General features: G+C 28.1%; 53 protein-coding genes and 1 tRNA gene (1 of these 54 running past the window's edge). 7 read left to right on the top strand and 47 right to left on the bottom strand.

What is annotated here, in order from left to right:
• From HMPREF2782_RS00610 to HMPREF2782_RS00535, 16 genes are all read right to left on the bottom strand, one after another.
• A protein-coding gene (locus HMPREF2782_RS00610) for an SF1B family DNA helicase RecD2 (protein ID WP_070640067.1) crosses the window boundary here: on the bottom strand, positions 1–1,135 show its 5' portion. The gene continues 1,019 nt to the left of window position 1, outside the view; only the first 1,135 of its 2,154 coding nucleotides appear in the window; it begins with the start codon at positions 1,133–1,135; its stop codon lies off the left edge, out of view.
• A gap of 2 nt (positions 1,136–1,137) precedes the next feature.
• Positions 1,138–2,415, bottom strand: a complete 1,278-nt coding sequence (gene murA, locus HMPREF2782_RS00605; RefSeq protein WP_070640064.1) for a UDP-N-acetylglucosamine 1-carboxyvinyltransferase — start codon at positions 2,413–2,415, stop codon at positions 1,138–1,140.
• A 9-nt stretch (positions 2,416–2,424) separates the two neighbouring features.
• The gene (gene upp / locus HMPREF2782_RS00600) at positions 2,425–3,054 is read right to left on the bottom strand and encodes a uracil phosphoribosyltransferase (RefSeq protein ID WP_019117496.1); all 630 of its coding nucleotides are present in this window, start codon (positions 3,052–3,054) and stop codon (positions 2,425–2,427) included.
• Between the two features lie 10 nt (positions 3,055–3,064).
• Positions 3,065–4,102, bottom strand: coding sequence for an L-threonylcarbamoyladenylate synthase (locus HMPREF2782_RS00595; protein ID WP_070640060.1), 1,038 nt, complete (start codon positions 4,100–4,102; stop codon positions 3,065–3,067).
• On the bottom strand, positions 4,074–5,078 hold the full coding sequence (locus HMPREF2782_RS00590; RefSeq protein WP_070640057.1) for a cation diffusion facilitator family transporter: 1,005 nt from the start codon (positions 5,076–5,078) through the stop codon (positions 4,074–4,076). The genes HMPREF2782_RS00595 and HMPREF2782_RS00590 overlap by 29 nt, the downstream gene beginning before the upstream one ends.
• Entirely contained in the window at positions 5,079–6,152 is a 1,074-nt protein-coding gene (prfA, locus tag HMPREF2782_RS00585) for a peptide chain release factor 1 (RefSeq protein WP_004839028.1), read from the bottom strand.
• Positions 6,153–6,161: 9 nt separating this feature from the next.
• On the bottom strand, positions 6,162–6,953 hold the full coding sequence (prmC, locus tag HMPREF2782_RS00580; protein ID WP_070640052.1) for a peptide chain release factor N(5)-glutamine methyltransferase: 792 nt from the start codon (positions 6,951–6,953) through the stop codon (positions 6,162–6,164).
• Between the two features lie 35 nt (positions 6,954–6,988).
• Positions 6,989–7,195: a 50S ribosomal protein L31 gene (gene rpmE, locus HMPREF2782_RS00575; protein ID WP_004839030.1), complete on the bottom strand. Its 207-nt coding sequence runs from the start codon at positions 7,193–7,195 to the stop codon at positions 6,989–6,991.
• Between the two features lie 64 nt (positions 7,196–7,259).
• A complete protein-coding gene (locus HMPREF2782_RS00570) occupies positions 7,260–7,850 on the bottom strand; it encodes a TVP38/TMEM64 family protein (protein WP_070640051.1) in 591 nt (196 codons plus the stop codon).
• A 58-nt stretch (positions 7,851–7,908) separates the two neighbouring features.
• On the bottom strand, positions 7,909–9,264 hold the full coding sequence (gene rho / locus HMPREF2782_RS00565) for a transcription termination factor Rho (protein ID WP_070640049.1): 1,356 nt from the start codon (positions 9,262–9,264) through the stop codon (positions 7,909–7,911).
• A gap of 53 nt (positions 9,265–9,317) precedes the next feature.
• Positions 9,318–10,187, bottom strand: a complete 870-nt coding sequence (gene fba, locus HMPREF2782_RS00560) for a class II fructose-1,6-bisphosphate aldolase (RefSeq protein ID WP_070640047.1) — start codon at positions 10,185–10,187, stop codon at positions 9,318–9,320.
• A 9-nt stretch (positions 10,188–10,196) separates the two neighbouring features.
• Positions 10,197–10,496: a thioredoxin family protein gene (locus HMPREF2782_RS00555; RefSeq protein ID WP_004839036.1), complete on the bottom strand. Its 300-nt coding sequence runs from the start codon at positions 10,494–10,496 to the stop codon at positions 10,197–10,199.
• Entirely contained in the window at positions 10,487–12,205 is a 1,719-nt protein-coding gene (locus HMPREF2782_RS00550) for a proline--tRNA ligase (protein WP_070640044.1), read from the bottom strand. Before HMPREF2782_RS00550 ends, HMPREF2782_RS00555 begins: the two co-directional genes overlap by 10 nt.
• Before the next feature lie 63 nt (positions 12,206–12,268).
• A complete protein-coding gene (locus HMPREF2782_RS00545) occupies positions 12,269–12,760 on the bottom strand; it encodes a PTS sugar transporter subunit IIA (RefSeq protein ID WP_070606003.1) in 492 nt (163 codons plus the stop codon).
• Complete coding sequence (locus tag HMPREF2782_RS00540) at positions 12,761–14,851, bottom strand: Tex-like N-terminal domain-containing protein (protein WP_070640040.1); 2,091 nt, start codon at positions 14,849–14,851, stop codon at positions 12,761–12,763.
• A 164-nt stretch (positions 14,852–15,015) separates the two neighbouring features.
• Positions 15,016–16,188, bottom strand: coding sequence for a hypothetical protein (locus tag HMPREF2782_RS00535; protein ID WP_070640037.1), 1,173 nt, complete (start codon positions 16,186–16,188; stop codon positions 15,016–15,018).
• A 95-nt stretch (positions 16,189–16,283) separates the two neighbouring features.
• Between HMPREF2782_RS00535 and HMPREF2782_RS00530 the strand changes: the two genes are divergently transcribed.
• A tRNA-Thr gene (locus HMPREF2782_RS00530) sits at positions 16,284–16,359 on the top strand.
• A 74-nt stretch (positions 16,360–16,433) separates the two neighbouring features.
• Here the strand turns inward: HMPREF2782_RS00530 and mtaB are convergent.
• The 8 genes from mtaB to lepB form a co-directional block, all read right to left on the bottom strand.
• Positions 16,434–17,732 carry a tRNA (N(6)-L-threonylcarbamoyladenosine(37)-C(2))-methylthiotransferase MtaB gene (mtaB, locus tag HMPREF2782_RS00525; RefSeq protein ID WP_070640033.1) on the bottom strand — a complete coding sequence of 433 codons (1,299 nt, stop codon included), beginning with the start codon at positions 17,730–17,732 and terminating at the stop codon, positions 16,434–16,436.
• Positions 17,732–18,844, bottom strand: a complete 1,113-nt coding sequence (dnaJ, locus tag HMPREF2782_RS00520; RefSeq protein WP_070640029.1) for a molecular chaperone DnaJ — start codon at positions 18,842–18,844, stop codon at positions 17,732–17,734. Before dnaJ ends, mtaB begins: the two co-directional genes overlap by 1 nt.
• Before the next feature lie 189 nt (positions 18,845–19,033).
• Positions 19,034–20,854 (bottom strand): molecular chaperone DnaK, encoded by a 1,821-nt coding sequence (gene dnaK, locus HMPREF2782_RS00515; RefSeq protein WP_019117483.1) that lies wholly within the window; start codon positions 20,852–20,854, stop codon positions 19,034–19,036.
• Positions 20,855–20,865: 11 nt separating this feature from the next.
• Positions 20,866–21,399 carry a nucleotide exchange factor GrpE gene (gene grpE, locus HMPREF2782_RS00510; RefSeq protein WP_070640025.1) on the bottom strand — a complete coding sequence of 178 codons (534 nt, stop codon included), beginning with the start codon at positions 21,397–21,399 and terminating at the stop codon, positions 20,866–20,868.
• Positions 21,400–21,416: 17 nt separating this feature from the next.
• Positions 21,417–22,415, bottom strand: coding sequence for a heat-inducible transcriptional repressor HrcA (gene hrcA / locus HMPREF2782_RS00505; RefSeq protein ID WP_070640023.1), 999 nt, complete (start codon positions 22,413–22,415; stop codon positions 21,417–21,419).
• Between the two features lie 74 nt (positions 22,416–22,489).
• Positions 22,490–23,614, bottom strand: a complete 1,125-nt coding sequence (gene hemW, locus HMPREF2782_RS00500; RefSeq protein ID WP_070640020.1) for a radical SAM family heme chaperone HemW — start codon at positions 23,612–23,614, stop codon at positions 22,490–22,492.
• 50 nt (positions 23,615–23,664) lie between these two features.
• Entirely contained in the window at positions 23,665–25,470 is a 1,806-nt protein-coding gene (lepA, locus tag HMPREF2782_RS00495) for a translation elongation factor 4 (RefSeq protein WP_070640018.1), read from the bottom strand.
• A complete protein-coding gene (gene lepB, locus HMPREF2782_RS00490) occupies positions 25,470–26,018 on the bottom strand; it encodes a signal peptidase I (RefSeq protein ID WP_070640015.1) in 549 nt (182 codons plus the stop codon). The genes lepA and lepB overlap by 1 nt, the downstream gene beginning before the upstream one ends.
• A gap of 140 nt (positions 26,019–26,158) precedes the next feature.
• Here lepB and rpsT point away from each other — a divergent pair, with 140 nt between their 5' ends.
• Complete coding sequence (rpsT, locus tag HMPREF2782_RS00485; protein ID WP_004839050.1) at positions 26,159–26,425, top strand: 30S ribosomal protein S20; 267 nt, start codon at positions 26,159–26,161, stop codon at positions 26,423–26,425.
• 66 nt (positions 26,426–26,491) lie between these two features.
• Here the strand turns inward: rpsT and holA are convergent, their stop codons facing one another.
• Complete coding sequence (gene holA / locus HMPREF2782_RS00480) at positions 26,492–27,505, bottom strand: DNA polymerase III subunit delta (RefSeq protein WP_070640012.1); 1,014 nt, start codon at positions 27,503–27,505, stop codon at positions 26,492–26,494.
• Positions 27,502–29,682 (bottom strand): DNA internalization-related competence protein ComEC/Rec2, encoded by a 2,181-nt coding sequence (locus HMPREF2782_RS00475; RefSeq protein WP_070640009.1) that lies wholly within the window; start codon positions 29,680–29,682, stop codon positions 27,502–27,504. Before HMPREF2782_RS00475 ends, holA begins: the two co-directional genes overlap by 4 nt.
• Before the next feature lie 54 nt (positions 29,683–29,736).
• On the opposite strand from HMPREF2782_RS00475, the gene HMPREF2782_RS00470 reads away from it, so the two are divergent.
• Complete coding sequence (locus HMPREF2782_RS00470) at positions 29,737–30,483, top strand: hypothetical protein (RefSeq protein WP_070640006.1); 747 nt, start codon at positions 29,737–29,739, stop codon at positions 30,481–30,483.
• 38 nt (positions 30,484–30,521) lie between these two features.
• On the opposite strand, the gene leuS is transcribed toward HMPREF2782_RS00470, so the two are convergent.
• From leuS to hflX, 16 genes are all read right to left on the bottom strand, one after another.
• Positions 30,522–32,930 (bottom strand): leucine--tRNA ligase, encoded by a 2,409-nt coding sequence (leuS, locus tag HMPREF2782_RS00465; RefSeq protein ID WP_070640003.1) that lies wholly within the window; start codon positions 32,928–32,930, stop codon positions 30,522–30,524.
• A gap of 9 nt (positions 32,931–32,939) precedes the next feature.
• Positions 32,940–34,328, bottom strand: a complete 1,389-nt coding sequence (asnS, locus tag HMPREF2782_RS00460) for an asparagine--tRNA ligase (RefSeq protein ID WP_070640000.1) — start codon at positions 34,326–34,328, stop codon at positions 32,940–32,942.
• Positions 34,309–35,640, bottom strand: a complete 1,332-nt coding sequence (locus tag HMPREF2782_RS00455; protein ID WP_070639997.1) for a replication-associated recombination protein A — start codon at positions 35,638–35,640, stop codon at positions 34,309–34,311. Before HMPREF2782_RS00455 ends, asnS begins: the two co-directional genes overlap by 20 nt.
• A gap of 84 nt (positions 35,641–35,724) precedes the next feature.
• The gene (nrdR, locus tag HMPREF2782_RS00450; RefSeq protein WP_004839057.1) at positions 35,725–36,180 is read right to left on the bottom strand and encodes a transcriptional regulator NrdR; all 456 of its coding nucleotides are present in this window, start codon (positions 36,178–36,180) and stop codon (positions 35,725–35,727) included.
• Position 36,181: 1 nt separating this feature from the next.
• Positions 36,182–37,267, bottom strand: a complete 1,086-nt coding sequence (ftsZ, locus tag HMPREF2782_RS00445; protein ID WP_019117471.1) for a cell division protein FtsZ — start codon at positions 37,265–37,267, stop codon at positions 36,182–36,184.
• 32 nt (positions 37,268–37,299) lie between these two features.
• Positions 37,300–38,091, bottom strand: a complete 792-nt coding sequence (locus HMPREF2782_RS00440) for a cell division protein FtsQ/DivIB (RefSeq protein WP_070606020.1) — start codon at positions 38,089–38,091, stop codon at positions 37,300–37,302.
• A gap of 1 nt (position 38,092) precedes the next feature.
• On the bottom strand, positions 38,093–39,178 hold the full coding sequence (murG, locus tag HMPREF2782_RS00435) for an undecaprenyldiphospho-muramoylpentapeptide beta-N-acetylglucosaminyltransferase (protein WP_070639994.1): 1,086 nt from the start codon (positions 39,176–39,178) through the stop codon (positions 38,093–38,095).
• Positions 39,179–40,489 (bottom strand): UDP-N-acetylmuramoyl-L-alanine--D-glutamate ligase, encoded by a 1,311-nt coding sequence (gene murD / locus HMPREF2782_RS00430; RefSeq protein WP_070639990.1) that lies wholly within the window; start codon positions 40,487–40,489, stop codon positions 39,179–39,181.
• Entirely contained in the window at positions 40,486–41,436 is a 951-nt protein-coding gene (gene mraY, locus HMPREF2782_RS00425) for a phospho-N-acetylmuramoyl-pentapeptide-transferase (RefSeq protein WP_070639986.1), read from the bottom strand. Before mraY ends, murD begins: the two co-directional genes overlap by 4 nt.
• A gap of 5 nt (positions 41,437–41,441) precedes the next feature.
• Positions 41,442–41,855 carry a septum formation initiator gene (locus HMPREF2782_RS00420; RefSeq protein ID WP_261668497.1) on the bottom strand — a complete coding sequence of 138 codons (414 nt, stop codon included), beginning with the start codon at positions 41,853–41,855 and terminating at the stop codon, positions 41,442–41,444.
• A complete protein-coding gene (gene rsmH / locus HMPREF2782_RS00415) occupies positions 41,842–42,762 on the bottom strand; it encodes a 16S rRNA (cytosine(1402)-N(4))-methyltransferase RsmH (RefSeq protein ID WP_070639980.1) in 921 nt (306 codons plus the stop codon). Before rsmH ends, HMPREF2782_RS00420 begins: the two co-directional genes overlap by 14 nt.
• A gap of 1 nt (position 42,763) precedes the next feature.
• The gene (gene mraZ / locus HMPREF2782_RS00410; protein ID WP_019117465.1) at positions 42,764–43,177 is read right to left on the bottom strand and encodes a division/cell wall cluster transcriptional repressor MraZ; all 414 of its coding nucleotides are present in this window, start codon (positions 43,175–43,177) and stop codon (positions 42,764–42,766) included.
• A 186-nt stretch (positions 43,178–43,363) separates the two neighbouring features.
• Positions 43,364–44,125 (bottom strand): prolipoprotein diacylglyceryl transferase, encoded by a 762-nt coding sequence (gene lgt / locus HMPREF2782_RS00405; protein WP_070639977.1) that lies wholly within the window; start codon positions 44,123–44,125, stop codon positions 43,364–43,366.
• 1 nt (position 44,126) lies between these two features.
• Positions 44,127–44,864 (bottom strand): YebC/PmpR family DNA-binding transcriptional regulator, encoded by a 738-nt coding sequence (locus HMPREF2782_RS00400; protein ID WP_004839067.1) that lies wholly within the window; start codon positions 44,862–44,864, stop codon positions 44,127–44,129.
• A gap of 14 nt (positions 44,865–44,878) precedes the next feature.
• The gene (locus HMPREF2782_RS00395; protein ID WP_070640228.1) at positions 44,879–45,526 is read right to left on the bottom strand and encodes a YigZ family protein; all 648 of its coding nucleotides are present in this window, start codon (positions 45,524–45,526) and stop codon (positions 44,879–44,881) included.
• Positions 45,501–46,736, bottom strand: coding sequence for a GTPase HflX (hflX, locus tag HMPREF2782_RS00390; protein WP_070639974.1), 1,236 nt, complete (start codon positions 46,734–46,736; stop codon positions 45,501–45,503). The genes HMPREF2782_RS00395 and hflX overlap by 26 nt, the downstream gene beginning before the upstream one ends.
• Before the next feature lie 183 nt (positions 46,737–46,919).
• On the opposite strand from hflX, the gene HMPREF2782_RS00385 reads away from it, so the two are divergent.
• Positions 46,920–49,799, top strand: coding sequence for a penicillin-binding protein 1A (locus HMPREF2782_RS00385; protein WP_070639973.1), 2,880 nt, complete (start codon positions 46,920–46,922; stop codon positions 49,797–49,799).
• A 43-nt stretch (positions 49,800–49,842) separates the two neighbouring features.
• On the opposite strand, the gene HMPREF2782_RS00380 is transcribed toward HMPREF2782_RS00385, so the two are convergent.
• From HMPREF2782_RS00380 to HMPREF2782_RS00370, 3 genes are all read right to left on the bottom strand, one after another.
• Positions 49,843–50,349: an AAA family ATPase gene (locus HMPREF2782_RS00380; RefSeq protein ID WP_019117461.1), complete on the bottom strand. Its 507-nt coding sequence runs from the start codon at positions 50,347–50,349 to the stop codon at positions 49,843–49,845.
• Positions 50,350–50,400: 51 nt separating this feature from the next.
• Positions 50,401–51,264, bottom strand: coding sequence for a thymidylate synthase (gene thyA / locus HMPREF2782_RS00375; RefSeq protein WP_004839072.1), 864 nt, complete (start codon positions 51,262–51,264; stop codon positions 50,401–50,403).
• 103 nt (positions 51,265–51,367) lie between these two features.
• Positions 51,368–51,610, bottom strand: a complete 243-nt coding sequence (locus tag HMPREF2782_RS00370) for a GlsB/YeaQ/YmgE family stress response membrane protein (RefSeq protein WP_019117459.1) — start codon at positions 51,608–51,610, stop codon at positions 51,368–51,370.
• Between the two features lie 172 nt (positions 51,611–51,782).
• On the opposite strand from HMPREF2782_RS00370, the gene HMPREF2782_RS00365 reads away from it, so the two are divergent.
• The 3 genes from HMPREF2782_RS00365 (at position 51,783) to HMPREF2782_RS00355 (ending at position 55,256) form a co-directional block, all read left to right on the top strand.
• Positions 51,783–52,496, top strand: coding sequence for a response regulator transcription factor (locus tag HMPREF2782_RS00365; protein WP_004839074.1), 714 nt, complete (start codon positions 51,783–51,785; stop codon positions 52,494–52,496).
• Positions 52,477–53,793 (top strand): sensor histidine kinase, encoded by a 1,317-nt coding sequence (locus tag HMPREF2782_RS00360; protein ID WP_070639969.1) that lies wholly within the window; start codon positions 52,477–52,479, stop codon positions 53,791–53,793. The genes HMPREF2782_RS00365 and HMPREF2782_RS00360 overlap by 20 nt, the downstream gene beginning before the upstream one ends.
• Positions 53,794–53,858: 65 nt before the next feature.
• Positions 53,859–55,256: a S41 family peptidase gene (locus HMPREF2782_RS00355; protein ID WP_070639966.1), complete on the top strand. Its 1,398-nt coding sequence runs from the start codon at positions 53,859–53,861 to the stop codon at positions 55,254–55,256.
• A 124-nt stretch (positions 55,257–55,380) separates the two neighbouring features.
• On the opposite strand, the gene HMPREF2782_RS00350 is transcribed toward HMPREF2782_RS00355, so the two are convergent.
• Both HMPREF2782_RS00350 and HMPREF2782_RS00345 read right to left on the bottom strand, forming a co-directional pair.
• Positions 55,381–56,454, bottom strand: a complete 1,074-nt coding sequence (locus HMPREF2782_RS00350; RefSeq protein ID WP_070639963.1) for a hypothetical protein — start codon at positions 56,452–56,454, stop codon at positions 55,381–55,383.
• Between the two features lie 189 nt (positions 56,455–56,643).
• A complete protein-coding gene (locus HMPREF2782_RS00345) occupies positions 56,644–57,570 on the bottom strand; it encodes a hypothetical protein (RefSeq protein ID WP_070639960.1) in 927 nt (308 codons plus the stop codon).
• Between the last annotated feature and the right edge of the window lie 101 nt (positions 57,571–57,671).

Genomic DNA, 57,671 nt, shown 5'->3' with positions numbered 1-57,671 from the left:
TTGTAAAAGCTACATTTTCTGTAGACTCTTGCATCCTTTTTGCAGCTCGTCCTGTAGGTGCTGCAAGATTAAATTTTAAATTATTTTCATTTAAAATATTACAAATAGCCTTTATTATTGTAGTTTTTCCAGTACCAGGACCTCCAGTAATTACTAAAAGCATATTATTAAAAGCTTCTTTTATAGCAATTTCTTGTTCTTTTGAAAAAGCATCAAAATCTTCATTTATTTTCACATCAAAAATATATTTTTCATTTTGAAGCCTAGAAAGATTTATTGCACATGATTTTTCTGCCTTATAAATATCTTTATCATATACAAATTCATCTTCTCCAATTTTTATAATTTGAATTTTTGATTTTAAAAGATCCTCATTTATCTGTTCATTTATTTTATTTTTATCTACCTTAATCAAATCAAAAGTTTTATTCAACAAATCTTCTTTTTTTAAAGCACAAGACCCACTCATTTCTGCATCATTTTTTAGAATATAAGAGATAGCTGCTGAAATTCTAAATTTAGAATCATTTTTCATTTGCATATTCATAGCAATATTATCAGCCATCACAAAACCAATTCCTGAAATGTCTTCAGATAATTTATAAGGATTTGTTTTCACAATAGAAATCGTATTATCTCCATAAGCTTTGTAAATTTTATTTGATAAGTTAAAAGAAATATTTAAACCTTGAAGATATAACAAAGCCTCCCTACTATCTCTAGCCTCAATCGTAGATTCTTTTATTTTTTCAAGTTTTTTCTTGCCAATTCCTTGTATAGATAAAAGTTTTTCAGATTCATTAAAAACAACATCAATAGATTTGTCCCCAAATTTTTCATAAATTAATTCAGCAGTTTTTTTGCCAATTGACTCAATATTTCCACTAGAAAGATAAGAAATAATTGCTTTCTTGCCTGAAGGCTTTTTTATCTTAGCACTTTCAACATTTATTTGCTCTCCATATTTGTCATGATAAATTAATTCGCCTTCAACAACAACTTGATCATTTTCATTAAAAAAAGGCATAATTCCAGTACAAGTTATAGGCGAGTCAGAAGTTTGTAAGGATAAAACCGTGTATCCATTTTCTTCATTTCTATAAATTATACTTTTAATTATGCCTTCAAATTTCATTATTAATTTACCTGTTTTCTTTCAATAAGAGCACCAAGTTTTGTAAACTTTTCAATCAAATCACTATATCCTCTATCAATATGATAAATATCAGATATTTTTGTCTCTCCATCAGCTACAAGTCCAGCAAGGATAAGAGCAGCTCCTGCTCTTAGATCTGTAGCTTTTACTTCTGCTCCATGAAGTTTATCAACTCCAACAATTACTGCCCTATTTCCTTCAGTAATTATTGCAGCTCCCATTTTTTTAAGCTCATCAACGTGCATAAATCTGTTTTCAAAAACAGTTTCTACAACTGAAGATTCGCCATTGCATACTGTCATTAATGCCATAAATTGAGATTGAACATCTGTAGGAAATCCAGGATATGGTAAAGTTTTAATACTTGTAGCTTTTAATTTTTTACAAGCTTTTACTCTAATCATATCATCATCTTCAATTTCTTCTACCTCTGCACCAATTTCGATTAATTTTGCTATAACTGGTCTTATGTGAGATCCCAAAACATTTTTAATTAAAATATCTCCGCCAGTAATTGCAGCAGCTAACATATAAGTTGCGGCTTCTATTCTATCTGGAACAATTGTATGTCTTGTTCCTTTTAATTTTTCTACACCCTTAATAATTATATTTGATGTACCTGCTCCAATTATATTTGCTCCCATTTTTGATAAAAACGATGCAAGATCTACAATTTCTGGTTCTTTTGCTGCATTTTCAATTACAGTTTCTCCTTCTGCCATGGTAGCTGCCATCATAATATTTTCTGTTGCACCTACTGAAGGAAAATCCAGATAAATTACATTTCCTGTTAAACCATTTTTTGTTTTTGATGATATTTCTTCGTGATTCATTGTAGTTTGAGCACCTAAAGCTTCAAAACCTTTCAAATGCAAATCAATTGGTCTTTTTCCAATATTACATCCACCAGGAGCTTTTGTTACTGCGTGTCCAAATTTTGCAAGCAATGGACCCATAACTATAAAAGATGCTCTCATTTTATCCATCAATTCAAATGGTGTTTCAAATTTATCAACTTTTGAAGAATCAATTCTAAGGCTTGTATCTGAAATATATTCAACCTTAGCATTTAAACTTCTAAGAATTTCCACCATAACTTCTATATCTTTTAATTTTGGCACTTCATCTAAAATAACTTCTTCGCTTGCCAATAAACTTGCAGCAAGAATTGGAAGAGCTGAATTTTTTGCTCCAGAAATATAAACTTCTCCCTTTAATGGTCCATTTTTTCTTACTACTAACATTTCTTCTTTACTCATACTATCCCCTTATTTAGTACCAAACAACCTATCTCCAGCATCTCCAAGTCCTGGCACTATATAACAATCATCATTTAATTTTTCATCCAATTGAGCAATATAAATATCTACATCTGGGTGTTCTTCTTGAACTCTTTTAATTCCTTCAGGTGCTGCAATTATATTTAATAATTTTAAAGAAGTACAGCCTTTTTCTTTTAATCTTTGGATGGCATCACAAGCTGAACCACCAGTTGCAAGCATAGGATCAATTACTAACATATCTCTTTTGTTAGAATCTTTAGGAATTTTTAAATAATATTCAATAGGTTTCATTGTTTTTTCATCCCTATACATTCCTATATGACCAACTCTTGCTGCTGGGAAAACTTCAATTAATCCATCAACCATACCGAGACCTGCTCTAAGGATTGGAATAATTCCAAGTTTTTTTCCAGAAAGTCTATAACCTGTTGTTTTACAAATTGGTGTTTCTATATCATATTCTTCTAAAGTAAAATCCTTACTTGCTTCATAAGCTAAAAGAATTGTTATCTCTTTTATAATTGATCTAAATTCATTAGAACCTGTATTCTTATCTCTTAAAATTGAAATTTTATGTTTGATCACTGGGTGATCCAAAATTGTTACTTTGCCCATTATTTCTCCTTTACAAATTAAAAATATTTCCAGATGCGGATTTTTTCATCCTATTCATTATACTCTTTCCAAGCCCAATGTCTTTAACTCCCTCAGCAAGAATTATATCTACATTTTTTCTATCCAAATCTCTTAAAGCTTCAAAAAGAACATGGCTCATTTCTATTAAATTATCTTTATTTCCTAAAGAAAGTGTAGTAAATTCTGAAAATTTTTCAGTATCCTTATCAAAAACTAAAATCCCTACTTTTTTCCCTTCATTTTTATATTTTAATGCTAAATCTTTTATTTTTTCTACACTTTTATCTCCAACAAAAACTTTCATCTCCGCTTTTGGCGCATAATGTTTGTATTTTTGACCAGGAGATCTTGGAACTTTTGAATCGTCAACCAATGAATCATCCAAACATACATTTGGAATAAATTTTTTTATGTATTCATAAGTGTAATAGCCTGGTCTTAATATACAAGGATTTTCCAAACTCATATCAATTACAGTTGATTCAATTCCAATATCTGAACTTCCTCCATCAATTATCAGTGGAATTCTTCCGTTCATGTCATAATAAACATCTTTTGCATTTGTTGGGGAAGGTCTGCCAGAAATATTTGCTGAAGGCGCCGCTATTGGTGTATTACAATATTTTATAAACTCTCTTGCAAGTTTATCTTTTGGTCTTCTAACAGCAACTGTATCTCCTCCACCTGTAATTATATCAGGAATTATTGAGCTTTTTTTAAGGATTACAGTAAGAGGACCTGGCCACAAATTTTTAATTAAAAATTTTGTCCTATCGTCAACTTTTTCTACTAATTCGTCAAGCTTATAATCTTCATCTATATGAAGAATCAATGGATTATCTTCTGGTCTATTTTTTGCCTTAAAAATTTTTTTAGCTGCTTTTGGATTTAATCCATCAGCTCCCAAACCATATACTGTTTCTGTGGGAAAAGCAACTAATTCTCCTTTTTTGATTATTTCAGCTGCACGGTTTAGGATATTTTCATCTATATTTTCTCTATCTATTTTCAATATCTCTGTTTGCATTTTTTACTGACTTTCTTAATTTCTCAATTATTTTTTTGTTTTCTTCATTTTCTATTAAGCAATAAGTTGGATCCATGTGTATGGTTATAGAAATATTTAACTCATTTAAAAGTCTAAGTTCAATATTTGTAACTGCTTGATGCATTATTCCTACACTTATATTTGATGGAACTTCTACATCGCAACTTCCTACAAGCTTTCCTCTACCATATTCATGAATTTTTAAATCGTGATAGCCATGGACAAAGTCGCCAGAAAGAATTATTTCTTCAATTTTTTTATGAAGGTCTTCACTGATTCCTTTTCCCAATAACTTATCTATCGTATCTATAAACAAATCTAAACCTGGTTTAAAGACAATAATGGATAAAATTATACCCAAAAGTGCATCGAGGTTAAAACTTATATATTTTTGTATAATTACAGCAAAAATAATAGAAATTGTTGACAATATGTCATTTCTTGCATCTATCATTACTGCATAATTTAATTTAGAATCTAGTTTTTTGTCTAAGTTTTTATTTAAAAAATAAATGTAAAATTTAAATCCTAAAGAAATAACAAGGATTATTATGCTAAGCTTAGAAAGTTTTGGTAAATTTCCTTTATAAAAACTATCTATAGAACTTGTAAATAGCAAAAATCCTACAAACATAATAAGAATTGAAACTAAAAAACTTGCTATGTATTCACTCCTACCATGGCCGTAAGGATGGTTGCTATCGGCTGGTTTGCTACTTGCTTTTGCTCCTACCAAAGTGATTAAACTCGTAAGGGCATCGCTCATATTATTGAAAGCATCTCCCATTACTGCTGAAGAAGATGCAATTATCCCTATGCTTATTTTTATTAAAAACAAAAATATATTAATTAATACTCCAACTAAACCCGATAAAGAAATTAATTTTAATCTTACTCTTTGTTTATCAGTGGATTTATAATCTTTTACAAATTTTTTTGCAAGAATTTCAAACAATTAGTCTTCTCCCATTGTCTTTAATTTTCTAGTTTGGTCTTCTGTTATCAAAGATTCTATCATCTCTTCAATATTTCCATCTAAAAAATCATCTAATTGATAAATAGTTTTGTTTATCCTGTGATCTGTTATTCTTCCTTGTGGGTAATTGTAAGTTCTGATCCTTTCTGACCTATCTCCAGTTCCTACTTGAGATTTTCTGTTATCCGAAATTTCTTTTTGTCTTTTTTGCTCTTCTATTTCATATAATCTTGCCCTTAAAACTCTCATTGCCTTGTCTTTATTTTTAATTTGAGATTTTTCATCTTGGCAAGTTACTACAAGTCCTGTTGGAATGTGGGTTAGCCTTACAGCAGAATCTGTTGTGTTTACACTTTGTCCACCGTTTCCACTTGACCTATAAACATCTGTTCTTATATCATTTGGATCGATTTTTATATCAACCTCATCAGCTTCTGGCAAAACAGCAACTGTCGCTGTTGAAGTGTGGATTCTTCCACCTGATTCTGTTTCTGGAACTCTTTGTACTCTGTGAACTCCAGATTCATATTTTAATTTTGAATAAGCACCTTCTCCTCTTACTATAAAAGTTGCTTCTTTCATTCCGCCGATTCCTTGACTTGATACGTCAATATCTTCTGTTTTATATTTTTGTTTATCGGCATACATGTGATACATTCTGTAAAGATTTCCAGCAAAAAGTCCAGCTTCTTCTCCACCAGCTCCTGCTCTAATTTCTACAATTACATCCTTGTGATCGTTAGGGTCAGTTGGTATAAGTAAAACTTTTAAATCTTCATTATATTTTTCAAGATTTTTTTTATTTTCATCAATTTCAGATTTCAAAAGATCAATCATTTCCTTATCATCAGCTTCTTTTAAAAGCTCAGTATTTTCATTAATCATATCTTCTGCAGATCTTATTTGATTGTATTTTTCAACAATTGGTTTTAATTGATTATATTCTCTTGAAACTTTTTTAAACCTTTCAGTATCAGATAAAACTTCAGGATCAGCAAGTTTTTTTTCTAATTCTTTGAAATTTTCTCTCATATGTTCTAGATTTTCTAACATATATCCTCCTTAGATACAAGCTTTAATTATCCTATCAAAATCATTAAAATCCTTGTAGGCTTTTATTTGTTTATATCCATATTCTTCTAATAAATTACTTATAGAATCTTTTTGATCATAACCTATCTCTAAATATATTTTACCATTTTTATTTAGAAAGTTTTTTGCATTTTTTATTATTTTCTTATAAAAATATAAACCATCTTCTCCACCAAAAAGAGCATTTTGAGGTTCATAATATAATTTCTTATCTAATTTTTCAAAATCTTCCTTATTAATATAAGGTGGATTTGAAACTATTATATCGAATTTATCATCTATATTTGAAAAAATGTCACTTTCTTTAAATTCTACGTTATTAATATTTAACTTAATCTTATTTTCATTTGCAAGGTCTATAGCATTTTTTGATATATCTACTCCAATAATTTTAGAATCTTTTAGATTTTTTGAAAGAGCAAGAGAAATAGCTCCGCTTCCTGTGCCTATATCAAGAATTTTTTTATTATTTGAATTATCATTAATAATAAGATCTACCAAAATTTCTGTTTCATACCTTGGTATTAAAGCTCTTTTATCTACTAATAAATCTAAACCATAAAAATTCCACTTGCCAATTGCATATTGGAGTGGATAACCTTCATTTATTTTATCATTAATTATTTTTAATTCATTTTCTATTTTTTCATCTAAAGCTTCTTCTTTATTAAGAAACAATAAATTTTTGTTTGTATTTAATAAATATGTAAGAGCAATTATCAAATCATTATTGTTTTTTTCTAAAATATCTTTAATTTTCATAAATACATATAAAAAATAAGGTTAGAAACCTAACCTTATTTATTTCTTCCATATTTTTTATTGAATTTTTCTACATTACCACCACGGTCAGAAAATCTTTGTTTTCCTGTATAAAATGGATGGCATTGTGAACATACTTCAACTTTGATTTCTTCTTCTGTTGAACCAACAGTGAATTCATTACCACATGATGTGCAAGTAACTTTTGCTTGGTGGTATTCTGGATGTAGTTCTTTTTTCATATAAACACCTCTTCTTGTCTCTTTCAATAAGCAATAATGATTATACCATAGGAATATTTATCTTTCAAGCAAAACTTTTAAATATTGTTTTGATTCCCAAAACAAGTCCCATCGAATAAATAAATATTGAAGGAGGCTTACAAAAAATAATTATTTTTACAAAAGTTATTAACTTCATATCAGTAAGTCCTGAAAAATAACACAAAAAATCATCAGGAGCCACTGGAAGTAAAATAGCCCAAGCAAAAAATTTATCATATTTTTCGTGGTTTAACCACTTATCATATTTTTTAAAATTTTCTTCGCCAAAAATTGCAAGGACAACTTCCTTACCAAAAAATCTAGAAATTAAAAATACTATAATAGAACCAAGACAAATGGAAATATAATTATAAACAAAGCCCCACAAAGGTCCAAACATAACAACTCCAAAAGCTGTAGTAATTCCACCTGGTATAACTGGAATTATGATTTGGATTATTTGCAAAATCATAAAAATTAGTGGAGCCCAAATCCCATATTGTTGCAAAAATTTTTGAAGACTTGCAACTGATGTAAATATTCCCATCTTATAACCCTTGTAGCCTAAGTAAATAGAAATTAAAATTATAAGAATACTTGTAATATTTATTATAGTTTTTGCTTTAACTTTCATAAAATTTCCTAACTTAATTTATTACATCTTCATTATAACTTATATAATAAATTTATGGCTAATTTTTGTAAGTTTTATTTATAAGTTCTACAAATTCATCATTTGATTTGCATTTTGCCATTAAATTAATTAATTCATTTGTGAAATCTATCTTATCTTTCATATCAGAATTTCTAAGTTTATAAACTGCCTCAAGCTCTTTGTTGTTCAATAATAAATTATCTTTTCTTGTTGATGATTTTTCTATGTCAATGGCTGGGAAAATTCTTCTTTGGGCAAGCTTTCTATCAAGATGCAATTCCATATTACCAGTTCCCTTAAATTCTTCATACACCATATCATCCATTCTTGATCCTGTATCGACAAGGGCTGTTGCAATAATTGTAAGAGATCCACCGTTTTCAATATTTCTTGCAGCTCCAAAAAATTTCTTTGGACCAATTAAAGCCAAAGGATCAAGTCCACCAGAAAGAGTTCTTCCTGATTGTGGAGTCATAATATTATAAGCCCTTGCAAGCCTTGTAATTGAATCTAATAAAATTACAACATCTTTATTATCTTCCACAAGTCTTTTTGCTCTTTCAAGAACCATCTCTTGCATATAAATATGATTTTGAGGAGCCTTATCAAAAGTTGATGCTGCAACTTCTGTTCTTGTAAGCTCATTATCTTTATCTCTGTATTGATTTACAAATCTTTTAAAATCTGTAACTTCTTCTGGTCTTTCATCAATCAATAAAACCAAAATCTTTAAATCATCAAAGTTTTTTTCAAGAGCATATTCAATATCCTTAATCAAAGTAGTCTTACCAGCTTTTGGTTGAGATACAATAAGACCTCTTTGTCCTCTTCCTATAGGCGCAATAATATCTATTATTCTTTGAGAAATTTTATCTTTGCTTGTTTCAAGTTTTAATTTTTGATTTGGGTAAATTGGTGTGAGTGATTCAAAATTTGACCTATTAAAAGCATCTGCTGCCTTTAAGCCATTTACATCTGATACGAAAATTAAGGGAGAAAATTTATCTTTATCTTTTTTTACTCTGGCAATTCCTTTAATAAAATCACCTGTTTTTAGTCTAAACATTTTAACTTGCTTAGGAGAAACATATATATCATCATTGCTAGATTCATAAAGCTCAGTTCTTAAAAATCCAAAACCATCTTCGTGAAGGTCTAAGAGTCCTTCGCAATTAAATTTTTCTCCAAGATCAAAATTTTCATTTGAATCATCTAAATCATTGCTAGAACTTTCTTTATTTTCAAAATTTTTATTATTGCTATATGCCTCTTTAATTATTTCTACAAGCTCATTTTTTCTGTAAGATGAAAGAGATTTTATAGAAAGATTTTTTCCAATTTCTCTTAGTTCATCTAACTTTAGCTTATCTAAATCATTTATATTTATATCCATATTATTCCTTTACAAATAAAAATATACGGAGCCAAAAGGCTCCGATTTTATTTTTATTTTTCTGCTGAATTTTCACATTCGAAAAATTCTATTTTTTCTCTAACCTTATCTTTGATTGCTTCAAAACCTGGTTTTAATACTTTTCTTGGGTCAAATCCCTTGCCAACTTTATCTTTACCTTCTTCAAAATATTTTCTTGTAGCTTCTGTAAATACTATTTGGCATTCAGTATTAATATTTATTTTTGAAACTCCTCTTTCGATAGCTTTTTTAACTTGTTCTTCTGGAATTCCTGTACCTCCGTGTAAAACTAGAGGAATTTTTCCAGCTGCTTCTTTGATTTCTTCAAGTCTTTTAAAATTAAGTCCTTGCCAATCTTCTGGATAAACTCCGTGAATATTTCCAATTCCTGCTGCTAAGAAATCAATGCCAAGTGATGCAACTTTTTTACATTCTTCAGGATCTGCTAATTCTCCTGCAGAAACAACTCCATCTTCTTCTCCACCGATTCCACCAACTTCTGCTTCTACAGAAACATTTTTGGAATGACATAACTCAACAATTTCTTTTGTTTTTTCTATATTTTCATCTATTGGTAGGCTTGAACCATCAAACATTATTGATGTAAATCCTGCATCTAGTGCTTTTTTAGCTCCTTCGTATGAACCATGGTCTAAGTGAAGGGCAACTGGTACTGTGATATTTAAATCTTTATCAAGTCCTTCAACCATTTTACTAACTACATTAAATCCACCCATATATTTTGCAGCACCTTCTGATACTCCCAAAATAACTGCTGATTTTTTTTCTTGACAAGCTTCAAGTATTGCCTTTGTCCATTCAAGGTTATTTATATTGAATTGTCCAATTCCATAACCATTTTCATAAGCCTTATCTAACATTTCTTTTGCATTAACTAACATATTTGCTCCTTAAATACTCCTTAATGAATTTATTATAAAATCATTTTCGTTTAGACTATCTTTAGTAATAGAAACTAAAGATGGTATTTGATTAATACCCAATTTTTTGATTAATTCCCTATTTTTATCAATGTCTATAATCATTTTTTTTATATTTTTATATGAGTCTTCTTCTTCTTTTAAAAAGTTTTTTTTCATTAAATTCGAAGAGCTTGACCAATTTGCATGAAATAGGGCTATTATTTTTTTATTATCAACTAATATCTTTTTTAAAAATTCTTTTGAAATTTTATAATCAACTATTTGCATAAATCGTCTTTTATTGAAGATATAATTTTTTCGATAGCTTCATCTGTTGGCATTTTTAAATTTTCCATATCAGATCTTTTTGAAAATTCTACCATGTCATCTTTTGAATCTTTTCCTACAGTAATTCTATAAGGAACTCCAACCAAGTCTCTGTCATTAAATTTAACTCCAGCTCTTTCTTTCCTATCATCAAGCATTACTTCAATGCCTGCATCTAATAATTTATTGTAGATTTTTTCTGCTATTTCTTTTTGCTCTTCATTGTTTTTGTTTACAAGAGTTATCCAAGCTTCAAATGGGGCAACTTTTGTTGGCCAAATTATTCCATTTTCATCGTAATGTTGCTCAATAATTGCAGAAATTGATCTTGTAATTCCTATTCCATAAGAGCCCATTATAAATGGTTTTTGTTTTCCATTTTCATCCAAGAAATAAGCCTCAAGACTTTCGGAATATTTTGTTCCCAATTGGAAAATATTTCCTACTTCTATTCCACGAGCAAGTTGAAGTTTTTCTTTTCCATCTTGTGAAAGATCTCCTTCTTTTGCTGTCAATAAATCTTCGCAAACTTCCCCATCAAAATCTCTCTTATAATTTGCATTTATATAATGGTGATCAGTTTTATTTGCTCCAATTACAATATTTTTATATCTTGTAATTGATTTATCAACTATTACTCTTACATCTTCTTTTAAATCTTTTGGACCTGTAAAACCCGGTTCTGCTCCAGTAATTTTTTTTATTGTTTCATCATCCATCATTTCTATTTCATGTTCTGGGACTTGTAAATAAGAAATTAATTTTGCCATATTTAATTCCCTATCTCCTGGAACAATAACGAAAACAGGTTCACCTTGGACTAATAAATCTACAGCTTTGGCACATTTATTTTCATCTATTTTTAGAAAATTTGAAACTTCTTCAATTGTTTTTGCATCTTTTGTTTCTACTAATTCTAATTCTTTTTCTTCTTCATTTTCGTCAATTTCTAGGAAAAATTTTGCAGATTCATCAGTTGCTGCATAATTTGAATTTTCTGTATAAAAAATTTCGCCTTCTCCTGTTTCTGCAAGTGCCATAAATTCGTGGCTTATATTTCCACCCATAGCTCCAGAATCTCCCTCAACAATTTTATAATCAAGGTCTAAGGCATCAAAAACTTCTACATAAGCATCCCACATTTTTTGGTAAGATTTTTCCAAGCCTTCCATATCAACGTCAAATGAATAAGCATCTTTCATTATAAAATCTCTTGACCTATTTATTCCAAATCTTGGTCTTTTTTCATCCCTAAATTTTGAAACTATTTGGTACAAATTTAATGGAAGCTGCTTATATGAATTTAATTCGTCTTTAATTAAATTTGTAAATTGTTCTTCGGCAGTTGGTCCAAGGCAAAATTCTCTGTCGTGTCTATCTTTTATTTTAAACATTTCCGGTCCAAAATTTTGCCATCTACCAGATTTTTCCCAAATATCTTTACTTTGTAATACTGAAGTTGAAACTTCTATGGAATCATATTTTTCCATAGATTTTCTTACAATATTTTCAATTTTATTTATAACTTTCATTCCTAATGGCAAGTAGGAATAAACTCCTGATGAAGTTTTTCTAATAAAAGCTCCTCTTACCAAAAGCTTGTGACTTTGTGTTTCTGCATCTTGAGGATCATCTCTTAATGTAGGCATATAATAATTCGATAATCTCATTTATCCTCCACTTTTTAAATTTTTATCCTTAAAAATATTATCACACTTAGTTTTTTTAATCAATTATTCTACGATTGTAACTTTTTGAACTTCTTCGCCACAATTTGCATCAAAATTTATTTCTGATAAAATATTTTCTTCCAAATTTGCGACAATACAAGGTGTAATTATTGAAGGCACTTTGTCTTTTATTTTTTCAATATCTACTGACAATACCTTATCGCCTTTTTTAACCATATCTCCAACTTTAACATGAGGAGTAAAGCCTTCGCCTTTTAATTCTACAGTTTCAAGTCCAAAATGTACTAATACTTCAAGTCCTTCTTGTGTTTTTATTCCGATCGCATGGTATCCTTCTGGTTGTAAAGTAACTTCTCCACTTACCGGGGCAAAAACTTCGCCATTTTCAGGTTCTACTGCAAATCCATCTCCTACCATTTTTTCTGCAAAAACTGGATCTGGCACTTCTTCTAATTTTACAACTTTTCCTTTTACTGGACTTGCTATAGATACGATTTTTTCTTCCTTTTTTTTCTTTTTAAAAAAATCAAACATTTATTTCTCCTTTAAATTTTTCATTGACAAACCAATTCTTTCTCTTTTTTTGTCAATTTCTATTACCTTTACTTTTATTATATCAGAATTTGTAACAATCTCATTTGGATCTTTTATAAATTTATCGCTCATATTTGATATATGAACAAGTCCATCAATTCCTACTCCAATATCAACAAAGCAACCGAACTCTGTTATATTTCTTACAGTTCCTTCCAAAATATCTCCCTCATTCAAATCATCTATTGATAAAATTTCACTTTTTGTAACAACTTCTGGAAGTTCATCTCTTGGATCACGTCCTGGTTTTTTTAATTCTTCAATTATATCTTTTAAGGTTAAAACACCTACTTCAAGTTCGTCAGCACATTTTTCTAAATCAATTTCATCCAAATTATAATCTACAAGTTTTTTTGCAATAATGTAGCTTTCTGGATGAACTGCTGTATTATCCAAAAAATTTGGAGAGTCGGGAAATCTCAAAAATCCTGCTGCCATCTTATAAGTTTTATCTCCAAGACCTTTAACTTTTTTTAAGTCTTTTCTTTCTTTTATCGCACCATTTTTAAAATCTTCTTCTATTCTTTTTGCAAGATTTAAATTTAATCCAGAAACATAAGATAATAATTTGTAAGATGCATTATTTATATTGACGCCAACTTCATTTACACTATCTTCTACAACTTTTTCAAGCTCATCGTCTAATTTTTTTTGATTTATATCATGTTGATATTGTCCAACGCCCAAATGTTTTGGATCAATTTTTACAAGCTCTGCCATAGGATCTTGAAGTCTTCTTGCCATTGAAACTGCACCTCTAATTGTAACATCAAGATTTGGAAATTCTTCTTCCCCAAGCTTTGATGCAGAATAAACAGAAGCTCCTGCTTCATTTACAATTGCATAAGAAACACCATCAACTTCTTTTAATAATTTATTTACAACAATTTCAGTTTCCCTGCTTGCAGTTGCATTTCCCAAAGCAATTATATCAACATCGTATTTACTAATTAAATTTTTTAAAATCTCAATAGATTCTTTTTCTTTAGAGTGAGGTTTTACTGGATAAATTACAGCCTGATCCAAATATTTTCCGTGCTTATCAATAACAGCAACCTTACAACCTGTCCTAAAACCCGGATCAAGGCCAATTATATTTTTATCTTTGATAGGTCTTTGTAAAATATATGGCTTCAAATTTTTTGAAAATACTTTAATTGATTCATTTTCGGCATTTTCAGTAAGTTTATTTTTTATTTCAGTTGTTATTGTAGGAATCAAAAGCCTTTTGTATGAATCTTCAATAGCTTTTCTTATCAAAGATTCTGTATAATCATTATTGGATTTGTAAAGATTTTTGATTAAAGTTAGATTGTAATTATCTGTAAATTCTAATTTTACAGTCAAGTCACCATTTTTTTCTGCCCTATTTAAGGCTAAAATTTGAAAAGGCTTTAAATTTTTAATTTTCTCATCAAAACCATAATAATTTTCATAAATTAAATCTTCATCTTCTTTTTTTTCTGCCAAAATTCTTGCCCTAACAAGCCCATCTCTTCTAATAATATTTTTGGCCTCAATATTATTTGCAACATCTTCTGCCAAAATATCTAAAGATTTATTTATAGCATCGACTTCATCCTCAATGCCTTCTTTTATGTATTTTTTTGCAAGAAGAAGTCCTTCTTCTTCGCTTGTTGCATTCATCAAAATTTCATCCAAAAGCTCCATTAGACCAAGCTCTTTTGCCTTATCAGCTCTTGTTTTTCTTTTTTTCTTAAAAGGAGCATATATATCTTCAAGCTCAGTCAAAGTTTTTGCCTTTTCAATTTTTTCTTTTAATTCATCGTCAAGTTTTTCTTGATTTTCCAAAGAAGTAAGAATTTCTTCTTTTCTTTTTTCAAAATTTCTAAGCCTTGTAAGTCCACTTTCAATATCTCTAATTTCAGTATCTTTTAAGCCACCAGTTTTTTCTTTTCTATATCTTGCAATGAAAGCAACAGTAGAGCCTTCATCTAATAATTTTATAACCTCATCAATACTTTTTTGATTAATATTCAATTCATCGGAAAGAATTTTTGATATTTCCATTATTACCTCACTAATTCAATCTAAAATCACAAAAATATAGGAGATTTCCTATATTTTTTAATTAATATATTTATATAGATACAAATATACTATACTCTTTTTTAAAAAAATAAAAAAGCTGGTGCAAAAACCATTATTGATTAATAATTTTCACCAGCTTTAATTTAATTTTCTGTTATATAATTTATTTTATATTTTGGGAAATTCATAGAAATTGTTCTTCCTTGAAATTCATTTCCAAATGACCTATCAAGCTCATATAGGTTTGATGGATCATAAAATACTACCTTTGAATTTTTTGCTTTTTGTGGAATCAAATCAAGTTGAAATTTATATTTTGATCTATTTTTTGAATAATCTAAAAGCAAATCAATAAATCTTCCATAATCATAATCATTGAAATTTTCAAATTCCAAATCAAGCTTGTATTCATCATCTTGTCTAATATCAGCTTTACACTTGTCTGATTTATAAGATTTTTTCACTCCATCAGCTAAATTTGTCAAAGAAATCATTGTAACAAGTTTGCTATTTTTGTCATTTATAAGATTAATCAAATCATTTTGATTCATTTTATCTCTAAAATCATATAAATTTATTTCTTCATTTATATTTTCATTTAATTTTTTATCTATATCCTTCAAATTTAATCTTTTTGTTTGAGTTTTTTCTAAATCATCCTCTACTTGTTCATTTTCTTCTTTTTTCAAAACTTTTCTATCTGAATTTTTGCTTTTGTTTTGAGAATTTTTTCTAAAAGGAATATTTAAATCATCAAACCTCATTCTGCCTGTATTTCCCTTAAATGTATCAACTCTTTTATATGTATTGTATAATGTTGTAAATACCATAAATAAAAAAGATAGGCTTGTAAGTAAGTGTAAAATATTTTTATAAATTCCACCTCCAGGATTAAATACATTTAATAAAAGCATAATCAAAAATGGAAGTGAGCCTGTGTATGCGAAAAAACTTTTTATAGGATTTTTATCAGACTTTTGTTTTTTTACTGGATTTTTATCTTTAAAAAGCTCTTTTTTTCTCTTATTTTTCATTATTCTTTTTATATTTTTATAGGCAAAAATAAAAAATCCCAAAGCATACAATATATTTATAATAAGCTTAATGCTAGGATAATTTTGGTAAATATTTATCGGCAAAACCCTCATAATAAAATCGAAAATAAAGGTCATTACTAATAAAAATAAACCAGCCTTTATTAAAATTTTTGATATTAAAAACAAAATAGCAAGTCCTAAAATTAAAACTATAATTACTAATGGCAAATTCATTTTGTTTAAAATATCATATATTCCATCATAATTTAAATTATTCATATTACCACCTTTGAAATAATTATACCAAATATAAAAAAAAATTGAAATCTATCTATATTGAATAAATTTTAAATTTTCGTATAATAAATTTATATGCTGGAATAGCTCAATCGGTAGAGCAATTGTATCGTAAACAAAAGGTTGCGGGTTCAAGTCCTGTTTCCAGCTCCAAATATAAAAAGGCTATTACAAAAAATTATTTTTTTATAATTTTGCAATAGCCTTTTAAAATTTTTATAAAATTTTTAATCTACAATATCTCCAATCAAATAATCATCTATTCGTTGAGTTATTTTTACATTTTTTATTTCATTAATTTCTACCTTGTCTTTGCTATGAACCCTTAAATAATTTGTAGAATATCCTGACCTATATCCATCAAGCTCTGTTTTTGTTTCAAATAAAACTGATAAAGTTTTTCCAATTTGCTTATCTAAAAATTCATGAGAAATTTCTTTTTCAATTTCAGATAATTCCTTTGACCTACGTTTTTTAATGTTTCCATCAACTTGATTTTTCATACTAGCAGCCTTAGTCCCATCTCTTTTTGAATATTTAAAAAGATGAGTTTTGGAAAATTTAATATCTTTTACAAAGTTTTTAGTTTCTTCGTGATTTTTTTCGCTTTCATTTGGAAAACCTACAATTATATCTGTTGTAAGTCCTGCATTTGGAAAATATTCCCTAATCAAATCTACTTTTTCTTTAAAAACTTTTGTGGTATATTTTCTATTCATTAATTTTAAAACATCATCAGAACCCGATTGGAGGGATAAATGAAAATGATCACAGGCTTTTTTTGTATCTTTCATTCTTTGTAAAAATTCCCTATCAATATGTCTTGGCTCCATTGATGATAATCTAATTCTTTCTATCCCATCAATTTTTGCAATGTGTTCAATCACATCTATTAGGGAAATATCCAAATCAAAATCTTTTCCATAGCTTGCAACATGAATTCCTGTTAGAACAATTTCTTTATATCCATTGTCCCTAAGTCTTTTTGCCTCATCAATTATCGAAACTAAATCTCTTGATGCAATATTTCCTCTTGCATAAGGAATCAAACAATATGAGCAATACATATTGCAACCGTCTTGGATTTTTATATAAGCACGAGTCATATCAGCTTGGTTTGAAATTTCCAAATCTTCAATTGCCTCTCCTATTGAAAATTCTTCTACATCTTCCATTTTTTTATTATTTTTTATAAATTTTTCGCAAAGGTCAACCACTTCTTCTTTATTTCTAGAACCCAAAATTATATCAACGCCATCAATTTTTTTTACTTCATCAGCCTTTACTTGTGAATAGCAACCAATAACTGCAATTACTGCATCTTTGTTTTCTTTTCTAGCTTTTGAAATAGTTTGTCTGGATTTTCTATCGCTCATATTTGTTACTGTGCAAGTATTTATAACATAAATATCAGCATTTTCTTCTTTTTTTTCAAATCCTCTCTTTTTAAATAATTCTTCTATGGCCTCTGATTCATATTGGTTTACTTTACATCCTAAAGTTTTTATATTAAATGTTTTTTTCATTAATCAAACAAATCCTTTAATTTTTCAAAAAAGTTCTTGTCTTCTTTTACCTCATCGCCAGATATTTCAGCAAACTCTTTTAATTTTTCCTTTTGTTCTTTGGATAATTTTGTTGGAGTAATAACTTTTACATAAAAATAAAGATCTCCTTGTCTTTTAAACCTATCAGATTTTATTCCTTCATTTTTAATTCTAAATTTACTTCCTGTTTGAGTTCCTGCTGGGATATGATATTCTTGAGTTGTTGTAAGAGTAGGAACTTCTACATTTCCGCCCAAAGCTGCTGTTGCAAAAGAAATTGGCATCTCATAATAAATATCAAGTCCATCTCTTTTAAAAATTTCGTGTTCTTCAACTTTTAAAATTATATACAAATCTCCATAAGAACCACCATTTTCTCCAGCATTTCCCTTTCCAACAACTCTCATTACAGAATCATTTTCAACACCTGATGGTATATCAATTTTTATTTTTTCATTTTTAATTTTTCTTCCTGTTCCATGGCAATCTGGACATTTTTCTTCAATAATTTCTCCAGATCCATGGCAATTATCACAAGTTGTTTGGCGAGAAACAGTTCCAAATGGAGTTTGGCTAATATTATTTATAACGCCCGTTCCATTACACTTAGGACAAGTTTTAATTTTACTTTCATCTTTTGCACCTTTGCCGTTACAAGTTTCACATTCAACTTCTCTTCTTACTTGAATTTCTTTAGAAATTCCAAAAGCTGATTCTTTGAAAGTTAATTTTACAACTTGTTGAATATCAGATCCTTTTCTTGGTCTTTTTCTATTTTGACTTCTTCCTTGAGAAAAAATATCTCCAAATATGTCCCCAAATATATCTCCAAATCCCCCAAAATCGCCAGAAAATCCGCCAGCTCCACCATTTTCAAATGCAGCTGCTCCGTAAGTATCATATTGACGTTTTTTTTGTGGATCAGATAAAATTTCGTAGGCTTCTGAAATTTCTTTAAATTTTTCTTGGGCCTCTTCGTCATCCGGATTTAAGTCTGGATGGTATTTTTTTGCAAGTTTCCTATATTTTCTTTTTAATTCAGAATCAGTGACATTTTTGTCAACTTCTAATAATTCATAAGGGTCTTTCATTTATCCTCCAATATAAAAAAAATAAATTATTGCTAATTTATTTGTAGTATCTTAATTTATAATTTTATTTTTTTATCTAAGCTCAACTATTATACCACTTTGATAAAAAAATTAAATTATATTTTAAAATTTAAAATAAAAATAAAGAATAAGAAGCAAGGCTTCCTATTCTTCAAATTTTATTTATTTTTATTCTTCGTCGTCATCTACAACTTCATAATCTGCATCAACTACATCGTCATCTGCTTTTCCAGCGTTTTGACCTTCTTGACTTGCTTGAGCGTTTTTATACATTGCTTCGCTCATTGAGTAGATTTCTTGTTGTAGAGCTTCTGTTTTTGCCTTGATGTCTTCAGTATTGTCAGCTTTAATGCTAGCTTCAAGATCTTTGATTTTTTCTTCAATCTTATCTTTTTCGCTTCCTTCAACTTTTGCATCTTCAAGAGTTTTTCTTGCTTGGTAAACTAATGATTCAGCATTGTTTTTAACTTCAATACTTTCTTTTTTCTTTTTATCATCTTCAGCAAATTTTTCAGCTTCTTTTACTTTTTTATCTATTTCTTCATCAGTTAAGTTTGTTGATGATGTGATAGTAATTTTTTGTTCTTTTCCACTTCCTTGGTCTTTTGCTGATACATTTACAATACCATTTGCATCTATATCAAATGTAACTTCGATTTGTGGAACTCCACGTCTTGCTGCAGGAATTCCTGTAAGTTGGAATCTACCAAGAGTGGTATTGTCTGCTGCCATTTCTCTTTCACCTTGTACAACGTGAATATCTACATCAGTTTGTCCGTCTGCAGCTGTTGTAAATATTTGAGATTTTTTAGTTGGAATTGTTGTATTTCTTTCGATTAATTTTGTAGCAACTCCACCAAGAGTTTCAATTCCTAATGAAAGTGGTGTAACGTCAAGAAGTAATAAATCTTTAACTTCTCCTGTTAAAACTCCACCTTGAATTGCAGCACCAAGTGCAACACATTCATCTGGGTTTATATCTCTTTGTGGTTCTTTTCCAATTATATTTTTAACTAAATCTTGAACTGCAGGAATTCTTGATGATCCACCCACAAGTAATACTTTTTCGATATCGCTTGATGATAAAGAAGCATCTTTTAATGCATCTTCAACTGGTCCTCTTGTAGCTTCAACAAGATCGTGAGTTAATTCATCAAATTTTGCTCTTGTAACTGTTAAGTCTAAGTGAACTGGTTGTCCATCAACTGCTGTAATAAATGGTAAATTTACATTTGTTGTTTTTGTTGATGATAATTCTTTTTTAGCTTTTTCTGCTGCATCTTTTAATCTTTGCATAGCTGTAAGATCTTTTGTTAAATCTACACCAGTTTCTTTTTTAAATTCAGCTGCAAGATATTCAACTAATCTATTATCAAAGTCGTCTCCACCTAATTTATTGTTTCCTCTTGTAGATAAAACTTCAAAAACCCCATCGCCAACTTCTAGAATTGAAACGTCGAATGTACCACCACCAAGGTCGTAAACCATAATTTTTGCTTGATCAGTTTCTTTGTCCATTCCATAAGCAAGTGCTGCTGCTGTTGGTTCGTTTATAATTCTTTTTACATTTAAGCCTGCAATTTTTCCAGCATCTTTTGTAGCTTGTCTTTGAGCATCTGTAAAGTAAGCAGGAACTGTAATTACAGCATCTGTTACTGTATCATTTAAATAACTTTCTGCATCTGATTTTAATTTTTGTAAAATCATTGCTGAAACTTCTTCTGGTGTGTAAGAATTTCCATCAATTTCATTTGTTTTAAAATCTGATCCCATTTCTCTTTTGATTGATGAGATTGTTCTGTCTGGATTTGTTATTGCTTGTCTTTTTGCAGTTTCTCCAACAAGTCTTTCTCCATCTTTTGTAAATGCTACAACTGATGGTGTTGTTCTGTTTCCTTCAGTATTTGGGATTATTGTTGAATCCCCACCTTCCATAACGGCAACTGCTGAGTTTGTTGTTCCTAAATCAATTCCTATAATTTTTGCCATATTAATTCCTCCTATTTTGCAACTTTAACCATGCTTGGTCTTATAACTCTATCATTTAGTTTGTATCCTTTTTGATAGGTTTCTATAATATAATTTGATTTAAAATCTTCGTTTTCTTCTGTTTGAAAAGCGTGATGGAAATTTGGATCAAATTCTACTCCATCAGATTCGATTTCTTCAAGTCCTTCTTTTTCCAAAACTTTCCACAAAGAATCTCTTGTCATCATTATGCCTTGGACAAAAGAATCTTCTTCGTCTTGATCTTTAAGTGCTCTGTCAAAATTATCTAAAACTGGTAAAAGTTCTTCGATTAAATTTGATGAAGCAAACTTTTTAAAATCTGCTCTTGCTTTTTCTTCTCTTTTTTTGAAATTTGTAAAATCTGCCAATAGTCTTTGGTATTTTTCTTTGTATTCATTATCATCTGATGAATCTTTTTCTACATTACCTTCTTCATCAACTATTTCAGCATCAATTTCTTCTAATTGTTCATCTATATTTTCTTCTTGTTCAACATTTTCATCATGCTTTTTTTCATTGTCCACCTTAAACACCTACCTTATTATTTGCTAAGTAAATCTGATATTAGTTTGATGTCAGAAATAACTTCCTTATAATCAATTCTTGTAAGTCCTATAATTCCAATTTGGCCTACAATGTCTTTGTCATAATTAAAATGTGAAGTTATGATTGTATTATCTTTCAATTCATTTATCTCATTTTCATCACCAATAGTAATTTGTAATTCGTTGTTAGAATTTTCAATCAATTCCCAAATTCTTTCCTTACTATCAAATATCTTAATAAACTCTCTAGCCTTAATTGGATCTTCGAATTCTTTGAAATTAAAAATATTGCCTAGTCCCTTTATAATAACTTCTTTTGTCAAATCACTTAAAGAATCATTATTGATTTTTTTCTCCAAAATATCTAACAAATTCTCATATTGCTTAAAGCCAGAATTTTTGATTTTTTCAAAAATTTTTGCAAGGTCTTTTAAATTTTCGCCTTCGATGTTTTGTTTTAAAGTCCTAGAAATTTCTATTAATTTTTCATCATCAATTTTCTCATTAATATAAATTCTATCGCTTATTAAACTTCCGTTATCATAAACAGCTATAAACAAAAGCATGTTAGGATTAATTTTTAAAAGCTCCAAATTTATGACTTTAGTAATATTATTTCTTATAGTATAAGAAACAGCTGTAAGATTTGTCATTTTTGAAAGAAGCAGTGTTGCAGTCTCCACAATTTTTGAAACATTGCCATATCTTTTATCAAGAATTTTTTCTAAATTTTCATCTTCTTTTTCATTTAATGAATTTTCTAATAAATTATTTACATAAAGTCTGTAACCTTTATCAGATGGGTATCTTCCTCCCGATGTGTGAGCTTTTTCTAAAAGCCCCATTTTTTCAAGAGTGCTCATCTCATTTCTAATTGTTGCAGACGAAATATCTAGAGAATATTCATTAAGTAATGAATTTGAACCAATAGGCTCTCCAAGATTAACGTATGAGTTTATAATGGAAAAGAGTATCATCTTCTTTCTCTCGTTCATTATTTTCACCTCATTTAGCACTCCAATTATCTGACTGCTAATTATAATATACTAGGTAAATTTCTTTTTGCAAGTTATATTATTTCAATATAAAATTCATTTGATAAATCAAAACCCTTGTGAGTAAATCTTAAATTTTGATCAATTTCAAAAAACCCTTCTTTATAAAATTTTTCAACTATTTCACTATACTTTTCTAACAAAGAATGCCCAAAAATATTTTCAAATTCTTTTAAGTTAATTCCTTCAACTTCTCTTAATTTAAAAATTATATATTCTTTTTCTCTTTCGTCTTTTGAAATAAATTCCCTAAATTCTATTGGAAATTTTCCTTGTTTGATTAAGTTTTCATATTTTACAAAATTTTTTACGTTTTTATATCTTACATTTGACAAAAATCCAGATGCACCAAGTCCAAAGGCAAGGTATCCACCCTCTGACCGATATTTTTTATTGTGGTAGGATTCAAAGCCCTTTTTTGAAAAATTAGAAATTTCATACCTATTTAATCCTATATCTTTTAAATATTTTTCTATATAAGAAAAAATATCTCTTTCCAAATCATCATCCATAAGTTTAAGTTTATCTTTTTTATAAAGACTATAAAAATGTGAACCTTTTTCAAGAATTAAAGAATAATAAGATAAATGTTCTGGATTTATTTTTTTTATTATCTCCAAATCATTTTTTATAGAATCAAAATTTCCACCCGGCAGATTTAAAATCATATCCAAAGAAAGATTATCAAAACCTGCTTTTCTTATATTTTCTATATCTTTTAGGACAATTTCCTTATTATGGTCTCTACCAATTCTTTTTAAAACTTTATCATCAAAAGATTGGACACCAAGAGAAATTCTATTTATTCCCAAGTTCTTGTAGGCTTTTAATTTCTCCAAAGTCAAAGAATTTGGATTTGCCTCAATTGTAAATTCTTTTACATGACTTAAATCAAAATTTTTCAAAATTTCTACAAGCTCAATTATATAATGATAATCAACGTAAGTTGGTGTACCTCCACCAATATAAATAGAATCGACTTCTACGTTCATATTTTTTTGGTACAAGATTATTTCTTTTTTTAAATTTTCAAAATACGAATCAATCCAAGATTCTAAATTTTGAAAGGCTGTAAAATCGCAATAAAAACATTTTTTCTTACAAAAAGGAATATGAATATAGATTCCAATTTTTTCCATATTTTCTCCTTAAATTTTTGCAAATAAAAAGTTAGGACTTATCCTAACTTTTATTCATCATCATATTTCAAAACAGCAAGGAAGGCATCTTGTGGAATTTGTACGCTTCCTAATTGTCTCATTCTCTTCTTTCCTTCTTTTTGTTTTTCTAAAAGTTTTTTCTTTCTTGATATATCTCCACCGTAGCATTTTGCAATTACATCTTTTCTCAAAGCTTTTACGGTTTCTCTTGCAATAACTTTTGAATCGATTGTTGCTTGAATTGGAATTGCAAATTGTTGTCTTGGAATTTGATCTTTTAATTTTTCGACAATTGATCTCCCCCTAGCATAGGCAAAATCTTTGTGAACAATTGTAGATAGAGCATCGACTTTATCTTCATTGATTTTTATATCAAGTTTTATTAAATTACTTTCTTCATAATCCACAACTTCATAATCAAGCGAAGCATATCCTTTTGATCTTGATTTTAAAGAATCAAAAAAGTTATAAATAACTTCATTTAAAGGAATTTTATATTTTATTGAAACCCTATTTTCGTCAATATATGACATATCTATAAGATCTCCTCTCCTTGCTTGAGCAAGTTCCATAACTGGTCCTATATATTCTTTTGGAGTCATAATTTCAGAAATTGTAATTGGCTCTTTTACATATTCTATTTCTGATGGTGGAGGAAAATCATTAGGATTTTCTAATTTTTTTTCTTCGTGTCCTTTTGTTTTTACCTTATAAATTACTGATGGTGCTGTTGCGATTATATCTAAATCATATTCTCTTTCAAGTCTTGCTGTAATAATATCCATGTGCAAAAGACCTAGAAATCCACACCTTAATCCAACGCCAAGAGCTTGTGAATTTTCTTGTTCAAAAACTAAAGACGCATCATTTACTTGAAGCTTTTCCAATGAATCTTTTAATTTGTTAAATGATTCTCCTTCAGCTGGATAAATTCCAGAATAAACCATTGGCAAAACTTCTTTGTAGCCAGAAAGTGCTTTTTGTGTTGGATTATTTTTTAAGGTAATTGTATCACCAACTCTTGCATTTCTAATATCTTTTATGCTTGCTTCAATAAATCCTACATCTCCGCTTTTTAATTCTTTGGTTTCAATTCTATTTTTCATAGTATATCCTACGCCAGTTACTTCGTAGGATTTTCCACTTGCCATCATCAAAATTTCATCGCCTGCTTTTACGCTGCCTTCAAAAATTCTAACATAGCAAATTACTCCCCTGTATGAATCATAATATGAATCAAAAATCAAAGCCTTTAATGGTTTGTCATCATGATCTTCTGGGGCTGGAATATTTTCTATAATGTCTTCGAGTACATCTTCAATATTTAAACCAGTTTTTGCAGAAATTAAGGGAATATTTTCTGTATCAAGACCAATTTGATTTTCTATTTCTTCTTTTGTTTCTTCAACTCTTGCACTTTCAAGGTCAATTTTATTTAAAACTGGCAAAATTTCCAAATCTTGTTCAAGTGCAAGGTAAGTATTTGCCAAAGTTTGAGCTTCAACTCCTTGGGAAGCATCAACAACCAAAATTGCTCCTTCGCAAGCTTTTAGTGATCTTGAAACTTCATAAGTAAAGTCAACATGGCCTGGAGTATCAATCAAATTTAAATCGTAAATTTTTCCATCATTAGCCTTGTATTTTAACTTTACTGATTTTAATTTTATGGTTATTCCTCTTTCTTGCTCAAGCTCCATGCTATCTAGCATTTGATCATTTATATCTCTTTTTGCAACAGACTCAGTTTTTTCTATAAGTCTATCTGCAAGAGTAGATTTTCCATGGTCAATATGAGCAATAATAGAAAAATTTCTAATATTCTCTTTTTTCTTCATTATCTGTTTTCCTTATCTACAAATCCTATATCATAAATTGGGAAAAATCTTAAAAATGCATGCCCTACAATTTTTTCTTCGGAAATCGGACCAAAATTTCTTGAATCATTGCTTGCATTTGGAAGTCTATTATCTCCCATAACAAAATATTCTCCTTCGCCAACTTCCCAAGATGAATTTTCATTTGTCGTTAGGGTTTCTTCGTTATTTATATAATTTTCTTCGTAGATTTCTCCGTTTACATACACATTTCCATCTTTAACTTCTATATTATCTCCTGGCATACCAACTATTCTTTTTATATACAAAGTATTTTCTTGGTCTGGAGCATTAATTATTACAATATCTGCCCTATTGTATCCCTTAAAATGTTTTGAAACTTTGTCAACAAATAGCATATCGCCACTATGTAATGTATTTAGCATAGAATTTCCTTCAACTTTTGTTGCATCCATTATAAAAATTTTTATAACAAAAGCAATTGCCAATGCCAAAAGTATTGTTTTTATCCAATCAAGAAATTCTAAATCATTAGATTTTTCTGTCATATAACACCTCTCTCATTTTATAATTATAAACGAATATCTCAAAAGTTCCAAATATTTTAATATTTAAAATTTATAAAGATTTGTAATAAATATAGTTTTATGGTAAAATAAATCAGTCGATATAAATTGGGGGTGAAAAAATGGCAAACATTAAATCAGCAATAAAAAGAATTGATGTAACAAGAAAACAAACTGCTAGAAATAAATCAGCAAAATCTGAAATAAAAACTTATGTTAAAAAATTTGAAGAAGCTATTGCAAATAATGATAGCGAAAAAGCTAATGAACTTTTCAAAACTGTTGATAAAAAAGTAAAACAAGCAGCAGCTAAAAACATAATTCACAAAAATCAAGCTAGTAGAACAACTTCAAGATTAGCTAAAAAATTAAATTCATTAAACGCTTAATTTTTAGTCGGTTCATTCAAACTTGCGACTTAGAAAAGTCGCCAAGATTAGAATGAGTCGATTTTTTTATTTTGAAAATTTTTCTATAAAAATTAACATATTTAAATTCATATCAAAATCTTCGCTTTTTTGTTTTAAGTCGCAAGTATATAAAAAATCTTGCAAATCAAATAATTCATCCAAAGTAAAATTCCCAATAAAACTTTTATCTTTTCTAAGTTCAAAATTTGATATACCCAAAGATTTTTGCATAAAGGAATCATTGTAAGAATCTTTTGATAAAATTTTTATTCCAATTAAATTTCTAATATGTCTTACTATCATATAAAAAATTTTAAATATTTCATCCATATCCTTTGCCATAAATAAATATGTGTTCATGGCAGTTTTTGTATCTCTTTTTGACAGAGCATCTGTGAGATTAAAAATATTTAAATCTAAAACTTGGTCTAATTGGTCGTGAACATCTTCCAATAAAACTTCGCTTTTATCAGAATTTGCAATAATTTTATCAACTGTATTTATAATTTCATAAAGGTCGATTTGCGAATTTTTATTTAGATATGAAAATCTATCAATTATTTCGTTTATATAAGATTTTTTGATTTTTTTATTATTTTTTACAAATCTTTTTCCAATAAAAGAAACAAGTTCATTATTATTTAGCCTATCAATTTCTACAATATTTCCATTTTTCTTGATTGCCTTGTAAAATTTTCCTTTAAATACAGTTTCATCAGATATTATTATAAATGTCAGAAAATCTGCTAAATTTTCTATATCTTCAATAATCAAATTGCAAATTTCCTCATAATCTTTTATATTATTTTTAGATAAGTCGATATTTCTCCAAATCACAACTTTTTTATCTTCCATTATTGGATATGTATCAATGGCAGTTTTTATGTCCTCAAGGCTTTTTTTGCCCTTGATTTCTATATAATTAAAGTCAGGAAAAGAAATTAAATCCTTTGCTTGATCTATAATTGTTTCTTTTAGATATTCTTCTTTCGAATCAATTAGATAAATTCCCTTGCTTTTTTTTGAAAAAAGTTCAGTCATAAATTCCTTATAATTCATCTAAAAAATCCTCCTTTCACATATTTTTTTACCTTATATGAATTTTTGTAAAATTCTATCTTACAATATCCATCTTTTTGAGTATTGTATATTTTAACATTTTTTAAATTATCTAAGACTTCTTTTGATGGGTGTCCATAAGTATTTTTTCTTCCAGCTGAAATTAAAGCAACTTGTGGACTTGTTTTATTTACAAAATCCTTTGAAGTTGAAAATCTTGAGCCATGATGGGAAACTTTTAAAATATCAATATCTCTTGCTACTTTTTGTTCATACTCCATTGGCAAATCACCCATAGTCAAAATTTTAAAATTATTTATCCTAATTAAAAGAGGCATAGAATTAGAATTTTCATCTCCAGAAAAATTTTCTAAACATTCAACGCTAAAATTTTTTCCCTTATAAATATTCCCCTCTTTCATTTCCAAAAATTTATATTTTTCCCCTAGATTTTTATTATAAATATTAGAAATTACAGAGCCAATTTCAAATTCATTTTTCAATTTTTCCAAAGCACCCGAATGATCCTTATCCTCATGAGAAATAAAAACCGCCTTGATTTTTTTTACTCCTTTTGCCTTTAAAAAAGCTATAGCTATTTTTTCAGTTGATGAATAATTTTTGTAAGAAACTTCCCCACAATCAAACAAATAAAAATCGCCTTTATCTTCCAAAATAAAAAAATCTCCCTGCCCTATATCAAGCATTTGATAGGAAATCGGCTTATTTTTTTCTTTTACAATAGAAAAAATCACTATAATCATAGAAATCGCCAAAAAATTTTTTGCACTTAGTTTTTTATTTTTAAATTTCACAAGTATATACAAAAGTATTAAATAATAAAAACTAATTAAGATTGACTCTTTTGGAAAGTCTAAGCCAAAAATTGTAAAAGTACTCAAAAAATTTGCTATATCCATGATAGATTTTATCAAAAAATCCAAAATAAAGAAAAATCCAGCTAACAATCCGCCAAATATTGGATACAAAATAATTATCCCAAAAATTATGTACATACTTATAGAAAAAATTGGAACAACCAAAAAATTCGCAAAAAAATTAAGCAAATTAAAATATCCATAATAGTAAATCACATGAAAAGCCAAAGTTATTTGCAAGCAAAGAATAAAAATTATGTATTTTTTTAAATAAGAGAAATTTTTTCCCCTTACAAGTTTTGGATAAATCTCATAAATTGCAAATCCTGCCAAAAACGAAAGAATAAATCCAGAATTTAAAATTGCAAAAGGATTTGCCAGTAAAATTAATAACATGGCTACAATGAGATTTTTTCCTGTATCCTTGCCTTTTTTTAGTAAAAATGCCAAATAAGATAAACTGTATATAAATAAAACTCTCAAAACCGAAAATGGAAATGAAATTAAATAGGCATAAAATAAAGAAATTCCCAAAGAAATTGGATAAGCGTACTTGTATGAAATATTTGCTTTTACCAATAAAAAAATTAACAAAGCCATCAATAAATCAATGTGAAGACCAGAAACCGCCAAAATATGAGCTAAGCCTAATTTCGAAAGACCTTGTCTATATTCAAATTTATCCGAAAGAATAACAGCTTTTACAAAAGAAAAAGAATCCTTAGACAAATTTTTTTCAAAAATCTTTTTAATATACAAATCAAATTTTTTCTTAATTTTTAAAAAAACAGAAGAAGATTCTCCCAATTTTTCAAAAGATTTTATATCAAGCTTGCTTTTTATTTTTTTAGATAATAAATACTTCCTATAAGAAAATAAATATGGATTGGTGTTTGTAGAAGGCATGGAAATATTGCAATTTGCCCTTAGCCTATCTCCTATTTCAAAATTTTTATCAGAAATAAAAGTAGATTTTTCATTTATTTTTTTATCCATATTTTTTGCTTTTACATAATAAGTATAAGAATCATCACTTTCGATTTTTTCAACAACAGTTAAATTTAAATCTAAATTATCATATTTTTCAAGCTTATAAGAATGAAAATTAAAAGATGCCAAAAAAATTCCCAGAGAAAATCCAAAAAACAAAAAAGAAAGAGAAGATTTTTTTACAAAAAGAAAAATTCCACATACAAATAAGCCTATAATCACAAACAAAAAATTATAAGCCTCAAAATAAGTGAAAATTCCTATACCAGATATTAAAGAAATAAGTAAAAAAAACAATTTTTTTCTCATAAGATTCTCCCAATATGATTATAACATATGATATAATAATTTAGAGGTAATTTTATGAAGGATTTGTTATATATTAGTCATCCACAAATAAATCAAATAAGCGCCAAAATTGTAAAAAGAAAATACGAAGATGATACAACAAAAATAATTTTGGACAGAAGTATTTTTATGCCTAATTCTTCCTATTTATTAGATGAAAATCCAAAAATTTCGGAAAATGTGCTTTTGGATGTTGAGTTTATAAATGGAAATTTAGTTCATACAATAAAAAATAAACCCCAAAAATCATCTGTAATTCTTTCTTTGGACAAAAATAACAGAGAAAAAAATTTATCGTATAATACAGCTTTTTATATTTTTAAATCTCTGTTTGCTAAATTTTATAATAACAAGGAAGTTTCTTTGAAAATCAAAAATTCTTATGGGCAAATAAAAATTTCCAATTTCTATGATAATTTTATTGCCGATGATTTTTTGAAAATTTTTAATAAAATAATTGATTTGGGATTAAAAATAAATAAGGATAAAGATTTTGTTTGGATAAATGGTTTTGAACGAGAAAATAATTTTGGAGTTTATTTAAATAATACAAAAGATTTAGAAGGAATTTTTATTCTTTCTATAGAAAAAATTGAAAAAAATCTCTTTATTGATTTTATAACAGGTTCTGACTACAAAAATTTTACAAATAATAATATAGAAATAATTAATAATATTAAAAAAATATCTTTTGATGACTTAAATTCTTCTGAAAAAATCAGAAAAATAATTTCACTTATTCAAAAATCTAGGTATAAATAAAAGCTCTTGCATTAATTTTTTTGCAAGAGCCTTTTTTATTATTTTACAAGCAAGTTTAATATTTTTCCTGGTACATATATTACCTTAAATATTTCCTTACCATCTATATTTTTTTGAATATTTTGATCATTTTCTGCACTTGTTACAGCTTCTTCTTGGTCTGCATCTTTTGCAATTTTTATTGTAGCCCTAACTTTTCCATTAACTTGAACAGGAAGTTCGATTGAATCATATTCAAGTTTACTTTCATCATAAGTTGGCCAGCTAGTTTGGTTTAATTCGCCTTCAAAACCAATTTCTTCCCACAATTCTTCAGTTAAGTGAGGAGCAACTGGATTTAATAAAATCAAATAAGTTTTGAAATCTTTTTTAGTAATTTTTCCAATGTTTCTCATTTCATTTAACAAGCTCATAAGTGAAGCTATTGCTGTATTATATTTTAATGATTCATAATCTTGCGAAACTTTTTTAATAGTTTGGTTAATTAAAATTTCAATTTCTTTTGTATATTCGTCGCCATCTTCAACTAAATCATAAAGATTAAATACTCTTTCCAAATATTTTCTACAACCCTTAACCCCTTCGTCTGACCATGGAGCTGTCGATCTAAAATCTCCAATAAACATTTCATAACATCTTAGGGTATCTGCCCCATAATCTCTTACAATATCATCAGGATTTACAACATTGCCTCTTGATTTTGACATTTTTTGATGGTCTTCTCCCAAAATCATTCCGTGAGAAGTTCTTTTTTGATATGGTTCTTTTGTTGGAACTTTTCCTATATCATATAAAAATTTGTGCCAAAATCTTGAATACAATAAGTGAAGAGTTGTGTGTTCCATTCCACCATTGTACCAATCAACTGGTGTGTAATAATCTAAACTTTCTTTGCTTGCAAGATCTTCATTATTATTTGGATCTGTATATCTTAAATAATACCAAGAAGAGCCAGCCCATTGTGGCATGGTGTCAGTTTCTCTTTTTGCTGGCTTTCCACAAATTGGACAAGTAGTATTTACAAATTCATCAATTTTTGAAAGTGGACTTTCGCCATCATCTGTTACTTCATAAGATTCAACTTCTGGTAATTTTATTGGAAGATTTTCTTCTTTTTCAGCAACCCATCCGTGCTTTTCACAATAAATCATTGGGATTGGTTCTCCCCAATATCTTTGTCTAGAAAATACCCAATCTCTTAATTTATAATTTACCTTCGCAGAACCTAGATTTTTTTCTTCAACAAATTCTATCATTTTCTTTTTAGCTTCTTCTACAGATAGACCATTTAGAAAATCGGAATTTATTAAAATCCCCTTATCAATTGAAGTTGTTGGCAAATCTTCATCGCCTGTATCGATTACTGGAACAATTGGCATATCAAATTTTTTTGCAAATTCAAAATCCCTATCATCGTGAGCAGGAACCGCCATTATAGCTCCTGTTCCATAAGAAATTAATACATAATCAGAAATCCAAATTGGAATTTCTTTTCCATTTATAGGATTTATTGCAGAAATTCCATCAAGCATTACGCCAGTTTTTTCTTTTGTAAGCTCACTTCTTTCAAAATCTGATTTTTTCTTTGCAAAATCTTGATATTCTTTTACATCATCCAAATTTTTAATTTCATCTTTAAATACTTCAAGCATTGGATGTTCTGGTGCAATTACCATATAAGTTGCCCCAAAAATTGTATCAGGTCTTGTTGTGTAGACATCTAATTTGTAATCTTTATCTTTTAAAGAAAAATTAATTTCTGCCCCGTGGCTTCTTCCAATCCAATTTTTTTGTTGAGTTTTTATTTTTTCCTCATAATCAACTTCGTCCAAATCATCAATAAGTCTATCGGCATATTCTGTGATTTTTAGCATCCATTGATTTTTAACTTTGTGAGTTACTTCTGACCCACATCTTTCACATTTTCCATCTACAACTTCTTCATTAGCAAGTCCTACCTTACAAGATGGACACCAGTTTACTGGCATTTCTTTTTTATAAGCAAGTCCATTTTTATATAATTGAATGAAAATCCATTGAGTCCATTTGTAATAATTTGGATCTGTTGTATTTACTTCTTTGGACCAATCAAATGAAAATCCAATAGATTTCATTTGTGCTTTAAAATTTTCGATATTATTTTTTGTTACAATTGAAGGATGAATGTGATTTTTTATAGCATAATTTTCTGTAGGAAGTCCAAAAGCATCCCAGCCCATAGGATAAATTACATTTTCTCCTTGAAGTCTTCTTTTTCTTGCAACAATATCTAAAGCTGTGTATGGTCTTGGGTGGCCAACATGAAGACCTTGACCTGACGGATAAGGAAATTCTACGAGTGGATAGAATTTTTTCTTATTTTTATCAATTACTGACTTAAAAGTTTCATTTTCATCCCATTTCTCTTGCCATTTTTTTTCGATGGCATTTGGATTATATTCTCTCATTTTTTCTCCTTAGTTTTTTGATGCAAAAGATTTTACTGTTCTTGGGTAAGGGATTACGTCACGGATATTTTTCATTCCTGTAAGATACATTACTGCTCTTTCAAATCCAAGACCATAACCTGAGTGAACTACTGTTCCATATTTTCTTAAATCTAAATAATTTTGATAATCTTCAAGTTTTAATCCATTATCTTCCATAGATTTTACAAGCTCATCATATCTTTCTTCCCTTTGACTTCCACCAATTAATTCTCCTACAGCAGGAACTAACATATCAAAAGCTGCAACAGTTTTTCCATCTTCATTTCTTCTCATATAAAATGCCTTAATATCTTTTGGATAATCTGTAACAAAAACTGGACCATCAACTATTTTTTCTGATAAATATCTTTCATGCTCAGTTTGAAGATCCATTCCCCATTTTACAGGATATTCAAAATCAACATCAGCTTCTTGTAATTTTTCTATAGCTTCAGTATAAGTAATTCTTGCAAATTTCGCCTCTTTAACTTTTGTAAGTCTTTCAATCAAAGTATCATCAACTCTTTCGTTGAAAAATTCAATTTCATCCTTACAATTTTCTAAAACAAAACTTATCATATATTTCATCATATCTTCAGCCACATCCATGCACACATTATAATCTGCAAAAGCAATTTCTGGTTCAATCATCCAAAATTCCGCAGCGTGTCTTGGTGTGTTTGATTCTTCAGCCCTAAAAGTTGGACCAAAAGTATAAATATTAGATAAAGCAAGAGCATAATCTTCTGCCTCAAGTTGCCCTGAAACTGTCAAATAAGATTTTTTTCCAAAGAAATCTTTAGAATAATCAACTTTTCCATCCTTATTTAAATCTAATTTATCTAAATTTTGGGTAGTAACTTGGAACATTTCCCCGGCACCTTCTGTATCAGATGCAGTAATTAATGGAGCATTTAAATAAATAAATCCTCTTTCTTGGAAAAATTTATGAAGAGCATAAGCAAGTTTTGATCTTAATCTAAAAACTGCCCTATAAGTATTAGTTCTAGCTCTTAAATGAGGAATAGTTCTCATATATTCAAGAGATTGTTTTTGTTTTTGAATAGGAAATTTCTCATCACTATGACCTAAAACTTCTACAGATTTTGCTTGAAGCTCGTAGGCTTGTTTGGCATTATTTGTTTTCACAAGAATTCCTTTAATTTTTAATGAAGCTGAAAGATGTTCTTTTTGTAAATCTTCAAAATTTTCTAATTCTTTTCCAACAACAATTTGAAGATTTTTAAAAATTGTACCATCATTTAATTCAATAAAGCCGACATTTTTTGTAAATCGCGCCTGTCTAATCCATCCTTCAACTGTAATTTCTTGGTCGATGTATTTTTCAACATCTTTTTTAATCTCTCTTAATTTCATCCTTATTTCCTCTCTTAATTTTTTCTAAACTTTCATTAAGTATTTTTTCGTAACCTATATTTTTTGGATTATAAAATTTTTCATCTACAAAGCCATCTGGAAGATAATCTTGTTTTACATATCCATCATAATCATGAGGATATAAATAAGTATCTTTAACTAAATTTTTACTTCCTTTATAATGGGTATCTTTTAATTTATTTGGTACTTCCAAATCTTTTTCATTTTTTACAAAATCCATAGCCTTATTTATAGCAAGGTATGTAGAATTATTTTTCTTTGCTAAAGATAAATATATACAAGTCTCTGCCAAAATAATTCTTGCCTCTGGCATACCTACAGTATTAATTGCTGTAAAAGTATTTGTAGCAAGGCTTAAAGCGTAGGGATCAGAAAGTGAAATATCTTCTGATGCAAATATAATCATTCTTCTTGCTATAAATTTTATATCTTCTCCGCTATTTAACATTTTTGCCAAATAATAAACTGCTGCATCAGGATCTGATCCACGCATAGATTTTATGAAAGCAGAAATAGTATCATAATGTCTATCTCCATCCCTATCATAAATAGAAATTTTCTTTTGGATAGAATTTATAATACTTTTTCGATCAACTACTATTATACCTTCTTTATCTTCTTGTGAAAATATTGCAATTTCTAAAGCATTCAACAAGGCTCTACAATCCCCGTTAGAATATTTAACCAAAGTATTTCTGGCATCATCGTCAATTTTTATATTTTTATTTTGTAAAAGCCTATCTCGACTTAAAGCCATATCTATTAATTTTTTTAAATCATCATCTGTATGTGCTTTTAATTCAAATACATACATTCTAGAAATTAAGGCTTTATTTACTTCAAAATATGGATTTTCTGTTGTAGCTCCTATCAAAATAATTGTAGAATCTTCAACAAAAGGCAGTAAATAATCTTGTTGACTTTTATTAAATCTATGAATTTCGTCAATAAATAAAATAGTTTTTTTATTTTCAAATTTCAAATTATCTTTTGCAATTTGAATTTTTTTCTTTAAGTCATTGATTCCACTAGCCACCGCAGAAACTTTTTCAAAAGCCATATTAGTTGAATTTGAAATAATTTTTGCAAGGGTAGTTTTGCCAACTCCTGGTGGTCCATAAAAAATAGAAGAATATATTCTATCAGATTTTATCATTCTTCTTAAAATTTTTCCTTCTCCTAAAAGATGATCTTGTCCTAAAAAATCTTCAATTTTTTCAGGTCTCATCCTATCAGCTAATGGAGCAGACTTTTCTAGTTCTCTTAATTTATTTAATTCAAATAAGTCCATTTTATCCAATCTTTCAAAAAAAGGACTGTTGCAAAATGAATTTGTTTTTTGTCATTTTCATCTTGCAATAGCCCCTTAAATTTTCTAATTTTTTTCTTTTAAATTTTTAATCTCTCTATAGAAACTCTCAACATCTTTAAATTCCCTATATACTGATGCAAATCTTACATAAGCTACAGGATCTAATTGTTTTAGATGCTCCATGACAAATTTTCCTATGGTAGTGGATGATACTTCCTTTTTGCCAATATGATTTATAGAAACTTCTATATCATCTGCTATCTTTTCAATGTCTTCCATGCTTACAGGTCTTTTTTCGCAAGATTTTACAATTCCACTTATAAGTTTTGACCTATCAAAAGATTCTCTAGTGTTATCTTTTTTTACAACCATTAAAGTTTGGTCTTCGTATCTTTCATAAGTTGAAAATCTTTTATTACAAGTTTGGCATAGTCTTCTTCTTCTAATAGCATGATTATCTTCTGTTGCTCTAGAGTCTATAACTTTTGTATCATTTGAGTCACAATATGGACACTTCATTTTATTTTAAGAAATCTGGAAGATCTATATCGTCAAATGGATTTGAAGAACTTTGTTTTTTTGGTGTTTGTCTTTGGCTAACACCTTGTGAAGATCTTCTGTTTTCTAAAACTTCTCTTCTTGTTTGGTTGTCTTGATCAAATCCTGTGGCAATTACAGTAATTTTAATGTCATCGCCCAATGATTCATCGCTTCCTACACCAAAAATTATATTTGCATCTGAATCAATGTGTTCTCTAATTAATTCTGCTGCTTCGTTTGCTTCCATTAAACCAACTTCTGCTGCAGTTACGTTTAATAATACTGCGTTAGCTCCTTCGATTGATGTTTCAAGTAATGGAGAATTTACAGCTGCTTTTGCTGCATCTACTGCTCTGTTTTCTCCGCTTGCTCTACCAATTCCCATGTGAGCTATTCCTTGATCTGACATAATTGATTTAACATCAGCAAAATCAAGGTTGATTACATTTGGTACAGCTATAAGTTCTGAAATACCACTTACAGCATCCATAAGTACTTGGTCAGCCATTTTAAATGCGTCTACCATTGATGTTCTTTTTTCTACAATTTGTAAAAGTCTATCATTTGGTATTGTAATCAATGTATCTACACATTCTTTTAAAGCTTCAATTCCACCTTCTGCAGATGTTTGTCTTTTTCTTCCTTCAAATGTGAAAGGACGAGTTACAACACCTACTGTAAGTATTCCTTGTTCTTTTGCTTTTCTTGCTACAACAGGGGCTGCTCCAGTACCAGTTCCACCGCCCATTCCAGCAGTGATAAATACCATGTCTGCTCCCTTTAGTGATTCATCAATTTCAGATTCACTTTCTTCAGCAGCTTTTTCACCAATTTCAGGATTAGCTCCAGCTCCAAGTCCTCTTGTAAGCTTTGCTCCTATTTGTAATTTGATGTCAGCATTCGCTTCATTTAAAGTTTGAAGGTCTGTATTTAATGCAATAAATTCTACTCCAGAAAGGCCACCCTCTCTCATTCTACTTATAGCATTATTTCCGCCACCACCAACTCCTATTACTTTTATTTTGGCTAAGGCGTTATTTTCTACTTCCATGTTAATATTTGCCATCTTCATCCCCCGTTTCATTAAGATTAATATTTTTAATTATTTTCATCTTTTTCGTCAAGACTTTTTTCTTCAACTTCAACTACTGGATTCTTACCCTTATTTAGGCTAATTGAATAAGCTTTTATTTTTTTATTTTCTATATCCTTTAAAACTGAATCAAGTAGTTTAAGTTTATAATTATAATTTTTTAAATCTCCGAAATTAATCTGAATATCATTTATTATTATACCAATTTCATTATAGTTTTCCAAGTCTATTTCTTTTATGTCTTTAGCATATTTTAGCTTTTGAATAGAATCGATAAATTTTATTAGATTTTTTTTATCGGTAAAATTTTTTCCAATTTCTGGTTTGTTTTTTATTCCTTTGATTTTTAGTAAATTATTATTTTCTTCATTTACTGTTTTATCTAATACTTTTCCTGTATTTGCAATAACATAGCTATCCTTTTTGTATCTTGCAATCATATAAGGATATTCTTCTTTTACTCTTACTATAATTTTATCTGGAAGTTCTTTTTCTATTTTGGCGCTTTTTATTATTTTTTCTTTTTTTAGATGTTCTATACTTTCTTTCTCATCGTATAAAATTATATTTGTTCCCATCGGATTATTTAATTTTGATAAAATTTGATCATTTGATAAAATTTTATTTCCTTTTATATAAACTTGAGAAATTTTATAGTAATCATGCCTAAATAAATTAACAATTAATATAGCTGCGATTACTATTATTAAAAAAATCACAAAAAAAGGAGTAAATAATTTTTGTTTTCTTTTTAATTTTTTTCTGCCTTTATTTTTTTGTCTATTTTTTTTGCTCATTTCACATACCCATAACTTTTTTTATCAAATCAAAAATTTCATCACTCGCATTAGGATTTTGTAATAAGCTTGCCTTCTCGCCCATTTCTTTTATTTTTTCTTTATCTTCTACAATACCAAGTATATTTTCATAGAGGATTTTTCCATTTAATTCTTTTTCCAAAATCATTGAGCAAGCACCTTTTTTCAAATATGACCTTGCGTTATATTCTTGATGGTTTTCTGTTGTGTAGGCTTTTGGTATTAAAATTGATGCTTTTTTTAGATTTGATATTTCGCTTAAACTCATAGCCCCAGATGATGCTATTACTAAATCACTTACTGCATAAAATAAATCTATATTATCTATATAAGAAAATGCCTTTATATATTCATTTTCTTTTGTGTTTTTAATAAATTCATCATAATTTTTTAATCCAGTTTGATGGAGCAAATAAAATTTTCCGTCCATAAATTCACTCATTTGCTTAACTGCATCATTTAGATATTTTGAACCATTAGATCCTCCAAAAGAAAAAACTACTGGTCTATCTTTTTTTATTCCTAACTTGTCCAAATCTTCTTGACTGTATGATGTATTAAAATTAGTTCTTACTGGATTTCCTGTTACATAAACATTTTTTTTATTTTTCAAATGTTTTTTTGCTTCTTCAAATGATATACAAACAAGGTCAACTTTGTTTGACAAAAATCTTGTAGTAACTCCCGGAAAAGAATTTGATTCATGAATCAAAGTTTTTACATTTTTCTTGCTTGCTTGATAGAGAATTGGTGCACAAACATAACCACCTGTTCCTATAACAAAATCTGGTTTGAATTCTTTAATAATTTTTTTTGCTTCTTTGAAACCTCTTAAATTTGTCAAAAGAGATTTAAAAAGTCTTTTAGAAATTTTTCTTGGTAGACCCATTGCCTCAATAGCTCTAAATTTGTAACCATATTTATTTACAATTCTTTTTTCTGGGCCATCATTTAATCCCACATAAAGAATTTCCAAATCATCTATTTCTTCTTCTAATTTTTGGCACATGGCTATGGCTGGATAAATATGTCCGCCAGTTCCACCGCCAGATACTATTACTCTCATCTAATCTTCCTTTTCTAAAACTCTATTTTTGAAGTCATCTCCTCTTTGCATGTAATTGTCATACATTCCCCAACTAGCACTTGCAGGAGAGAGCAATACCGTATCAAAATCTTTCATTATTTCAAAAGATTTATTTACAGCTTCTTGCATGTCATTTACTAAATAATAATTAATTTTATATTTCTCACAAAGATTTTGTAAAATTTCCTTTGTTTGACCCATTAAAATCATAGTTTTTATTTTTTTCTTTGTATTTTCAAATAGGGGCATGTAATCAATTTTTTTATCATAGCCACCTGCAATCAAAATAACATTTTTATCAAAACTATTTATTGCTTTTATTGCAGAATCTACATTAGTAGCCTTAGAATCATTGTAAAAAGATACATTTCTAATTTTTTTTACAAACTCAAGTCTATGATCAATAGCCTTAAAAGTTTTTGTGTATTTTATAATTTCATCAAGATTAAGGCCAAATAAATACAAGCAAAGTATAGCACAAGATACATTTAAAAGATTGTGATCTCCTACAATTTTTAAATCATCTCTTTTTAATAAATAAATTTCTTTTTCGTCTTTTAAATAAAGAGAGTCATCTTTCAAATATATTCCTTTTTGAACTTCTTCTTTTATAGAAAATTCGTATATTTTTGATTTGAACTTATTTTTGTTTTTTCTTAAAATTTCATCGTCGTGATTAATGATAAGATAATCACTTTCATTTTGATTTATAGAAATTTTTAACTTATCTTCTATATAATTTTGAAAAGATCCATGCCAATCTATGTGATCTGGAGTAATATTTAAAATCCCTGCTATATGTGGCTTAAATAATTTGGTATTGTGAAGTTGAAATGAAGAAATTTCTTCAACAAAAATCTCATCATTCTTATACATTTGCCACAAAATGCCTTCGCCAATATTTCCGACTCCAATAGCTTTATTTCCACTTTGATTTAAAATATGGCTAATAAGAGATGTGGTTGTTGTTTTGCCATTTGTTCCTGTAATTGCTATATTTTTTTTATCTTTAAAAAGTCTATATGACAATTCAATATCAGTAATTATCTCATTATTTTTTTCTAAAATTTTTATAATATCATCGTCTGGTCTAATTCCTGGAGATTTTACTACAAAATCATATTTTTCTTCAATTTTAACATCAGAAATAGGGCTATAATTATAGCCCTCTAATCTTTCATCAGTATTTTTATTTTTATCGAAAGTAAAAACTTCATAACCTAATTTGTCCAAAGTTTTTACTGTAGATATGCCTGTAATTCCTAAACCGTAAACTAAAACTTTTTTCATAATAATGCGAGTAAAGTAATCAAAGATAAAATTACTGATACTATTGTAAAACCAGTAACTATTTTTGGTTCTTTGTATCCTTTCAATTCATAATGATGGTGGATTGGAGTCATCAAAAATATTCTCTTTTTATTTCTAAATTTGTATGAGGCAACTTGAATTATTACACTTAAAGCCTCAGCCACATAAACTCCTCCAAGTATAATTAAAAATAAAGTCATTCCCATATTTATGGCAAGTCCAACTACAGCTCCACCGATTGCCATAGAACCTGTATCTCCCATAAATACACTTGCTGGATTTGAGTTATAAAATAAAAATCCTAAAACAGAACCAAGCATAATACTTGCAAACAATTCGTCTTCTATATTTTGACTTAAAATTATAAATGTTAAAAATACTGGAATAGAAACTTGAGTAGATAAACCATCTAGTCCATCAGTTAAATTTACAGCATTTGAAGTCCCAATCATAATAAACATCATTATAGGAATTCCTAAAATTGAAACATTTAATCTAATATCTGTAAAAGGAATCCATAATTTTGTTATTGTATCATTTTGGAAAATAGAACATAAAATTGCAATTAAAAATGATAAAGCAACTTGAAGAATTATTTTTTGCTTAGCTGTTAATCCTAATGATCTTTTTAAAATTAATTTTCTAAAATCATCAATAAAACCTATAGCTCCAAATCCAAAAGTTGCTAACAATAATATAAAAGTTTTCATAGAAAAAGGAACAAATATCAATGTCAAAACAAGTGCTGATATTAAAAATATAATACCACCCATAGTTGGCGTACCTGCTTTTCCATAATGACTTTTTGGTCCTTCTTGTCTAATATTTTGTCCAATATGACTTGATCTTAAAATTGGAATTATAATTTTTCCCAAAATCAAAGTTAATATTAAACTTATTAAAATAATTAAAATCGTATTTTTCATCTCTCCTACCTATCAATATTAAGATATACAACATTACCTTCATTTTCATAAATCATACCAAGATTTTCCATCGCATATCTTTGAATTTCTTTCAAACTAACTGAATCTTCAAGATCACTATTTAATCTATCCCTTGTTAATTGATAAGATGTATATTGACTTTGTAATTTATTATACTCTTTTATTCTATTATTCAATTTAATATAATTATGTAATGAAATAAAACCCATAAAAATAAAAGATAAAAATAATAAAGCTAATATATTTCTCTTAAACTTCCTATCTTTTTTTTGGAGTTTATTATATCTAAACTTAATATCATAAGAAGTTTGATCGTGCAAACTTAGCTTTAATTTTTTATTTAAATTTTTATTTATTTTTCTTTTTTTCAAAGCTCCTGACATATCAAATCCTCTCACAAACTCTAAGCTTAGCACTATGAGACCTATTATTATTTTTCAATTCATCTTTGCTTGGCAAAATAGGTTTTTTGCTAATTAATTTTACCTTTTTTTCATGATTGCAAACACAAACAGGAAAATCAGGTGGACAAATACATTTTTTACTCATCTCTTTAAATTTATTTTTAACGATCCTGTCTTCCAAAGAATGAAAAGTTATTACACATAATCTTCCATTTTTGTTTAGACGATCAACTATTTTTTCTAAAGTATTTTCCAAAACTTCAAGCTCTCTATTAACTTCGATTCTTAAAGCTTGGAATACTCTTTTTTCAGGATGAGCTTCACTAGTATTTACAGATTTCATAACAATATTTCGGAGTTGTAAAGTTGTATTAATTTCGTGCATTTTTCTGTAATCTACTATTGCTTTAGCAATTGTTTTGGAATATCTTTCCTCTCCATATTCAGAAAAAATTTTCCAAAGCTCATCCAAAGAGTAATCATTGACAATTTGTTTTGCTGTTAACTCATTATCTTTGTTCATCCTCATATCCAATGGACCGTCTTTCATATAAGAAAAGCCTCGATCTTCATTGTCAATTTGGTAAGAACTTACGCCAATATCCATCAAAGCGCCATCTATCCTATTAAAACCAGCTTCATCAAGAACATTTTCAATATTTTCAAAATTCTCATTAAAATATAAGACATTAGAAAAATCTTTCAAATTTTCTCTAGCTGCTTTGATAGCATCCTTATCTTGATCTAAGCCAATCAAAAGACCATTTGGTGATAATTTTTTTAAAATTTCTTTAGAATGGCCTCCCTTACCCAAAGTTAGGTCAGCATATATACCATCTTCTTTTATATTTAAGTTTTCTATAGTTTCATTTAATAAAACTGATTTATGAGAAAATTCCATATTACTGATCCATAATTTCTGATAAGTTCACTTCAACATCACCAATATAATCATTCCAATTATTCAAATCCCATATTTCTATGTTTGAATTATTTCCGATTATAATAGCCTCTTTGCCTAAATTAGCATAGTCGCGTAATTGCTTATTTAATAAAACTCGCCCTTGTTTATCCAAATAAGCCTTGATAGTGGAAGAAAAAAACAATCTTTTTATCGCCCTGTTGTTTTTATTTTGGTAGGATAATTCTTCGTACTTTTTAGCACGTTTTTCAAATTCCTCAATAGTATACAAAACTAATGAGCGTTCTGGGCCCTTGGTTACATAAAATTCATTACCAAGATCATCTCTAAATTCACTTGGCATCATTATTCTATTTTTAGAATCTAATTTGTGAATGAATTCTCCTAAAAACATGACCCACCTTCTACCACTTATTTCCACTTCACATACATTTTATACTAAAATCTTTAAATTGTAAAGGATTAAAAAATTTATTTTTTTGAAATTTTTTTGAAATTTTTAATTTTTTTTATATTTTTTAAAAAAAGTGGTTTGAATTCCCAAAATAAAATTTAAAAATAAAAAAACAGCCGAAGCTGTTTAATTTTTTCTATATGGTTTTAAATTTATATTTTTATATTTGAAAAATAAATATAAGCCTACGATTAAATAAATAACGCTTGTAAGTTGTGCCATTCTTATTGGACCTATCATTAGAGAATCTGTTCTAAGTCCTTCTACAAAAAATCTCAAAATTCCGTAAGCGATAAAATATATTGCTGTTTGAATTCCTTTTTTGGGATTTTTTTTCCTATAATTTATTAAAAATAAAAATATTAAAAAATCTCCAATTGATTCATACAAAAATGTAGGATGGACTTTTACTCCATCAACTATTATCGCCCATGGCAAATTTGTAGGTGTCCCGTGCGCTTCTCCATTTACAAAATTACCCCACCTTCCGATAGCTTGACCAAAGGCTAAAGATGGTGCCATTACATCTAAAATATCTATCAACGGAATTTCTTTTTTCTTGGCATAAAAATAAATACCAATTATTGCAAATAAAATTCCTCCGTGGATAGCAAGTCCTCCTGCTCTGAAATTTAAAATTTGAATTGGATTATTTTTGTACATGTCCCATTCAAAAACCACATACCATGCTCTTGCTCCAATAATTGCAAGTGGCAAAATCACAAAAAGTAAGTCGTAAATAAAATCTTCTTTAAATCCTCTTTTTACAAATTCTTTTTGGGCAAATTTTGCTCCAATTAATACTCCGGTAATAATTAATATTGCATACCAATATATATCAATTCCAAAAAGAGAAAATGCTACTCTATCTATATTAAAATTTAACATATTATTCTTCTATATTATCTGGCACATTCCAATTTGTATAAACTTCTTGAACGTCATCGTTATCTTCAAGAGCATCAATCAATTTCATTATTTGTTTATTATTTGATTCTTGTGCATCAATCAAATTATCTGCTATATATGAAATATCTGCTTTTGCAAGTTTATAATTTTCTTTTTTTATTCCATCAAGAACTGTTTGAAAATCTTCAACGCTTGTTATTATTTGATAAACGTCTCCTTCGTCTGTTACATCTTCTGCTCCAAAATCAATAACTTCTAACATCAATTCATCAAAATCAATTTCATCTTTTTCGATTTCAATAAGTCCTTTTCTGTTAAACATAAACATAACTGATCCATCTGTTCCAAGATTTCCACCATTTTTATCAAAAATGTGTCTAATATCTGGAGCTGTTCTATTTTTATTGTCTGTAAGACAATCTACAATTACAGCTACTCCATCTTTAGCATAGCCTTCGTAAATTATTCTTTCAAAATTTGCTCCGCTTGTGTCGCCGCTTGCTTTTTTTATTGCTCTTTCTATATTATCATTTGGCATATTTTCTGCTTTTGCCTTGTCGATTGCTGCTTTTAAAGCTGGATTATATTCTGGATTATCTCCTCCTTCTCTTACTGCAACTGAAATATTTCTACCAAGTTTTGTAAAAATTTTTCCACGTCTTGCGTCTTCACTACCTTTTTTATTTTTAATTTTGCTCCACTTATTATGTCCTGACATATTTCCTCCTATTTTTAATCTTCGTATAACATTATTTCATCAATTTTTTCTATTTTTATATTTGATGAAGTCATATCAATAAGTTTTTTTTCAAATTTTTCAATATCTTCCTTTTTAATATATAAATTTATTCTAACATTTTCAAGAAAGTCCTTTTCTATAATAATATATTTTTCTTCATTTAGGAAGTTTTCTATTATTCCTAGTAAATTATAATCGAAAATTATTTTACTTTCTACAAAAATTTTTCTACAAGTAATATTTCCATCAAGACAATCTGAAACTCCTCTTGTGTAGGCTCTTACTAGACCGCCTTTTCCAAGTTTTTTGCCACCAAAATACCTAGTTACAATTGCAACTACATTAAAAAGATTTTCTTTTTCCAAAACTGAAAGCATGGGAAGACCTGCTGAGCCTTGTGGCTCTCCATCATCAGAATATCTTTTTATTTCTGGTTTTTCATTTATTATATAAGCATGGCAATTGTGGTTGGCATCCTTGTATTTTTCTTTGATTTTTTCAATAAAAGAAAGGGCTTCTTTTTCACTTTCCACATACTTCATATTTGTGATAAAAATTGATTTTTCTATTTCAAATTCATCTTTAATTTCGCCCTTAATGGTTTTATAATTTTCGCTAATTTTTCTCGATATATCTTTCATATTTATTGTAGTCTTTCTTTGAAATATCAAACTCTAATATTGATGAACTCTCATCATAATCTTTATTGTCAATGTCGTAATTTGTCATTATATAATCTAAAATTTTCCCATCTTCGTATGGTATTTTCATTTTTACTTTTATATAATCATCTTTTATTACATCAACAATTTTTTCTTTCAATTTTATAATATCATCTTGATTTTTTGCTGATATATAAATTTTTTCTTCTTTTCTCTTATATCCTAAAAGAAGAGTATTATTTTCTATTTTGTCTATTTTATTAAAAACATAAAGAATTTTTTTATTTCCAACGTCAATATCATCCAAAGCCTTATCTATTGTTTTCAACTGAGTTTCAATATCGTATGATGAATCTATTACAACTAAAAGCATATCTGAAAATTTTATTTCTTCAAGAGTTGTAAGAAAAGAATCATTTAATTCTTTTGACAAATTATCAATAAATCCTACCGTATCAGTTAAGGTAACCTTGGTATTTGAAAAATCTAGTCTTCTTGTTGATGTATCCAAAGTTGCAAACAACAAATCATCAGAATATACATATTTTTCTTTGCCAAAAATTTTTAGCATATTATTTAATATTGTAGATTTTCCTGCGTTGGTGTAGCCCAAAAGTGAAATATTTAAAATTTTATCTCTTGATTTTCTATTTACACTTTTTGTTTTTTCCAAATCTTTTAGTTTTTCTTCAAGACTTCTTATATCACGAACTATAGCTCTCTTATCCGTTTCAAGCATTGTTTCGCCCGGTCCTCTTGTTCCAATTCCACCTGATTGACGAGAAAGATAAGCAAACCATTTGTTAATTCTTGGCAACTGATATTTTAATTGAGCAAGTTTAATTTTTAATTTTGCTTCTTTTGTATTTGCTCTTTGGGCAAAAATATCCAAAATTAAAGTTGTCCAATCAACGACGTGAAGTTTCATTTTCTCTTCAAGATTTCTAAGCTGAGATGCCGAAAGCTCCACATCAAAAACTACAGTTTTTACATCTAATTTTTTTGCTATATCTTCAATTTCAGAAACTTTTCCAGAACCTATGTAGTAGGCAGGATTAACTTTTGAAATTACTTGACTAATTTTTGCAACAGATTTTCCGCCAGCTGTGTTAATTAATGATTCAAGCTCAAATTCTTTATTTGGATTTTCATTTTTTTCAAAAACATTTACTTGTATAACTTCTTGCATAAACTTCCTTTCTATTAAGATTATACAATTTATTGAATCAAATTAAAGAATCTAAAAATAATCTCCAATATTTATTTGAATAAAATAGATTAAATTTTTAAAAAATGATAAAATAATAGTAAGTTTAAATTTATGATTAATTTGAAATAAAAAAAAATGAAGACTTTAAGCAAGGAGGTCAAAATGAATAAAAAAATTTCCTCTATAGTTTTAAAAGTTTTACTTATAGCGTTTTTTGCCTTAGGCATATTGGCAACTATATTTGCAGGATTAGTTGGCGGAGGAATAATTGAGGTTATGAAAAAATCTCCAAAGGTTAATCCCGATAATATAAAATATGAAATGAGTGAAAATTCAACTATAGTTGATAAAGATGGAAATGAAATTGATTCTATTAGGACTAGCGAAAATAGGGAAATTGTTGATTACGATAAAATTCCCGAAAATATGAAAAATGCTTTTGTAGCAGTTGAAGACAGAAGATTTTACAAACATGGTGGAATTGATCCAATGTCAATAATCGGTTCTGCTTTTCAAAATTTAAAAAGCGGATCAATAGTAAGAGGCGGATCAACTCTAACTCAACAGCTTGCAAGAAATACTTATCTTTCAAACGATCAAACTTATGAAAGAAAAATTAAGGAAATATTTCTTGCCCTAGAAATCGAAAAAAATTTAAACAAAGATGAAATACTCGAAGCTTATATGAATAGAGTTTTTCTAGGACAAAATGTTTATGGAGTTCAAGCTGCAGCTCAAACATATTTTTCAAAAGACGTAGGAGAATTAACACTTGCCGAATGTGCAGCTATTGCAGGAATCGTTCAATCCCCTACAGAGTTTGCTTTATTTAAATCAATCCCAACATCTGAAGTTACAAACCAAAGAGTTTTAGGAGAATTTTCAATAGATGGGCAAAAATATTCAGCAATTTATAATCCAAAACCATTTGAAAGACAAAAAGATGTTCTTTTAAAAATGAAAGAAGAAGGATATATTTCTCAAAAAGAATATCAACAAGCTTTAAACGAAGATGTAGCTAGCAATATTAAGCCACCGAAAGACAAACAACCATTAATGGCTTCTTATTTTAATACACTTTTAGAAAAACAAGTAGTAGAAAAACTACAAGAACTTTATGATATTGATGAAAAACAAGCTTATAACAAGTTGTATTATGGTGGTTTAAAAATTACAACTACTATAGATACAAAAATGCAAAAACAACTTGAAAATATTTATGATGATTTTTCAGAATATATAATGGGAAACACTCAAGGCTGGTATAATGCACCATTACTTTCTCTACTATATGATAATTTTGGAAATATTATTAACGATCAAGGGGAAGTTTTATACTATGCAAAATCAAATGTGATTAATGATAACAATGATTTTACTTTGTCAGCTGATGAAGCCTACTTTGATGAAAATGAAAATTTCATAATAAATTCAAACAAAGTTCGCCTAGACCAAACTAATATAATTTTGAAAAAATTTTATACATTAGATGACAAAAATTCAAATCTAAGAACTCATAAAACGGGCTTAATACAATTAACTTCAAATGAAAATGTCAAAAAAGGAAATGATGGCTCAATTATAATTACATCAAAATATTTAAAATCACACAAAGATTTAATTACAAAAAACGAATCAGGATCTTATTCTCTTAATAAATCTTATTATGATATTGATCTTGAAGGAGTTATTCAACCACAATCATCTACTGTTGTAATTGACCATAAAAATGGAGAAGTAAAAGCTGTTGTTGGTGGACGTGATCAAAAAGGTCTTAAAACACTAAATAGAGCCATAGATCAGCCAAGACAACCTGGCTCCTCAATTAAACCTCTAGCTACCTATACCCCAGCTTTAGACAACGGATATAATTTGGCAACTGGGATTGATGATGTTCCATTTATGAGAAATGAACAAGGAGAAATTTGGCCAGAAAACGTATATAAATATTACAAAGGTATTGTAACTTTAAGAGATTCTTTGGTATATTCAATTAATACTAACGCAGTTAGAACCCTTAAAGATATAGGGATAGATAAATCAAAAGAATATCTCGAAAACTTTGGTTTAATAAAAAAAGATAAAAAAGATAATTTTATTACTAAAGAAGAAGATAGTGCTCATAACGATGAAAATTTAGCAGCACTAGGACTTGGAGCAATGACAAGAGGTCTATCAGTTTTAGATATGACTGCAGCATACGCAGCTCTTGCAAATGGCGGAGAATATATTGAGCCTCTTACTTTTTCTAAAATTGAAGATAATAGAAATAAAGTAATTTTTGATTCAAATAAAGTTAATAAAAATAAAGTTACTAGTCCAGAAACCGCTTATCAAATAACATCTGCTTTACAATCTACTGGAGAAAGTTACCAGACTATCTACTTAGATGGTACAGATTATGCTACCAAAACTGGTACTAGTGATGATAGTGTTGATTTTTGGTGTGTAGGATATAGTCCTTATTATACAGTTGGAGTTTGGATGGGGTCTGACGATCAAAATTTATCTTTAAATGGCTATTCATATAATAGAGCAGCTAGTATGTGGAATATAGTTAATAGAAATCTTTTAGAAGAATATGAAACTGCAAAATTCGAAGAGCCAGAAGGAATAATCCATGCAAAAGTTGATACAATAAGCGGAAAACTTCCAACTTATGCATCTTATTCAGATCCTAGAGGCACTGTCAAAGATGAAATATTTACAAAAGACAATCTTCCAAAAGATGAAGATGATATGCACGTTTGGATCACAGTTGATAAAAGAAACAATTTACTTGCAACAAATAAAACCCCTAAATCCTTACAAGCAACTAGAGCCTTTGTTGATAGAAAAAAATCTTATGACCCTAACAAATGGGATGGAATAATACCAGAAGATTGGAAATATAATATTCCTTATATGTATTCTCCTTTAGGAGCTGAAAAGCCAAAATCAGACGACAATTCTAATGAAAAGGATAAAAAAGATAAGGATGAAAAATCTAAAGATAATAAAGAAAATAAAAATAATAAAAACAATACAAATAATGGTCAATAGTATAAAAATAATTTACATTAAAAAAGAGCTTTAAGCTCTTTTTTTATGCAATAGATTGTAAAAACAAATCTTTTTTATTGTCATTGTCTATTATTACAATCTTTTTTTCTAATTTTAACTTATTTAATTTTTCTAGGATTTTATCTCTTTCGTTTTTATCAAAATTTAATAGCCAAGAGATATAATCTTTATTTAATTTTTCGGTCCTATCTAGGCTTGGATCGTCTTCATTATTTTTTTCTGTTAGTGATCTTTTTACTGATCTTTTTAAATTTGTTACTGGTGGAAAATCTAAAAAAATAATCGTATCACTAGCTTTTAATCTTAAATCCAAAGTGTCTGGATAGTAGCCGTCAAAAATAAATGATTTTTTGTTTTCTATTATATTTTTTTGAATTTTTAAAAATTCCTCATCGCTAATGTGGTCTTTATCGTTTATCCACCATATTTTATTTAAGTAAAAAACTTCTATATTAAGCTTTTCTCCTAGCTGTTTGGCAAGAGTTGATTTTCCAGAACCTCCTGATCCAATTATAGTTATTTTTTCCATAATTCCTCCATACCGATTGACTATACTTAAAAAATATTTCTTTGCAACAAGCTACAAAGCAATATCTATGTCGTATTTTGTTTGGTCTGGATAATAGTCTATTAATTTAAAATCATCTATTGTAAAATCTTTAAATTCCTTTATGTCTGGGTTTATTTCAAGCCTTGGTTTGCTTTTTTCGTCAACTTTTATTTCTAATATTTTTTTAACGCTTGGTATGTGTTTTTTGTAAATGTGGTAATTTTGAATAAAGTGAACAAAATCTCCTGCCTTATATCCTGTAACTTGGGCAACCATTCTTAATAAAACATAATATTGGAAAGCATTTATTCCTCCTGGAGCTGCAGCTGCCAAAAAATCTCCGCTTCTTTGTACCAAAGTAAGGTTTAAATATTCCCCGCTTACTGTCCACATTGTCAAAAATGCACATGGTATCAAAGTCATATCTGCCATATCGTCTACATCAATCAAATTCATAATTAATCTTCTGTTTAGAGGATTATTTTTTATTTGGTCAATTAATCGTTCGATTTGATTTGTCATCTGTCCTGTTTCTGGCGATTTGAATTTTTTATTTATTTGATAGCCATAGGCTGTTCCTAGATTGCCATCTTCATTTTTCCATGAATCCCAATAATTTACTTTGTATTTTTCTTTTAATAGATTTACATCGTTTGACCTATCTTGATAAATCCACAAGATTTCTTTTATGGCTGATTTCCAAGCAATTTTTCTTAAACTTATTAGAGGCAATTCTCCTTTCTCATATCTTACGACTTGTTGGGGCAAATATTTTGTGTAGGCACTTTCTCCATCATCCCAAACAGGTCTTACCTCTTTGTTTAATTCTTCTTCGTCATAGCCTTTTTCTAAAATTTCTTTTGCGATTTTTATATATTTTTCATTTACATCCATATTTATATTATAGCAAACCCTCATAATATTTGATAGCTATTTAAAATATTTAAATTTTTTTACAAAAAAAGACTGGATAAACCAGCCTAAAAACATAATAAATTTATTTTTTCTTTGTTATTAAATTATAAATATAAATTAAAATTACAGAACCTAGGATTCCTGAAATTAAACTTCCTACAAATCCTGATACGCTTATGTTTACCATTCCAAGTATCCAAGAACCGATTGCTCCTCCTATAACTCCTACTACTATATTTGCTATAGCTCCCATTTGAGCATCTGTTTTCATTATCATACTTGCAATCCATCCGCACAATGCGCCTATTATAATTGAACTAATCATATTTCTCTCCTTCATATATTTTTAAAATTTTGTAATTATCTTACATATTATTTATACCCAGCTTATTTAAAATCTATCATTTTTTTTAATTTTTCACATAATATAAACTAATTAATAGGATATATTAATTTTAACAATTTTAATAAGGTATAATAAAACAGAGGTGAAACAGATGAATGATATAAATATTTTAATTATTGAAGATGAACAAGGTATTTCAAAAATTATTAAATCTTATCTTGAAAAAGAAGGCTACAATGTCTTTCAAGCTTTTGATGGCAAGGAAGGTTTAGATTTTTTTGAAAATGAACAAATCGATTTGATCTTGCTTGATTTGATGATTCCAAAAATTTCTGGCGAAGATCTTATTAAAGAGATTAGAAACAAGTCTAATGTTCCTGTTATCATGGTTACTGCCAAAGTAAGTGAGGAAAATATTATAAATGGTTTAAAACTTGGCGCTGATGATTACGTTACTAAACCATTTTCTCCAAAGGAACTTATGCAAAGAATCAAAACTGTTCTTAGAAGAATTGAAAAATATAATATTCCAAGAGCTGACATTATAAAAACAACTGATGGCAGACTTGAAATGGATCTTGAATATAATAGATTTTTCAAAGATGGAGAGGAAATTTTCCTTACAAAAAATGAATTTCAAATAATTAAAACTCTTTTTTCAAATCCTAATAAGATTTTTACTAGAGAAGAAATTATAGAAATCACTTTTGGTTTTGACTATGACGCCTACGACAGAGCTATTGATACTCACATTAAAAATATCAGACAAAAAATTGAAGATAATCCAAAAAAACCTGACTATATAAAAACAATTTATGGTATGGGTTATAAATCTGGTGGTGTCGATGACGTCTCTTCGAAATAAAATTATTAGAAACTTTGTTGGAGGAATTTTTGCCTGCATCTTAGTTTTTTCTATTGCAATTTCTTATTTATTAAGTATCTACACAAAAAATTTCCTTGCAACGACTGAGGATAATATGCCTTTGAATATTAAAAAGCAATTTGAAAGTCTTTTGACTGATAATGATGTTTATACTATGAAAGAAAGACTTGGCAAATATTCTAAGGCTTTAAATATTGATATTGAAATTTTAAATAAAAACAACGAGCCAGTTATGAGTTTTAAGGGAAGAAATGACGATGAAAATCCTCTTACTACTACAAAAAGTTACGATATTATTAATCCTAATCTCAATGATTACAGGGGCCAATTAATTATAACTTATGACACTGGCGAAATGGCAGCTAATGAACTTTTAAATAATTTTAGAAATTCAATTATAATTGCCATTGTTATATCTCTTACAATCGGGATAATTATTGCTCTGTTGCTTTCTATAAATATAACTAATCCTATAAAGCAAATTTCTGATGCAACTTTAAAAATTAAAGATGGCGATTATGATATAAATTTAAAGGAAAGCAAAATTATTGAGCTTGAAAATTTACAAAATAATATAAGATACCTTTCAAGGAATTTAAAAAATCAAAAATATGTAAGAAAGCAATACGCCCAAGATATTTCTCATGAACTTAGAACTCCAATTACAAATCTACAACTTTATATAGAAGCGATAAAAGATGGAGTTATTGATGTTGATGAGCAAACTCTTTCGTCTTTGTTAGAGGAAACTCAAAGACTTGAAGGGCTTGTTGTAAATTTAAATAAATCTTTCAATGATAATTCTGAATATTTAAAAATAAATAAAAAAGAATTCGACTTATCTCAACACATCAAACTTATTCTTGATACTATAAAGCCAAGACTTACAAAACTTGATATTTCTTTGATTGAAGAAATAAAAGATGGAGTAATAATTTATTCTGATAAGGATAAGATAAGCCAAATAATACAAAATTTAATTTCAAATGCTATAAAGGCAATAAAAGAAGATGGCCTAATCAGAGTTAGCCTTTACGAAGATAAAAACAATATTTACATTGACATAAAGGATAATGGTGTTGGAATATCTGATGAGAAAAAAGAAGTTATTTTTGAGAGATTTTATAGAATTGATGATGCGAGAAATACAAAAACAAACGGACACGGTCTAGGTCTTTCAATTACAAAAAATTTCGTTGAAAGTCTTGGAGGAAAAATAAAATTAAAATCCAAGCTTGGAAAAGGCTCAACCTTTTCAGTTATTTTCCCAAAATAATTTTATATATTCCAAAAAATTTTGTATATAAATTATTTTTTGATATATTATAATACAGGTGAATTATGAAAAGTAAAAATAATAAAAGAAATAAAAAAGATCAGTCCGCATCAAGACATACGAAAAAAAAAGTAAGAAAAAAAGATATAAAAATTAAATCAAAAAATACAAATATTAATAAAAGATCAAAAAAAAGATTAAAGGAAAAAAAGAGAAAATATATGAGAAGAAGGCTTGCCCTTCTTCTTATCTTGATTTTTTTAATATTTTTTATTGTAAAAGCTATTTTTTCTTCAAAAAATAAATTCGAAACATATACATATCCAAAATTTAGAGATAAGGTAATGAATTCTGTACAAAAAGAAATTTTTATCGGAAATACTGAAGAAAGAACACTTACAAGTGCAGAAAAAATTGCAGATTTTGAAAAACTTACCTATTATGTAAGCAGAAATTATGCTATCGATAAGGAAAACAAAGAAAATTTTAAATCTTTAATGAATCAAACCGACGCTTACAAAAAAAGAATTAAAAATTCAAAATCAGACCAAGAATTTTTTGATGCAATCCAATCATATCTTTCAATCCTTGATGATAATAGAACAAATGTAATTGATATTAAAACTTATAGAAGTATATTTGGATATTACAAAGAAAATAAAGACTCTCCTAGGGGAAAAATTTTAGGAGATGCTCAAGTTGTAAATAGGTACAAAAGACTTCTTGGAAGAAAAGATGATTTAGAAAAAATAGAAATTAAGGAAAATAAAAATATTTTAGAGATAAATATGCCAAGTTTTAATTCAAATGATTTGGAAAAAGACAAAGAAAATTTGAAAAAAATATTGCAAAATAATCAAGAAATTCAAAATATTTTTATTAACTTATCAAACAACGAATCAATTGATGACAAATACGCAAACGAAATTCTTCCTTTGCTAATTCATAAGGATTATTCATACGAAAAAGTTGTTTTTTATAGGGGAAATTTATTAAAGCAAAGTCTATCCTACATGAAAAATAATAAGGATAAGGTCAACACTTACTCCTCATTTATGAAAAATCAGGCGATAAAATTTCCTGAAAAATCACAAGGCATAAATAAAAATGATTTTATGTATTATGATCAAATAAAAACTGAAATCAAAAAAGATCCAGATTTATCAAATAAGAAAATATATATATTGACAAATGATAATACAAAAAATGACGCCATTAGATTTGCAAATATTTTAAAAAACACTTCAGATGCTTATGTTGTAAAAAATGGATTTGAAGGAGATAAGTCCAAAAGCGATATAATTTATCACATGAGAACTGAAATTATAAAATTAGATCATTCCGGAATTTTAGTTTCCATTGATTGCGCAAAAAGTTTAGATGAAGATGATAAATATTTAAAATATAGCCAAATTATAAATGCAAATAATCCTTACAAGCAAGTTTTGTCTATGATAAAATAATAAATATTTAATTTTTTCCACCTGAGTAGTAGGTGGTTTTTTTCTATTTTATTATCGCTTAGCTAACTTAGATTTACAAAAAAATCCTAAAGGAAATTTCCTTTAGGATTTTTTGAATTTATCTTTAAAGATTATTTACGTATTGTTCTCCAATTTTTGCTGTATAAACTTCAATTGCAAGTCCAACAATTAAGAATAAAAATACAAAAACAGCTCCAGCTGATGCTTTATTTGTTGCAGATTCTGCTCCATCTTTTGCTTCTTTTACTGTTTTATCTACATCTTTTTTGGCTTTTTCTAAAGAATCTTTTGCATTTTCAATTTGTTTGCTAGCTTCTTTTGATGCCTTATCCATTCCATCATAAATATTATTTACAGCTTCTTCACTTTCCTTTTCAGAAAGATCTGAATTTTTGTAAACTTCTTCTTGGATTGTTTTTTTATCAACAGAATCAGTAATATTTTTAGCCTTTTTCTCTAAAGATTTTGCTAAATCATCAATTATTTGATCAGAATTTTCTGGATTTGTTACAAGTTCTTTTCCAGCTTCTGCAATTTCATCTTTTGAATCATCAAGTTGAGATTTTAAATATCCAGGTTGAAGTTCTTTAACATCAGTTTCTTTTAAAGCATCTTCTATATTTTTTTCAAGCTCTTTTGTATCAACTTCAGAAATTGAATCACCAACACTTGATAGAACATTTCCTGCCCCATCAGCTGCTGTACTTGCTACGCTTCCTGCAACATTTCCTGCAGTGTTTGCTACAGATTTTGCAGCAGAAGTTGCAAGTCCAAAAGCAGATGATAAAATGCTAGTTACCAAACCAAATAATAACATTATTGATAAAGCCCAGCTCATAAATCCATGAAGTAAAGATTGTCCTTTTGAAAAAGCTCCAGAAATAAATCCAGAAATTGCAAAAGAAATTATCAAAATAATTATTGTAGCAATTCCTACCCCAATTCCCATAGATTGAATTGGATTTTCATTATTTGGTGAAAAAATTCCAAGACCTAAAGCTCCAACAAGTAAACTTAATACTGTAAAAACAGCTGCAAATGAAATTGCACCAGCGATAATTGAACCCCATGAAATACTATTATCTCTAGAATAATCATCGTTGTATCTAGCTCTTCTGTGCTCTCTCATTTCGGAAGTTCTTTTCTTCCTATTATTTTCATTATAATTTTCAGTCATAATTCCTCCTTTAAAATTTTATAAAATATAAATAATTTATATATGAGGATTATACTGGAAATATTTTAAGAATCAATTTCAAATCTCATAATAATTAATTTTTCTAAAGGATTAGTAAATAAAATTAAAATTTTAGATTGTATTTTTGTAATTTTTATTTATTTATATATAAAAATTTAATATTTATTTTTATTTTTTATATTTGTATAAACTTTGAGCATCTTCAATTTCTCTTATCATATCTCTGCCCTTTAACATTTTTTTGATATTTTTTACATCCAAAATCAATACATCTGCTGCAATCAATTCGTTTTTTGATTCTTCTTGCAAAAAAGATGTATTTATTACAAGAACAGGTCTTACTCTTTCATTTTTTAATTTTTCAAAATTATCAGCAAGCTTTCTTGCAAATCCTTTATCAATATCTCTTTGAGATTTATAATTTCTAATCTCAATCGCGTATCTTCTTTCATTTTTCTTGGCATATAAATCAAATTTATTGCTTCTTTCAAAACCTTCTTGATAAGGCTCAACCCAATAAGAAGTATTTTTTAAGGCTTTTGAAATTAATTTTTGATTTGTCAAATCTTCATTTAACATTTTTAAGGCATTCAAAAGATTTTTTGGTTTTATTTTAAAAATCGCTGTAGTTTTCGCCTCATCTTTGCCAATTATTTTTTCATCAAAACCAACCATCAAATCTTCAACTATATTAAAAGAGCCGTGTGCTATTGCATTTCTAATATGTCTTAACAAGGATTCAGTTTTTGTTTCCCCATCAGATTGACTCAAAATTAATTTTTGAGAATTTGTGCAAATTCTTTTTTTATATTCAGATGCAATTTTTTCGTCAATTTCATTTGTAAACAAACAATCCTCATCTCTTAAATTCATATAAGTCATTATTTCTACAAAAGTATAATAATCATATTCCTTATTTGAAATCAATTCATTTGATTTTGATTGGATCGATGAAATATCTGGCACATACCACAGCAAATACGCAAGAGCAGCCCACATATCGCTTGATAATTTTATGGGAATTTCTTTATGTATTAGTGAATATTCTCTAGGATTTTTACAATTGTCTTTTTCAAATTTTTCTGTTAATTCCATTTTTACTTCCTTTTTTTATTTTCATTATAATTTTACCCATTAGAAAATTAAAATAAGAAGAATATAAAAAAACTCATATCAATAATATTATTGATATGAGT

Source organism: Anaerococcus sp. HMSC068A02 (assembly GCF_001811125.1).
GTDB classification, from domain to species: domain Bacteria; phylum Bacillota; class Clostridia; order Tissierellales; family Peptoniphilaceae; genus Anaerococcus; species Anaerococcus vaginalis_C.
Note: the sequence above shows the minus strand (reverse complement) of the source record. Positions and strands in the feature narration are given on the sequence as shown.

Excerpts from the sequence above, each read along its gene's own strand:
- rho (WP_070640049.1), bottom strand. The coding sequence starts at position 9,264 with ATGGATATAAATATAAATGATTTAGATAAGCTAAAGTTAGATGAACTA.
- rpsT (WP_004839050.1), top strand. The coding sequence starts at position 26,159 with ATGGCAAACATTAAATCAGCAATAAAAAGAATTGATGTAACAAGAAAA.
- dnaJ (WP_070640029.1), bottom strand. The coding sequence starts at position 18,844 with ATGAAAGACCCTTATGAATTATTAGAAGTTGACAAAAATGTCACTGAT.
- rsmH (WP_070639980.1), bottom strand. The coding sequence starts at position 42,762 with ATGGAATTTTCTCATAAATCAGTTTTATTAAATGAAACTATAGAAAAC.
- HMPREF2782_RS00365 (WP_004839074.1), top strand. The coding sequence starts at position 51,783 with ATGAATGATATAAATATTTTAATTATTGAAGATGAACAAGGTATTTCA.
- lepA (WP_070640018.1), bottom strand. The coding sequence starts at position 25,470 with ATGAAGAAAAAAGAGAATATTAGAAATTTTTCTATTATTGCTCATATT.
- murG (WP_070639994.1), bottom strand. The coding sequence starts at position 39,178 with ATGAGAGTAATAGTATCTGGCGGTGGAACTGGCGGACATATTTATCCA.
- HMPREF2782_RS00535 (WP_070640037.1), bottom strand. The coding sequence starts at position 16,188 with ATGAATAATTTAAATTATGATGGAATATATGATATTTTAAACAAAATG.
- HMPREF2782_RS00470 (WP_070640006.1), top strand. The coding sequence starts at position 29,737 with ATGAAGGATTTGTTATATATTAGTCATCCACAAATAAATCAAATAAGC.
- HMPREF2782_RS00550 (WP_070640044.1), bottom strand. The coding sequence starts at position 12,205 with ATGAGATTATCGAATTATTATATGCCTACATTAAGAGATGATCCTCAA.
- HMPREF2782_RS00385 (WP_070639973.1), top strand. The coding sequence starts at position 46,920 with ATGAATAAAAAAATTTCCTCTATAGTTTTAAAAGTTTTACTTATAGCG.
- leuS (WP_070640003.1), bottom strand. The coding sequence starts at position 32,930 with ATGAGAGAATATAATCCAAATGCCATCGAAAAAAAATGGCAAGAGAAA.
- asnS (WP_070640000.1), bottom strand. The coding sequence starts at position 34,328 with ATGAAATTAAGAGAGATTAAAAAAGATGTTGAAAAATACATCGACCAA.
- hflX (WP_070639974.1), bottom strand. The coding sequence starts at position 46,736 with ATGCAAGAAGTTATACAAGTAAATGTTTTTGAAAAAAATGAAAATCCA.
- lepB (WP_070640015.1), bottom strand. The coding sequence starts at position 26,018 with ATGACAGAAAAATCTAATGATTTAGAATTTCTTGATTGGATAAAAACA.
- prfA (WP_004839028.1), bottom strand. The coding sequence starts at position 6,152 with ATGTTAGAAAATCTAGAACATATGAGAGAAAATTTCAAAGAATTAGAA.
- HMPREF2782_RS00350 (WP_070639963.1), bottom strand. The coding sequence starts at position 56,454 with ATGACTGAAAATTATAATGAAAATAATAGGAAGAAAAGAACTTCCGAA.
- HMPREF2782_RS00540 (WP_070640040.1), bottom strand. The coding sequence starts at position 14,851 with ATGGAAATATCAAAAATTCTTTCCGATGAATTGAATATTAATCAAAAA.
- hrcA (WP_070640023.1), bottom strand. The coding sequence starts at position 22,415 with ATGAACGAGAGAAAGAAGATGATACTCTTTTCCATTATAAACTCATAC.
- mtaB (WP_070640033.1), bottom strand. The coding sequence starts at position 17,732 with ATGAAAAAAACATTTAATATAAAAACTTTAGGATGTAAAGTAAACCAA.
- HMPREF2782_RS00380 (WP_019117461.1), bottom strand. The coding sequence starts at position 50,349 with ATGGAAAAAATAACTATAATTGGATCAGGAGGTTCTGGAAAATCAACT.
- HMPREF2782_RS00545 (WP_070606003.1), bottom strand. The coding sequence starts at position 12,760 with ATGTTTGATTTTTTTAAAAAGAAAAAAAAGGAAGAAAAAATCGTATCT.
- nrdR (WP_004839057.1), bottom strand. The coding sequence starts at position 36,180 with ATGAAGTGTCCATATTGTGACTCAAATGATACAAAAGTTATAGACTCT.
- mraY (WP_070639986.1), bottom strand. The coding sequence starts at position 41,436 with ATGAAAAATACGATTTTAATTATTTTAATAAGTTTAATATTAACTTTG.
- HMPREF2782_RS00355 (WP_070639966.1), top strand. The coding sequence starts at position 53,859 with ATGAAAAGTAAAAATAATAAAAGAAATAAAAAAGATCAGTCCGCATCA.
- hemW (WP_070640020.1), bottom strand. The coding sequence starts at position 23,614 with ATGGAAAAAATTGGAATCTATATTCATATTCCTTTTTGTAAGAAAAAA.
- HMPREF2782_RS00395 (WP_070640228.1), bottom strand. The coding sequence starts at position 45,526 with ATGAAAGATATATCGAGAAAAATTAGCGAAAATTATAAAACCATTAAG.
- HMPREF2782_RS00475 (WP_070640009.1), bottom strand. The coding sequence starts at position 29,682 with ATGAGAAAAAAATTGTTTTTTTTACTTATTTCTTTAATATCTGGTATA.
- mraZ (WP_019117465.1), bottom strand. The coding sequence starts at position 43,177 with ATGTTTTTAGGAGAATTCATTCACAAATTAGATTCTAAAAATAGAATA.
- HMPREF2782_RS00370 (WP_019117459.1), bottom strand. The coding sequence starts at position 51,610 with ATGATTAGTTCAATTATAATAGGCGCATTGTGCGGATGGATTGCAAGT.
- HMPREF2782_RS00555 (WP_004839036.1), bottom strand. The coding sequence starts at position 10,496 with ATGCAAATAGTTGATTATAAAATTTCAAAAGAATTTTTAAAAAAGATA.
- HMPREF2782_RS00570 (WP_070640051.1), bottom strand. The coding sequence starts at position 7,850 with ATGAAAGTTAAAGCAAAAACTATAATAAATATTACAAGTATTCTTATA.
- prmC (WP_070640052.1), bottom strand. The coding sequence starts at position 6,953 with ATGAAAATTAAAGATATTTTAGAAAAAAACAATAATGATTTGATAATT.
- thyA (WP_004839072.1), bottom strand. The coding sequence starts at position 51,264 with ATGGATGTAAATGAAAAATATATAAAAATCGCAAAAGAAATTTTAGAA.
- upp (WP_019117496.1), bottom strand. The coding sequence starts at position 3,054 with ATGGGCAAAGTAACAATTTTGGATCACCCAGTGATCAAACATAAAATT.
- murD (WP_070639990.1), bottom strand. The coding sequence starts at position 40,489 with ATGAAAAAAGTTTTAGTTTACGGTTTAGGAATTACAGGCATATCTACA.
- HMPREF2782_RS00595 (WP_070640060.1), bottom strand. The coding sequence starts at position 4,102 with ATGCAAACAGAGATATTGAAAATAGATAGAGAAAATATAGATGAAAAT.
- rpmE (WP_004839030.1), bottom strand. The coding sequence starts at position 7,195 with ATGAAAAAAGAACTACATCCAGAATACCACCAAGCAAAAGTTACTTGC.
- HMPREF2782_RS00440 (WP_070606020.1), bottom strand. The coding sequence starts at position 38,091 with ATGAGCAAAAAAAATAGACAAAAAAATAAAGGCAGAAAAAAATTAAAA.
- fba (WP_070640047.1), bottom strand. The coding sequence starts at position 10,187 with ATGTTAGTTAATGCAAAAGAAATGTTAGATAAGGCTTATGAAAATGGT.
- lgt (WP_070639977.1), bottom strand. The coding sequence starts at position 44,125 with ATGTTAAATTTTAATATAGATAGAGTAGCATTTTCTCTTTTTGGAATT.
- ftsZ (WP_019117471.1), bottom strand. The coding sequence starts at position 37,267 with ATGGCAAATATTAACATGGAAGTAGAAAATAACGCCTTAGCCAAAATA.
- murA (WP_070640064.1), bottom strand. The coding sequence starts at position 2,415 with ATGAGTAAAGAAGAAATGTTAGTAGTAAGAAAAAATGGACCATTAAAG.
- HMPREF2782_RS00345 (WP_070639960.1), bottom strand. The coding sequence starts at position 57,570 with ATGGAATTAACAGAAAAATTTGAAAAAGACAATTGTAAAAATCCTAGA.
- HMPREF2782_RS00455 (WP_070639997.1), bottom strand. The coding sequence starts at position 35,640 with ATGGACTTATTTGAATTAAATAAATTAAGAGAACTAGAAAAGTCTGCT.
- HMPREF2782_RS00360 (WP_070639969.1), top strand. The coding sequence starts at position 52,477 with ATGACGTCTCTTCGAAATAAAATTATTAGAAACTTTGTTGGAGGAATT.
- holA (WP_070640012.1), bottom strand. The coding sequence starts at position 27,505 with ATGAATTATAAGGAATTTATGACTGAACTTTTTTCAAAAAAAAGCAAG.
- HMPREF2782_RS00400 (WP_004839067.1), bottom strand. The coding sequence starts at position 44,864 with ATGTCAGGACATAATAAGTGGAGCAAAATTAAAAATAAAAAAGGTAGT.
- dnaK (WP_019117483.1), bottom strand. The coding sequence starts at position 20,854 with ATGGCAAAAATTATAGGAATTGATTTAGGAACAACAAACTCAGCAGTT.